Annotated in this window: 49 protein-coding genes (2 of these 49 running past the window's edge); 17 read left to right on the top strand and 32 right to left on the bottom strand. The window is 69.0% G+C overall.

Annotation, left to right across the window (positions count from 1 at the left end; all coding sequences use genetic code 11):
- The 6 genes in view from IM708_RS02340 to IM708_RS02315 are tightly spaced (at most 30 nt apart) and all read right to left on the bottom strand, a layout consistent with a single transcriptional unit that may run on beyond the window.
- Positions 1 to 1,025: the 5' portion of an Ldh family oxidoreductase gene (locus IM708_RS02340; RefSeq protein ID WP_209424704.1), read on the bottom strand. It extends 13 nt beyond the left edge of the window; only the first 1,025 of its 1,038 coding nucleotides appear in the window; its start codon is at positions 1,023 to 1,025; its stop codon lies off the left edge, out of view.
- 25 nt (positions 1,026 to 1,050) lie between these two features.
- A complete protein-coding gene (locus IM708_RS02335) occupies positions 1,051 to 2,067 on the bottom strand; it encodes a proline racemase family protein (RefSeq protein ID WP_209424703.1) in 1,017 nt (338 codons plus the stop codon).
- Positions 2,068 to 2,071: 4 nt separating this feature from the next.
- Positions 2,072 to 3,550: an aldehyde dehydrogenase family protein gene (locus IM708_RS02330; protein ID WP_209424702.1), complete on the bottom strand. Its 1,479-nt coding sequence runs from the start codon at positions 3,548 to 3,550 to the stop codon at positions 2,072 to 2,074.
- A gap of 12 nt (positions 3,551 to 3,562) precedes the next feature.
- On the bottom strand, positions 3,563 to 4,261 hold the full coding sequence (locus IM708_RS02325; protein ID WP_209424701.1) for an SDR family oxidoreductase: 699 nt from the start codon (positions 4,259 to 4,261) through the stop codon (positions 3,563 to 3,565).
- A gap of 30 nt (positions 4,262 to 4,291) precedes the next feature.
- The gene (locus tag IM708_RS02320; protein WP_209424700.1) at positions 4,292 to 5,530 is read right to left on the bottom strand and encodes an FAD-binding oxidoreductase; all 1,239 of its coding nucleotides are present in this window, start codon (positions 5,528 to 5,530) and stop codon (positions 4,292 to 4,294) included.
- Between the two features lie 23 nt (positions 5,531 to 5,553).
- The gene (locus tag IM708_RS02315) at positions 5,554 to 6,444 is read right to left on the bottom strand and encodes a dihydrodipicolinate synthase family protein (RefSeq protein WP_209424699.1); all 891 of its coding nucleotides are present in this window, start codon (positions 6,442 to 6,444) and stop codon (positions 5,554 to 5,556) included.
- 150 nt (positions 6,445 to 6,594) lie between these two features.
- On the opposite strand from IM708_RS02315, the gene IM708_RS02310 reads away from it, so the two are divergent.
- Positions 6,595 to 7,320 carry a GntR family transcriptional regulator gene (locus tag IM708_RS02310; RefSeq protein WP_209424698.1) on the top strand — a complete coding sequence of 242 codons (726 nt, stop codon included), beginning with the start codon at positions 6,595 to 6,597 and terminating at the stop codon, positions 7,318 to 7,320.
- Between the two features lie 10 nt (positions 7,321 to 7,330).
- Here the strand turns inward: IM708_RS02310 and IM708_RS02305 are convergent, their stop codons facing one another.
- On the bottom strand, positions 7,331 to 8,809 hold the full coding sequence (locus tag IM708_RS02305; RefSeq protein WP_209424697.1) for an aminotransferase class V-fold PLP-dependent enzyme: 1,479 nt from the start codon (positions 8,807 to 8,809) through the stop codon (positions 7,331 to 7,333).
- A gap of 116 nt (positions 8,810 to 8,925) precedes the next feature.
- Between IM708_RS02305 and IM708_RS02300 the strand changes: the two genes are divergently transcribed.
- Entirely contained in the window at positions 8,926 to 9,396 is a 471-nt protein-coding gene (locus IM708_RS02300; RefSeq protein WP_209424696.1) for an Lrp/AsnC family transcriptional regulator, read from the top strand.
- A gap of 179 nt (positions 9,397 to 9,575) precedes the next feature.
- Here IM708_RS02300 and IM708_RS02295 read toward each other — a convergent pair whose 3' ends face one another.
- Positions 9,576 to 10,250, bottom strand: coding sequence for a D-Ala-D-Ala carboxypeptidase family metallohydrolase (locus IM708_RS02295; RefSeq protein WP_209424695.1), 675 nt, complete (start codon positions 10,248 to 10,250; stop codon positions 9,576 to 9,578).
- Between the two features lie 162 nt (positions 10,251 to 10,412).
- Between IM708_RS02295 and IM708_RS02290 the strand changes: the two genes are divergently transcribed.
- The 3 genes from IM708_RS02290 to IM708_RS02280 all read left to right on the top strand — a co-directional run bounded on the left by IM708_RS02290 (position 10,413) and on the right by IM708_RS02280 (position 13,493).
- Positions 10,413 to 11,936, top strand: a complete 1,524-nt coding sequence (locus IM708_RS02290; protein WP_209424694.1) for a helicase HerA-like domain-containing protein — start codon at positions 10,413 to 10,415, stop codon at positions 11,934 to 11,936.
- Between the two features lie 136 nt (positions 11,937 to 12,072).
- Complete coding sequence (locus IM708_RS02285; protein ID WP_209424693.1) at positions 12,073 to 12,453, top strand: hypothetical protein; 381 nt, start codon at positions 12,073 to 12,075, stop codon at positions 12,451 to 12,453.
- A 65-nt stretch (positions 12,454 to 12,518) separates the two neighbouring features.
- Positions 12,519 to 13,493, top strand: coding sequence for a quinone oxidoreductase (locus IM708_RS02280; protein ID WP_209424692.1), 975 nt, complete (start codon positions 12,519 to 12,521; stop codon positions 13,491 to 13,493).
- A gap of 69 nt (positions 13,494 to 13,562) precedes the next feature.
- Here the strand turns inward: IM708_RS02280 and IM708_RS02275 are convergent, their stop codons facing one another.
- The 3 genes from IM708_RS02275 to IM708_RS02265 form a co-directional block, all read right to left on the bottom strand.
- Positions 13,563 to 14,213, bottom strand: coding sequence for a DUF1236 domain-containing protein (locus IM708_RS02275; RefSeq protein ID WP_209424691.1), 651 nt, complete (start codon positions 14,211 to 14,213; stop codon positions 13,563 to 13,565).
- Between the two features lie 121 nt (positions 14,214 to 14,334).
- The gene (locus IM708_RS02270) at positions 14,335 to 15,321 is read right to left on the bottom strand and encodes a UDP-2,3-diacylglucosamine diphosphatase (RefSeq protein WP_209424690.1); all 987 of its coding nucleotides are present in this window, start codon (positions 15,319 to 15,321) and stop codon (positions 14,335 to 14,337) included.
- Positions 15,318 to 16,436, bottom strand: a complete 1,119-nt coding sequence (locus IM708_RS02265) for a glycosyltransferase family 1 protein (RefSeq protein ID WP_209424689.1) — start codon at positions 16,434 to 16,436, stop codon at positions 15,318 to 15,320. The genes IM708_RS02270 and IM708_RS02265 overlap by 4 nt, the downstream gene beginning before the upstream one ends.
- A 184-nt stretch (positions 16,437 to 16,620) precedes the next feature.
- Here IM708_RS02265 and IM708_RS02260 point away from each other — a divergent pair, with 184 nt between their 5' ends.
- The 7 genes from IM708_RS02260 (at position 16,621) to lpdA (ending at position 24,606) form a co-directional block, all read left to right on the top strand.
- Entirely contained in the window at positions 16,621 to 17,580 is a 960-nt protein-coding gene (locus IM708_RS02260) for a tripartite tricarboxylate transporter substrate binding protein (RefSeq protein WP_209424688.1), read from the top strand.
- Positions 17,573 to 18,064 carry a tripartite tricarboxylate transporter TctB family protein gene (locus IM708_RS02255; protein ID WP_209424687.1) on the top strand — a complete coding sequence of 164 codons (492 nt, stop codon included), beginning with the start codon at positions 17,573 to 17,575 and terminating at the stop codon, positions 18,062 to 18,064. Before IM708_RS02260 ends, IM708_RS02255 begins: the two co-directional genes overlap by 8 nt.
- Positions 18,064 to 19,545, top strand: a complete 1,482-nt coding sequence (locus IM708_RS02250; protein ID WP_209424686.1) for a tripartite tricarboxylate transporter permease — start codon at positions 18,064 to 18,066, stop codon at positions 19,543 to 19,545. The genes IM708_RS02255 and IM708_RS02250 overlap by 1 nt, the downstream gene beginning before the upstream one ends.
- A gap of 89 nt (positions 19,546 to 19,634) precedes the next feature.
- Positions 19,635 to 20,867 (top strand): 3-methyl-2-oxobutanoate dehydrogenase (2-methylpropanoyl-transferring) subunit alpha, encoded by a 1,233-nt coding sequence (locus IM708_RS02245; protein ID WP_209424685.1) that lies wholly within the window; start codon positions 19,635 to 19,637, stop codon positions 20,865 to 20,867.
- A gap of 1 nt (position 20,868) precedes the next feature.
- Entirely contained in the window at positions 20,869 to 21,882 is a 1,014-nt protein-coding gene (locus tag IM708_RS02240) for an alpha-ketoacid dehydrogenase subunit beta (protein ID WP_209424684.1), read from the top strand.
- Positions 21,883 to 21,884: 2 nt separating this feature from the next.
- On the top strand, positions 21,885 to 23,204 hold the full coding sequence (locus IM708_RS02235; RefSeq protein ID WP_209424683.1) for a dihydrolipoamide acetyltransferase family protein: 1,320 nt from the start codon (positions 21,885 to 21,887) through the stop codon (positions 23,202 to 23,204).
- Positions 23,205 to 23,208: 4 nt separating this feature from the next.
- On the top strand, positions 23,209 to 24,606 hold the full coding sequence (gene lpdA, locus IM708_RS02230) for a dihydrolipoyl dehydrogenase (protein ID WP_209424682.1): 1,398 nt from the start codon (positions 23,209 to 23,211) through the stop codon (positions 24,604 to 24,606).
- Positions 24,607 to 24,822: 216 nt separating this feature from the next.
- Here the strand turns inward: lpdA and hemF are convergent, their stop codons facing one another.
- From hemF to IM708_RS02210, 4 genes are all read right to left on the bottom strand, one after another.
- Positions 24,823 to 25,704 (bottom strand): oxygen-dependent coproporphyrinogen oxidase, encoded by an 882-nt coding sequence (gene hemF, locus IM708_RS02225; RefSeq protein ID WP_209424681.1) that lies wholly within the window; start codon positions 25,702 to 25,704, stop codon positions 24,823 to 24,825.
- A 144-nt stretch (positions 25,705 to 25,848) separates the two neighbouring features.
- Positions 25,849 to 26,574 (bottom strand): triose-phosphate isomerase, encoded by a 726-nt coding sequence (gene tpiA, locus IM708_RS02220; protein WP_209424823.1) that lies wholly within the window; start codon positions 26,572 to 26,574, stop codon positions 25,849 to 25,851.
- 117 nt (positions 26,575 to 26,691) lie between these two features.
- A complete protein-coding gene (locus tag IM708_RS02215; protein ID WP_209424680.1) occupies positions 26,692 to 27,078 on the bottom strand; it encodes an iron-sulfur cluster assembly accessory protein in 387 nt (128 codons plus the stop codon).
- 30 nt (positions 27,079 to 27,108) lie between these two features.
- On the bottom strand, positions 27,109 to 27,465 hold the full coding sequence (locus IM708_RS02210) for an SUF system Fe-S cluster assembly protein (RefSeq protein ID WP_209424679.1): 357 nt from the start codon (positions 27,463 to 27,465) through the stop codon (positions 27,109 to 27,111).
- A gap of 117 nt (positions 27,466 to 27,582) precedes the next feature.
- Between IM708_RS02210 and tgt the strand changes: the two genes are divergently transcribed.
- Complete coding sequence (gene tgt, locus IM708_RS02205) at positions 27,583 to 28,707, top strand: tRNA guanosine(34) transglycosylase Tgt (protein ID WP_209424678.1); 1,125 nt, start codon at positions 27,583 to 27,585, stop codon at positions 28,705 to 28,707.
- Between the two features lie 184 nt (positions 28,708 to 28,891).
- Here the strand turns inward: tgt and IM708_RS02200 are convergent, their stop codons facing one another.
- The 13 genes from IM708_RS02200 to IM708_RS02140 all read right to left on the bottom strand — a co-directional run bounded on the left by IM708_RS02200 (position 28,892) and on the right by IM708_RS02140 (position 44,665).
- Positions 28,892 to 29,503, bottom strand: a complete 612-nt coding sequence (locus IM708_RS02200; RefSeq protein ID WP_209424677.1) for a polymer-forming cytoskeletal protein — start codon at positions 29,501 to 29,503, stop codon at positions 28,892 to 28,894.
- The gene (locus IM708_RS02195; RefSeq protein WP_348524929.1) at positions 29,493 to 30,839 is read right to left on the bottom strand and encodes a DUF5930 domain-containing protein; all 1,347 of its coding nucleotides are present in this window, start codon (positions 30,837 to 30,839) and stop codon (positions 29,493 to 29,495) included. Before IM708_RS02195 ends, IM708_RS02200 begins: the two co-directional genes overlap by 11 nt.
- A 262-nt stretch (positions 30,840 to 31,101) precedes the next feature.
- Complete coding sequence (mog, locus tag IM708_RS02190; RefSeq protein WP_209424676.1) at positions 31,102 to 31,650, bottom strand: molybdopterin adenylyltransferase; 549 nt, start codon at positions 31,648 to 31,650, stop codon at positions 31,102 to 31,104.
- Positions 31,640 to 32,152, bottom strand: a complete 513-nt coding sequence (locus IM708_RS02185) for a DUF2478 domain-containing protein (protein ID WP_209424675.1) — start codon at positions 32,150 to 32,152, stop codon at positions 31,640 to 31,642. The genes mog and IM708_RS02185 overlap by 11 nt, the downstream gene beginning before the upstream one ends.
- 23 nt (positions 32,153 to 32,175) lie before the next feature.
- Positions 32,176 to 33,432: a gephyrin-like molybdotransferase Glp gene (gene glp, locus IM708_RS02180; protein ID WP_209424674.1), complete on the bottom strand. Its 1,257-nt coding sequence runs from the start codon at positions 33,430 to 33,432 to the stop codon at positions 32,176 to 32,178.
- Between the two features lie 32 nt (positions 33,433 to 33,464).
- Entirely contained in the window at positions 33,465 to 34,259 is a 795-nt protein-coding gene (locus IM708_RS02175; RefSeq protein ID WP_209424673.1) for a peptidylprolyl isomerase, read from the bottom strand.
- Positions 34,260 to 34,269: 10 nt separating this feature from the next.
- Positions 34,270 to 35,034, bottom strand: coding sequence for a respiratory nitrate reductase subunit gamma (gene narI, locus IM708_RS02170; protein WP_209424672.1), 765 nt, complete (start codon positions 35,032 to 35,034; stop codon positions 34,270 to 34,272).
- A gap of 18 nt (positions 35,035 to 35,052) precedes the next feature.
- The gene (gene narJ, locus IM708_RS02165) at positions 35,053 to 35,757 is read right to left on the bottom strand and encodes a nitrate reductase molybdenum cofactor assembly chaperone (protein ID WP_209424671.1); all 705 of its coding nucleotides are present in this window, start codon (positions 35,755 to 35,757) and stop codon (positions 35,053 to 35,055) included.
- Positions 35,754 to 37,280 (bottom strand): nitrate reductase subunit beta, encoded by a 1,527-nt coding sequence (gene narH / locus IM708_RS02160; protein ID WP_209424670.1) that lies wholly within the window; start codon positions 37,278 to 37,280, stop codon positions 35,754 to 35,756. The genes narJ and narH overlap by 4 nt, the downstream gene beginning before the upstream one ends.
- Positions 37,277 to 41,023 (bottom strand): nitrate reductase subunit alpha, encoded by a 3,747-nt coding sequence (locus IM708_RS02155; RefSeq protein WP_209424669.1) that lies wholly within the window; start codon positions 41,021 to 41,023, stop codon positions 37,277 to 37,279. Before IM708_RS02155 ends, narH begins: the two co-directional genes overlap by 4 nt.
- 62 nt (positions 41,024 to 41,085) lie before the next feature.
- The gene (locus IM708_RS02150) at positions 41,086 to 42,447 is read right to left on the bottom strand and encodes a nitrate/nitrite transporter (protein ID WP_209424668.1); all 1,362 of its coding nucleotides are present in this window, start codon (positions 42,445 to 42,447) and stop codon (positions 41,086 to 41,088) included.
- A gap of 57 nt (positions 42,448 to 42,504) precedes the next feature.
- Positions 42,505 to 44,157, bottom strand: coding sequence for an MFS transporter (locus IM708_RS02145; protein ID WP_209424667.1), 1,653 nt, complete (start codon positions 44,155 to 44,157; stop codon positions 42,505 to 42,507).
- 34 nt (positions 44,158 to 44,191) lie between these two features.
- Positions 44,192 to 44,665: a universal stress protein gene (locus IM708_RS02140; RefSeq protein WP_209424666.1), complete on the bottom strand. Its 474-nt coding sequence runs from the start codon at positions 44,663 to 44,665 to the stop codon at positions 44,192 to 44,194.
- 245 nt (positions 44,666 to 44,910) lie between these two features.
- Between IM708_RS02140 and IM708_RS02135 the strand changes: the two genes are divergently transcribed.
- From IM708_RS02135 to IM708_RS02125, 3 genes are all read left to right on the top strand, one after another.
- Entirely contained in the window at positions 44,911 to 45,657 is a 747-nt protein-coding gene (locus IM708_RS02135) for a cyclic nucleotide-binding domain-containing protein (protein WP_209424665.1), read from the top strand.
- Positions 45,658 to 45,798: 141 nt separating this feature from the next.
- Complete coding sequence (locus IM708_RS02130) at positions 45,799 to 46,815, top strand: TAXI family TRAP transporter solute-binding subunit (RefSeq protein ID WP_209424664.1); 1,017 nt, start codon at positions 45,799 to 45,801, stop codon at positions 46,813 to 46,815.
- A gap of 87 nt (positions 46,816 to 46,902) precedes the next feature.
- On the top strand, positions 46,903 to 49,059 hold the full coding sequence (locus IM708_RS02125) for a TRAP transporter fused permease subunit (protein WP_209424663.1): 2,157 nt from the start codon (positions 46,903 to 46,905) through the stop codon (positions 49,057 to 49,059).
- A 239-nt stretch (positions 49,060 to 49,298) separates the two neighbouring features.
- On the opposite strand, the gene IM708_RS02120 is transcribed toward IM708_RS02125, so the two are convergent.
- Entirely contained in the window at positions 49,299 to 50,288 is a 990-nt protein-coding gene (locus IM708_RS02120; RefSeq protein WP_209424662.1) for an MDR family oxidoreductase, read from the bottom strand.
- 202 nt (positions 50,289 to 50,490) lie between these two features.
- Between IM708_RS02120 and IM708_RS02115 the strand changes: the two genes are divergently transcribed.
- Positions 50,491 to 53,940, top strand: a complete 3,450-nt coding sequence (locus IM708_RS02115) for an AAA family ATPase (RefSeq protein ID WP_209424661.1) — start codon at positions 50,491 to 50,493, stop codon at positions 53,938 to 53,940.
- Positions 53,941 to 54,176: 236 nt separating this feature from the next.
- On the opposite strand, the gene IM708_RS02110 is transcribed toward IM708_RS02115, so the two are convergent.
- The 3 genes from IM708_RS02110 to IM708_RS02100 form a co-directional block, all read right to left on the bottom strand.
- A complete protein-coding gene (locus IM708_RS02110) occupies positions 54,177 to 55,406 on the bottom strand; it encodes an MFS transporter (RefSeq protein WP_209424660.1) in 1,230 nt (409 codons plus the stop codon).
- 85 nt (positions 55,407 to 55,491) lie between these two features.
- The gene (locus IM708_RS02105) at positions 55,492 to 56,181 is read right to left on the bottom strand and encodes a haloacid dehalogenase type II (protein ID WP_209424659.1); all 690 of its coding nucleotides are present in this window, start codon (positions 56,179 to 56,181) and stop codon (positions 55,492 to 55,494) included.
- A gap of 126 nt (positions 56,182 to 56,307) precedes the next feature.
- On the bottom strand, positions 56,308 to 56,886 hold the 3' portion of the coding sequence (locus tag IM708_RS02100; protein WP_209424658.1) for a sulfatase-like hydrolase/transferase. The gene runs 960 nt beyond the window's last position; only the last 579 of its 1,539 coding nucleotides appear in the window; its start codon lies off the right edge, out of view; it ends in the stop codon at positions 56,308 to 56,310.

Below are 56,886 nucleotides of genomic sequence, written 5' to 3'. Positions count from 1 at the left end.
GCGAGTCCTTGGGCTTCGAAACGGTCCAGAAGGGCGGCTTCCTCGGCCGTCAGGCTTATGCCCTGGGCCAGCGATTGCGCGCGGGCGGCGAAGCGGCGTTGCGAGGGCAGGCGCGCGCCCTGGCCGAGGATCGCGGCGAAGAGGGCCTCGGCCCCGGACTGCGGATCGTCGGGGCGGCCGGCGGCGAAGCGGTCGGGGGCGAAGGCGAGGATCAGTTCGCCGTGTTTCGGGGCGAGCGTGGTGGTGCCGAGATGGTCGAGCGCGGCCTGACTGGTCAGATCGCCGATCATCACCCCGGCCAAAAGTTCGATCATTGTCGAAATAGCCGATCCCTTATGCCCGCCGAAGGGCAGCATCGCGCCGGCCAGTGCGGCGGCGGGGTCGGTCGTGGGGGCGCCGTCTGCGTCCAGCGCCCAGCCTTCGGGCAGGCGTTTGCCGGCGCGTCGGTAAAGCTCGATCTCGCCGCGGGCGGCGACGGAGGTGGCGAAGTCGAAGACGTAAGGGTCGCCCCCCGCGCGGGGCCATCCAAAGGCAAAGGGGTTGGTGCCCAGAAGTGCCGTGGTGCCGCCCGCCGGGGCGACGGTGGCGTAGCTGGGGCACATCGCCATGCAGGCAAGGCTCTGGGCGGTCACGGCCTCGACCTCGGCCCAGAGGGCGGAGAAATGGGTGCAGTCGGTGATGACCATCGCCGCCAGCCCCAGATCGCGGGCGCGGGCGACAAGGTCGGGCAGGCCCAGATCGAAGGCCGGGTTGGCAAAGCCCGAGGCGGCATCGACGCGCACGATACCCGCGCCCGGCCCGTCGATGAGGCGCGGGGTGGCCTGCGGGTCAACCTTGCCGGTGCGGACGGTGCGCAAGGTGCCCTCGATCCGGAAAAGGCCGTGGGACTTGCAGGCGTCGCGTTCGCCGGCGACGATGACCGCCGCGACCGCGCCCGCCTGCACCGCGTTCAGCCCGGCCTTGCGAAAGATCGCCTCGACGCGGGACTGGAGCGTGGCGACGGGCAGGGTGATCGGGTCGGTCATGGCGTTTCCTTGGTGTGCGCGGGGGTCAGCCGCCCCAGGTGTCGGACAGCGTGAAGCCCTGCGGGAAGGGGTCGGTCGGGTCGAGGCCGATCTGGGTGATGGCGTAGATCCAGCCCCGGCCGGACAGGCGGCTGCAGGCGGCGGGGTAGGGGCCGATGGTGGTTTCGGCGAGGTACTCGGTGGTGAATTCGCCGCCGATGATCGAGCGGGACACCACGACCTCGCCCACCCGCGCGCGGCCGGTGGCGTGGCGCACGGCCATGCTGGCGTTCGACCCGGTGCCGCAGGGCGAGCGGTCGACGCGGCCGGGGCGCAGGGTGGTGCAGGTGCGCAGGGCGCCGTCGGGGTCCTCGGACCGGAACATGACGTAGGAGATGCCGCTCAGCGCCGGGGTCGTGGGGTGCGCGGCGGGGTCCTGCGCGGCGATGCGGGCGCGCAGGTCGACGCCGATGGTGGCCAGCGCGCGGGCGTTTTCGGGCGCGATGGTCAGGCCGATCTGCGCGACGTCGATCAGCACGTAGAAGATGCCCCCGAAGCAGAGGTCATAGGCGATGGGTCCCCATTCGGGCGTGTCGATCACCGCGCCCTGCCGGGTGACGAAGGCGGGCGGCATGTCGAGGGCGACGCGCGTGACCTTGCCGCCGTCGCAGGTGGCGACGGCGCGCACCAGCCCCGCGGCGGTATCCAGCGTGACCACGGTCTGCGGGCCGGTGATCGGGCGCATGCCGGTTTCCAGAAGGGCGGTCACCGTGCAGATCGCGTTCGAGCCGGACATGGCGTGCGCCTGATCGGGTTGCAGGACGATCATGCCGACATCCGCCGCCGGGTCGCGCGCCGGCACCAGAAGGCAGAACGACCCGGCGGGGCCCGAGCGCGGCTCCGAGCAGAGGAACCGGCGCAGGCTGTCGTCGGTGTCGTTGAGATGCGCCAGCACTTCGGCCATCGTGGCGCCGGGCAGGTCGAGCACGCCGCCGGTGAGGACGCGGCCGATCTCGCCCTCGCAATGGACGTCGACGGATTGCAGGGTGCGGGTCCAGTGCATCGGGTCAGCCTTTCAGGTACCAGCCCCAGGGTTTGGCGCGATCCCAGGCGGTGATCTGCTTGACCTCGAGGTAGTTGTTGAGACCCCATTCGCCGAGTTCGCGGCCGATGCCGGAGTGTTTGTAGCCGCCCCAGGGGGCCTCGGTGAAGGTGGGTTGCGAGCAGTTGACCCAGACGATGCCGGCGCGGAAGGCGCGGGCGACACGTTCGGCGCGGTCGAGATCGGCGGACATGACGGCGGCGGCGAGGCCGTATTTGCTGTCGTTGGCGAGCCGGATCGCCTCGTCCTCGGTGTCGAAGGGCCGGGTGCAGACGACGGGGCCGAAGATTTCCTCGCGCCAGACCCAGCTGTCGAGCGGGGGGTCGGCAAGGATCGTGGGTTCGACGTAGCAGCCGGCCTCAAGGCCCTTGGGCACGCCGCCGCCGGCGATCAGGCGCGCGCCCTCGTCCACGCCGCGGCGGATGGCGGCAAGGACCTTTTCGTGCTGGCCGCGGCTGACCAGCGGGCCGAGCAGGACGCCGTCCTCGAGGCCGGGACCGATGCGGATCTTCGCGGCTTCCTCGGCGAGGCGCGCGAGGACCGCGTCGTAGCTCGGCGCCTCGATGAGGACGCGCGAGGTGGCCGAGCAGACCTCGCCCTGGTTCCAGAAGATGCCGAACATGATCCATTCGACGGCCTCGTCGATGGGGGTGTCGGCGAAGACGACGAGGGGGGACTTGCCGCCGAGCTCCAGGCTGACGGTCTTGATGTCGCGGGCGGCGGCGGCCATCACGCGCGCGCCGGTGGGGACCGAGCCGGTGAAGGCCAGCTTGTCGACGCCGGGATGTTCGGTCAGGGGCTGCCCGGCCTCGGGCCCGAAGCCGGTGACGATGTTGAGAACCCCGGCGGGCAGGCCGGCCTCGGCGGCGATGGCGCCGAGTTCGAGCGCGGTGAGGGGGGTGAGTTCGGAGGGTTTGAGCACCACCGTGCAGCCGGCGGCCAGGGCCGGCGCGACCTTCCACGAGGCCATCAGCATCGGAAAGTTCCAGGGGATGATGGCGCCGGCGACGCCGACGGGTTCCTTGACGGCGCGGGCGGTGAAGCCTTCGGCCCCGAGGGGGATGTCCTGCGTCGCGTCGTTGTCGAGGCGGGCGGCGAGGTCTGCGTAGTAGTGAAAGCAGCCGGCGGTGTCTTCGATGTCCCAGATCGCCTCGGGCAGGGGTTTGCCGTTGTCGCGCACCTCCAGCCGCGCGAGGTCGTCCTTGCGCGCGGCGATGCCGTCGCCGATGCGGCGCAGCACCTCGGCCCGCTGGGCGCCGGAAAGGCGCGGCCAGGGGCCGGTGTCGAAGGCGCGGCGGGCGGCGGCGACGGCGCGGTCGATGTCATCCGCGCCGCCGCGCGCGACGCGGTGGAAGACGGTGTTGTCGGACGGGTCGGTCACGTCGAACATCTGGCCCGAGGCGGCGGGCGTCCAGGCGCCGTCGATGAAAAGCTGGTCGCGCATGGGTGGCCCCCTTCACATGTGGCGGGTGACACCGCCGTCGACCCGCAGGCTCTGGCCGGTGATGTAGCTGGAATCGTCGGTCAGCAGGAAGGCCGCGGCCTTGGCCTGTTCCTCCACCCGCGCGATGCGCTTCAGGGCCGACATCTCGGCGAACTTGCCGACGTTCAGGCTGTCGGTGAAGCCCGGCAGCAGGCAGTTCATGCGGATGCCTTCGGGGCCGTAGCGGTCGGAATAGAGCTTGGCGAAGGACGACACGCCCACGCGGTAGACGCTGGAGGTGGGGAAGATCAGGCTGGGCTCGAACGCCGAGAAGGTGGTGATGGCGACGATCGACCCGCCGCCCTGCGCCTGCATCACCGGCGTCACCAGCTTGGCCACGCGCAGGACGGGCTTGATGACCATGTCGTTGGCGCGGTCCCAGTCTTCTTCGGGGATCTCCAACAGTTCGCCCTTGGGCGGGCCGCCGACATGGATGAGGACCGAGTCGATGCGGCCGTAGGTCTTCATCGTCAGATCGAAGAGGGCCTGTGTGTCCTCGGCCACTTCGGCCCGGCCGCGATGGGCGACGCCGTTCAGTTCGGCGGCGAGGTTTTCGCAGCTCTCGGACGGCGACATCAGCGACAGGCGGTAGCCGCGCGCGTGCATCTCGCGCGCGATGGCCGCGCCCATACCGCGCCCGCCGCCGATGATCATGCAGCTTTTCTCGGTCATCCTGTCCTCTCTGGTTTGTGTCGGTCGTGGTCAGAAACGGTCGACGCGATAGGGCCGAAGGTCAAGGTCCGGCGTCGCCCCGTCGATCAGCTGGCCCATCAGCCGGGCGGTGGTGGCGGCCTGCGTCACGCCCAGATGGCCGTGGCCGGTGGCGTAGAAGAGCCCGCGCGTGCGCGCCGAGGGCGAGAGGATCGGCACGGTGTCGGGCAGAGCGGGGCGGTGGCCCATCCATTCGCTTGTCTGCTGCACCTGCAGGCCTGGCAGGGCGGCGCGGGCGTGGCGGACGGTCAGGCGCGCGCGGTTCCAGTCGGGCGGGGCGTCCAGTCCCGCCATCTCGACCGTGCCGCCGACGCGGATGCCGCCGGCGGTGGGCGTGACCATGAAGGCGCGCGCGGGCCAGATCAGCGCGTGCCGCAGCTTGATGCCGGGGGCCATGATCTGCGTGTGGTAGCCGCGTTCGGTCTCCAGCGGGATGGGTTCGCGCAGATCGCGCGCCAGCCGGGCGGTATGCGCCCCGGCGCAGAGGACGACGGCATCGCCGGAGAGCGTTTCGCCGTCCGACAGGCGGAGGCCGGTGACGCGGTCGCTGCGGTCGACGCCCGTCACCTCGGCCCGGCGGAGGGTGCCGCCGAGGGCCTGGAAGCGGTCGACCAGCGCCGTGACGTAGCGGTGCGGGTCGCGCAGCGAGCGGTTGTCGGGGAAGAGGAGCGCGCGGGTGATCAGCGGCGCCAGTTCCGGCTCCAAAGCGGTAAGCGCAGCGCGGTCGAGAGGCTGGTAGTCGACGCCGAAGCGGTCGAGTGCGGCGACATGGTCGCGGTCGCTGGCGAATTCGGCGTCGCCGGCGTAGAGCGCGAGGCAGCCGGTGTCGTTCAGCAGGTCCGCGGCGCCCAGATCGGCCAGCAGCGCCTGCGTGTCGCGCAGCGCGGGGGCGCAGAGGGCGGCGCCTGCGGCCTCGATCGCGCGGGCGCGGGCGGGGCGGGCGGCCATGACGAAGCGCGCGAACCACGGGAAGAGGCGCGGCAGGTAGCCGGGCCGCACGGCGACCGGGCCGTCAGGGTTGAAGAGCCAGCTGGGGATCTGGCGCAAGACGGCGGGGCGCGAGACCGGCACGAACTCGGTCACCGCGATCGAGGCCATGTTGCCGAACGACGCCCCCATCCCCGGCGCGTCGCGGTCGATCAGCGTGACGCGGCGGCCGCGGCGCTGCAGGTCATGGGCGATGGCCGCGCCGATGACGCCGGCGCCGACGACAAGGATGTGCTGGCTCAACTCGGCCCCCCGGCTTTAGCGGCCTACCAGTTCAGGATCGGCTCCATCGCCGCGCGGAATTCGGCCTTTTCGGCGTCGCTGAGCGGGCCGAGGGGGGCGCGCGCGGCACCGACCGGCAGGCCCTGCAATTCGCAGCCATACTTGATCTTTTGGACGAACTTGCCCGATTCGAGGCTGTTCATCGCGCGGTAGAGGGTCTTCATCATCTCGCGCGCGCGGTCGGTTTCGCCGGCTTTCCAGGTGCGGTCGAGGTCGCAGCAGGCTTTCGCCATGCAGTTTGCCGGCCCGCAGATCCACGACTCGGCGCCCCAGAACATGAAGTCGAGCGCGATGTCGTCCGAACCGCTGACCAGCTGGATGCGGCCGTCGTAGCGGCTGGCGATGTCGACGGCGCGCTGCAGCACGCCCGAGCTTTCCTTGATGCCGATGACGCGGGGGTTGTCGGCGAGATGGTCCAGCACCTCGAACCCGATGTCGGCGCCGTCCTTGGCGGGATAGCTGTAGAGGACGAGGTTCACGTCGACGGCGTCGAGGACGGTTTCGTAGTGGTGGATCAGTTCGTCCGGCGTCGGGCGCGTGTAGAAGGGGGGCGCCAGCAGGACGGTGTCGTAGCCGATGTCGCGCGCCATGCGGGTCTGCGCGATCACCTCGCGCGTGGCGGGGGCGTTGGTGCCGGCGATCAGCGTCTCGCCGGGCTGGGCGTGGTCCTTGACGAATTGCAGGACGGCGCGGCGTTCCTCGGTCGATTGCGAGAAGTATTCGCCGGTGGAGCCGTTGGGCACCCAGCCGGTGACGCCGGCGGCGCGCAGGTGGTCGAGGAGCTTCTCGAACGCCTTGAAGTCGATCTTGCCGTCGTCGCCGAAGGGTGTGACGAGCGCGGGCATGACGCCGGAAAGTCGGGGGGCTTGGGTCATTCTTCACGGTCCTTTCGCGGGGCGGGGCGGGTTTGTCGACAAAGTGTGCGCAAAGACTGTGTCGACAACCTGCCGCCGTGTCAATACACTCGGACCCGGACGCGGATGAAACGCGCCGCGGGATCTGCGGCGGGGTGAAAGAGTATGCACATGGAGCAGGACGAACCGGCGGGCCCCCGGCAATCGCGCGGCACCGGCGCGCGCTATGTCTACGAGGCGCTGAAGCACGAGATCCTGACGCTGTCGCTGGCGCCGGGCAAGCCGCTGGACGAGACGCTGCTGGCGCACCGCTTCGGCATGTCGCGCTCGCCCGTGCGCGAGGCGCTGGTGCGGCTGTCGGCCGACGGGCTGGTGGAGATGCTGGCGAACCGCTCCACGCTGGTGGCGCCGATCGACCTGGCGGAGTTTCCGCGCTATGTCGAGGCGCTGGATTTCCTGCAGCGGATCAACGCCCGGCTGGCCGCGCGCAACCGATCCGAGGACGAGTTGGACCGGATGCGGGCGCTGGCCGAGGCGTTCGACGCGGCCTGCCGGGTGAACGACTACCTGGAGATGTCGGCGACCAACCGCGACTACCACATGTCGATCGCCGAGGCCGGCCGCAACCGCTACCTGGCGCGCAGCTACGGGCAGTTGCTGGACGAGGGGCGGCGCATCCTGCACCTGCATTTCGACTACCTGCAATCGTCGGAGACCGACGGCATCCTGCACAGCGACCATTACGACATGATCGACGCGATCCGCGCCCGCGACGTCGAGGAGGCCGACCGGCTGGCGCACAAGCACACGCTGCAGTTCCACGACGGGTTCCTGAATTTCATGCGCGCGCGCTACGACGACGGGTTCGTCTTCGACCCGGCGCCGCAGGACGCCTGAGTCGGGGGCTTCAGGCGTCGGGGCGGCTGGCGCTTCGGTCGGGGCGCGGGGTGAAGATCGCGCGCGCGGGGTCGCAGGTGTAACCCTTGGCGAGGTCGGGGGCGGTGTCGGCCAGCGTGCGGACGGCCTGCAGGATGTAGTCGACCTTTTCATCCGTCATCAGGACGCTGAGGTTGAGCCGGGTGAAGCCGGGCTTGGCGACCTCGTCCCCGTTGAGTATCGCGGCGCGCAGGCGGGCGGATTGCGCGGCGTCGATGTCCAGCAGGCGGTGGACATAGGGGCCGGCGCAGGCGCATCCGCCGCGCGCCTGGATGCCGAAGCGGTCGCTGAGCAGGCGCGTCACAAGCTGCTGGTGGACATGCCCGCCGCGCCCGTCGCGCAGCCGGAACGAGGCGATGGGCAGCCCCGCCAGCCCCGGCGCGCCCAGAAGCTGGAGGCGCGGATGGTCGCGCCAGGCGGTTTCGATGCGCGCGCAAAGCTCGGCATGGCGGCGGTCCATCCGCGTCTGCCCGATGGCGGCCTTGACCAGAAAGGCCAGCGCCGCGCGGATGTCGGCGGGGCCGTTCGGCGTGCCGGCTTCCTCGCGCGCCTCGAGGCTGTCGGTGTAGTCGTGCGCGTCGGACGACACGAAGCGCACGGTGCCGCCGCCGGTCCAGGACGGCGCGTCGGTGCGCACGGCTTCGCGGCGCAGTACCATCACCCCCGAGGCGCCGGGTCCGCCCGGGAACTTGTGCGGCGAGAGCACGAGGGCGTCGATGGCGGCATCGGGCGCGGGGGTCATGGCGATGGGCAGATAGGGGGCGCCGCCGGCATAGTCCCAGACCATGCAGGCGCCCGCGGCCTTGACCTGACGGGTCAGCGCCGGGACGTCGGCCAGGATGCCGGTGATGTTGGAGGCCGCCGAGAACGCGCAGATCACCCGCGCCGCGCCGCGGCTGTCGGCGAGGGCCGCGGCTAAATGCTCGGGGTCGGGGCCGCCTTCGGGGCCTTCAACGATCTCGATCACCTCGGCGCCGCTGTCGCGCCAGGGGAGGATGTTCGAGTGATGCTCGTAGGGGCCGAGCAGCACGCGCGTGCCCGGACCCGCGCCCAGCAGGTGCACGAGCCGGTTGACCCCCGCCGTGGCGCCGGCGCCGCAGAAGACGACGGCATGGTCCGGCCCGGCGCCGCAGCCATGCGCCACGACCTGCCGCGCGGCGCGGCGCAGGCGGGTCATGAAGGCGCCGCAGAACGACGCCTCGGTATGGCTGTTGGCGTAGTAGGGCAGCACCTCTTCCAGCATGAAGCGCTCGACCGGCATCAGCGCGCGGCCCGAGGCGGTGTAGTCGGCATAGACCAGCGGCTGCGGGCCGAAGGGGCCGTCGATGCGCAGGCCGTCGCCGATCAGCCCGGCGCGCAGGGTGTCGACCGAATCGCCACCCGCCGCGAGCGCTGCGTGGAAGGCGGCGAAGGGGTCGGCGGGGTCGATGTCGTGGGTCGTGTCGCGCATCGGTCGGTCCGTGGCTGGTCAGGAATTGGATGCGATCAGGATAGCCCGGAATCCCGACGCAAACGTCCCAAAGTTCTTGCCATTTATGCGAAACTGTGGGTCATATGATCGGCAAAATGAGCAAGATCGATGAAATCGATATCCGTATCCTCGATGTGCTGCAGCGCGACGCGAACCTGTCGCAGCGCGAACTGGCCGAGCGCGTGGGCCTGTCGCAGAACGCCTGCTGGCGGCGGCTGCAGCGGCTTCAGGGGGCTGGGTACGTGCAGGGGACGCGCACGCTCGTGGACCTGTCGGCGCTGGGGCTGGACCTGACGGTCTTCGTGATGATCCGCACGCGCAACCATTCGCGTGACTGGGCCGAGCGCTTTGCCCGCCACGTCGCCAGCCTGCCCGAGGCGATCGACTGCCACCGGATCGGCGGCGACTGGGACTACATGCTGAAGGTCGCGACGCGCGGGATGGCGGGCTATGACCGCTTCTACCAGCGCCTGATCACCGGGTTCGAGTTTGACACCGTGACCGGCCTCTTCTCGATGGAGGCGATCCTGGAGAACCGCGCGGTGGACCTGCAGAGGCTGGTCTGAGCCGGGGGGTGCGGGCCGGCGTGCGCTGGCGCACAAGGCTTCACGACATTGATCTATAATGGAAAAGGTTCCGGCGTTAACCGCGAGGAAAGCTTTGCTCGGCGGGGTGCGGTCCTTCCCCAACGCAAGACGCGCCCCGGAGGGGGGGCGCGTTGATGGCCGTTGGCGGTCTGGAGCACTCAGCGCAGGCCGCGTTTCCAGTCGCTGATCCGGGCGCGGACGACCAGCGCCAGACCCGCCAGCGCCACGGCCAGCAGCACCCAGCGCGCGGTATCGAGCTGCGCGAGCCAGGGCAGCGCCACCTGCGCCTCCTCCGCCAGGTCGGCCGCGCCGCCGGCCATTACCGCCACGCCCGCCGCGCCCGCGCCGGCCAGCGTCCGGCTGCCCGCCAGGGTCGGGCGCGGCGGCGGGGCCTCGGGCGCGAAGGCGGTGGCGCGTTTCGGGAAGCGATCGCCCCAGGCCGCGGCCTCGGACGCGGGGCGGGCGTCGATATGGACGAACCCCTGCCGCGGATAGGTCCCGATTCCGTGGAAGCCCACAGCGCGCGCCTGCGCCACGAAGGCCTCGGGGTCGTGGTTGTCCATGCGGATGTCGAAGGCGATGCCGTCGAGGTGGCGGGACCGCGCCGCGCCGCCGACGCGGGCGTTGTGTCGCGGGCTGCGATAGGCCGAGGTGACGATCAGCGGCTTGCCCAGACGGTTGCGCAGCGATTGCAGCATGTCCAGCGCGCGCGGGTCGATCACCAGTTCCCCGGTGCCGCGGCAGGCCAGTTCCTCGGGGGTGAAGTTGGGCCAGCGCCAGGTGGTCACCGGAACGTCGCTTGCATGCGCATAGGCGCGGGGGGATTGGGTCATGATCATCCTCGTGTCATCGGTTTTGGCGCAGGATGCCCGGACCCGGTTGCCCGCGGGTTTCCCCTCCGTACGTTGCCCCGCGCGGCCCGCGCCGCGATCAGGCGGCTAGGCAGGCGCGCCGCCACCAGCTAGACATCGTTGCGCAGGGCGAGGGGACAGGCGATGACAGCGGCGGAAAGCATCTTTCTGGGTGGCGGCGGCGACGGATATGGCGTGCCGCAGGAGGTGCTTCTGCGCATGGCCAATCGCCACGGGTTGGTCGCCGGCGCCACCGGCACCGGCAAGACCGTCACCATGCAGGTCCTGGCCGAGGGGTTTTCGGCCGCCGGCGTGCCGGTCTTCCTGTCGGACGTGAAGGGCGATCTGGGCGGCATGGCGCTGCCCGGCCGGGGCGAGGGCAAGCTGCACGAGGCGTTCGTGAAGCGCGCCGCGACCATCGGTCTGGACGAGATCGGCTATCGCGGCTGCCCGGTGACCTTCTGGGATCTTTTCGGGACCGAGGGGCACCCGGTGCGCACCACCGTGGCCGAGATGGGGCCGCTGATGCTGGCCCGCGTGCTGGAACTGACCGAGGCGCAGGAAGGGGTGCTGAACATCGCCTTCCGCATCGCCGACGAGGAGGGGCTGCCGCTGCTGGACCTGAAGGATCTGCAGTCGATGCTGGTCTTCCTGGGCGAGAACGCGCGCGAGCTGACGCTGCGCTACGGCAATGTGTCGGCGGCGTCGATCGGGGCGATCCAGCGGCGGCTGCTGGTGCTGGAAGGGCAGGGCGCGGCCCATTTCCTGGGCGAGCCGGCGCTGGAGATCGCGGACCTGATGGCGGTGGATGCCGACGGGCGCGGGCGCGTGAAAATCCTGCAGGCGGCGAAGCTGATGCAGACGCCGCGGCTTTACGCGACCTTCCTGCTGTGGCTGCTGTCGCAACTCTTCGAGGAACTGCCCGAGGTCGGCAACCCCGAGAAGCCGAAGCTGGTCTTCTTCTTCGACGAGGCGCATCTGCTGTTCTCCGGTGCGCCCCGCGCCCTGGTCGAGAAGGTCGAGCGCGTCGCGCGGCTGATCCGGTCGAAGGGCGTGGGCGTCTGGTTCGTCACCCAGAACCCCGACGACGTGCCCGATGCGATCCTGGCGCAACTGGGCAACCGGGTGCAGCACGCGCTGCGCGCCTTCACCGCGCGCGACCAGCAGGCGCTTCGGCGGGCGGCGCAGACCTACCGCGCCAATCCGCGCTTCGACGTCGAAACCGCCATCCGCGAGGTCGGCACCGGCGAGGCGGTGACCTCGCTTCTGGATGGCAAGGGCGTGCCGGGCGTGGTCGAGCGCACGCTGATCCGGCCGCCGGCCTCGTTGATCGGGCCGGTCGAGCCGGGGGTGCGGGCGCAGCTGATCGCGGCCTCGCCCTTCGTGGGCAAGTACGACACGGTGATCGACAGCGATTCCGCGCATGAACGCCTCGCCCGCCGCGCCGAAGAGGCCGCGAAGTCCGCCGAGGCCGCGCTGGCGCAGGCCGAGACCGAGAAGGCGCGCGAATTCGCCCATGCAAGGCGCTACGAGCCCGCCACCGCGCCCGCGCGCGGCCGCGAAACCCCGGTCGAGGCTTTTGCCAAGTCCTTCGCCCGCCAGCTTGGGTCGCGGTCCGGGCAGGCGGTGATGCGGGGCGTGCTGGGCGGGTTGTTCCGCGGGCGCTGAGCGGCGCGGCCATCGAGGTGCGTGACCTGACGTATTCCTGCACCGCTGCAGGGGTCCATCCCGGCCCTTCGCGAGTGTGAATTGCGGGGGGCGGAAAAACGGCTATGTTGCGCCCGATTCGTCCAGGACCCGACCCATGCGCGCGCCACTTCTTCTTGCCCTGCCGGCACTTGCCCTGCTTGCCGCCTGCGCCGACCGGCGCGGCGACTGCGTCGAGGACGCGCTGGAGGACGTGCGCATCGTCGAGGAACTGATCGTCGAGACCGAGCGCAACATCGCGCGCGGTTTCGCCACCCAGGCCGAACCGACCGTGCGCACCGGCGTCAGCCTCTGCCTGACGCCCGCGAACCCGCTGGGCATCTGCACCCGGACCGAGACCGAGGTGCGCGACCGGCCCGTCGCCATTGACGTGCTGGCGGAACGGCGCAAGTTGCGCCAGTTGCAGGCCCGCGAGGCCGAGTTGCGCGAACGCGCGCGGCTGGAGATCGCCGCCTGCGAGGCGCGCTTTCCCGGCTGAGCGCCCTTCACCCCGTCCGCGCCTTCGGTTAGCGTCGCGCCGAAACATTCAGCGGAGGTGAGGAAATGGTGAAGACCGTGGTGATCCAGGCGCATGGCGGCCCCGAGGTGCTGGAGATCGAGGATCGTCCGGTGGGCGAGCCGGGCAAGGGCGAGATCCGCATCCGGCACGAAGCCTGCGGGTTGAACTTCATCGACGTCTACCAGCGCGACGGGCTCTATCCGATGACCCTGCCGCATGCCCTGGGCATGGAGGCCGCCGGCGTGGTCGAGGCCGTGGGCGAGGGGGTGAGCCACCTCAAGCCTGGCGACCGCGCGGCCTATGCCGCCCAGCCGCCGGGGTCCTACGCGCAGGCGCGCGTGATGCCCGCCGCCCAGGTCTGCCCGCTGCCCGAGGGGATCGCCTTCGAGACCGGCGCGGCGATGATGCTGAAGGGCCTGACGGTCGAGTACCTGTTCCACCGCACGGTGCCGCTGAAGGCGGGCGACACGGTGCTTTTCCACGCGGCGGCGGGCGGCGTCGGGCTGATCGCCTGCCAATGGGCGCGGTCCGAGGGGATCCGGCTGATCGGGACCGCCGGGTCGGCCGAGAAATGCGCGCTGGCGAAGGAACATGGCGCCGAGGAATGCATCAACTACCGCGACGCCGACTGGCCGAAGACGGTGCGCGACCTCACCGACGGGCGCGGCGTCGACGTGGTGATGGATTCGGTGGGTGCGGCGACCTTCGCGGGCTCGATCGACTGCCTGCGGCCGGTGGGCATGCTGATCTCCTTCGGCAATGCCTCGGGCAAGGTGCCGCCGGTGGAGCCGGGGCTTTTGGCATCCAAGGGCTCGCTGCAGTTCACCCGGCCGACGCTCTTCACGCATATCGCCGAGCACGCCCGCTGCCAGGAGATGGCGCGCCACCTCTTCGACAAGGTGCTGTCGGGCGCGGTGAAGATCCGCATCGACCAGCGCTTCCCGCTCGATCAGGTGGCCGAGGCGCACCGGACGCTGGAGGCGCGCAAGACCACCGGCTCGACCATCCTGCAGCCCTGAGCGCGAAGGGCCGGAAAACGCGAAAGGCCCGGGCGCGATGCCCGGGCCTTCCCTTTCCGGTCCCGCCGATCAGCGCGGAACGTAGACGATCGTCCGCTCCTGAGGTTCGACGATGACCGGGACGTGGTTCACATAGGCATAGGTGAACTCGCTGTCGGGCACCGGCGTCAGGGTGATGGCCTCGGGCAGGCTGGCGCCGACCACGACCTCGCCCTCCAGCCAGACCGGATCCAGCGGGTTTTCGCGCACATAGGTGATCTCGCGCGTCGTCGGCTCGGCCAGCGCGCCGGCGCCCAGGCCGGCGGCAGCGCCGATCAGCGCGCCCGGCGGGCCGGCGATGATCGCGCCGGCGATGGCGCCAAGCGCGCCGCCGGCAGTGGTCGTGGCGCCGGTTTCCTGGCGGTCGATGATGCGGATGGTCTGGCGCGCGGCGGGCGCGGCGATCGGCGTCGGCTCGGCCTCGATCTCGGTGTTCAGATAGGCGCCATAGGCCCAGCCCTCGACCCCGTCGCGGGTGACCTGGCACCAGTCCGAGGTATCGAGGCAACCGCCGACGGTCACCGTTCCACCTTCGGGAATGACCGAAATGACCTCGTGCACCGGGCCGGGGCCCGACCGCAGGTTCAGATCGGTGGTCGCCGTCGCGCTGGTTTCGGCAAGGGCGGTCGTCGCAAGCAGGATCCCTGCGAGCGAGCCGCCAAGAATTTTCCTGGCAGTCATGTCACTTTTCCTTCTTTCGGCTTGTGCCGGGTGATCCGGCATTCATGCCCGAAGAAACCCGTTGCCGCGGTTCGGGTTCCCGCGAAACGGCGGGACCCGGCGGAACATCGCGCACGGCGGCTCAGCGCCCGGGTACGGTCGGCAGGGGGGCGGCGTCGGTAGCGTCGGGCAGGGGGCGGGCCGGCGCGTTGCGCACGGTCGGAGAGGCGGTGGCCGGCGCGGGCCAGAGCGCGTGGATCAACCGCACCAGCCGCGCCGCATCGGCGTGGCGCGTGCCCGCCCGATCGGGGGCAAGGCCGCGCAGGCGCAGGTCGTCAGGGGGCGGGCGGCAGGCTGGGGCGGTGACCAGTTCCAGCCGCCCCTCCAGCGTCTCGACCAGCGCGGTGTGATGGGCGCCGGCCTCGCGCGCGCCGGTCCAGGACCCGCAGTTGGCCAGCATCACGCCGCCCGCGTCGCTCAGCCCCGGGACATGGCTGTGGCCGCAGACGATCCCGTCCACGCCGTCGCGCGCCGCGCGCCGCACCGCGCTGGCCGAAAACCGGGCAAGCAGCGACTGGCCGTTCTGCGCGATCGCCTTGCCCAGCGACCAGCGCCGCGGCCGCCCGCCGCGCCGCGTCAGCGCCCGGCGTGGCCGGACCAGCGCCTTCTCGCCCAGCCAGGACCAGGCGCGGTCGGCCAGCCGCGAGGCGCCGCGCACCAGCAGCCCGTCGAACTGGTCGCCATGCATCACCAGATAGCGCCGCCCGTCGCGGGCGCGGTGGATGATCCGCTCCTCGATCCGGATGCCGAAACGGCGCAGCAGGATCGGGCGGAACAGGATCGCCAGCACGTCGCGCAGGCGTTCGTCGTGGTTGCCGGTCAGCAGGGTGATCCGGACGCGACGGCGGCGCAACTCGATCAGCAGATCGACGAAATCGCTGTAGTCGCGGTTCCAGTACCAGCGCTTTTCCAGCTTCCAGCCGTCCAGCACGTCGCCCACCAGATAGAGGTGCCGGAAGTCGTGCGCGCACAGGAAGCGGTTCAGCGCCGCGATATCGGCGCCCCGGTAGCCCATGTGCAGGTCTGAAACGAAGACGCTGCGCACGCGGCGCGGGGCGGCCGGCGTCACCGCGTCATCTCCGCCGCGTGGGCGCGGAAGGCGCGCGCCACCTCGTCCCAGGAATACTGCGCGCGGACATGCGCGTGCCGCTGCGCCGGCGTGCCGGGCGCGATCAGCGCGCGGGCGACGGCGCGGCCCAGATCGGCGTCGATCACCCCCAGGCCGGGTTGCCCGCCCAGGATGTCGCGCGGCCCCGGCGCGTCATGGGCGGCCACCGGCAGGCCCGAGGCCAGCGCCTCGATCAGCACGATGCCGAAGGTTTCGGTGCGCGACGGAAAGACGAAGACATCCGCCGCGCGATAGGCCTCGGCCAGGGCGGGGCCGGTCAGGGTGCCGCGAAAGTCGACCGCGGGGTGGCGGCGGGCCAGCGTGGCGCGCAGCGGGCCGTCGCCGACGACCACCTTGCGCGCGGCGACCGGCAGTTCCAGGAATTCCTCGATATTCTTTTCGGGGGCGACGCGCCCGACATAAAGCAGCACCGGGCGGGCAGCGGGCGGGCGGTCGGGGCCGGGATGGAACAGCGACAGGTCGACGCCGCGCGACAGCCGGACCAGCCGGTTGCGAAACCCCCAGTCGCGCAGCATCTCGGCGACCGAGGGGGCGGCGACATGGATCAGCTGCGCCGGCGCATGAAACCGGCGCAAGGCGGCGATGGTCTGCGCCGTGACGGCGGCGCGGACGGGACGGGGGACGCGCAGGGCGGCATAGGCCGGAAAGTTGGTGTGGAAGGCTGTGGAAAAGGGCGTGCCGGTCGCAAGGCACCAGCGCCGCGCCGCCCAGCCCAGCGGCCCCTCGACCGCGATATGGATCGCCTCGGGCGCGAAATCCTCGATCATCCGCGCGAGGCGGCGGTAGGGGGCGATGGCCAGCGGGATCTCGGGGTAGAAGGGCAGCGCGACGCGGCGAAAGGCGTCGGGGCCGATCACCCGTACCGCGCAGCCCTCGGCCGCGAGGACGCGCGCGATGTTCTCGTAGGTGCGCACGACCCCGTTGACCTGCGGGTGCCAGGCGTCGCTGACGATCAGCAGGCGCCGGGGCAGGGGCGTGGCGGTGGGATCCGAAGCGCGAGGCGGCGTCGCCTGCGCGTCGGGGAGGGCGGGGAGGCCGGCGGGTTCCGGGGTCATGGGTCCCTCGTCGCTGCACGCCGCTTCAGCCGGGCGCCGTGGCGAGAGGTTGGACCACGCGTGTAACATCGGCATGTCAGTCGCGGCCCGCAGCGCGATGGGGCCTTCCGGCACTGCGCGCGCTTGTCAACACGCAACGGCTGGCGCTATCGTCGCGCCTCGCCTTCAGGGAGGAACTGGAAACATGAAGAAAATAGCGACACTCGCCTGCGCAGCCCTTCTCGCCGCCGGCCCCGCGCTGGCCCAGGACTGGCCGACGCGCACCGTCACCGTGGTCGTCGGCTTTGGCGCCGGCTCCACCCCCGACCTGCTGGCGCGGCTGATCGCCGACGGGCTGCAGGAGAAGCTTGGCCAGCCCTTCGTCGTCGACAACCGCCCCGGCGCCGGCGGCAACATCGGCCTCGACGCCGTCGCCAAGGCCGAGCCGGACGGCTACACGCTGGGCGTCACCATCCCCGGACCGCTGATCGTGAACCCGATGCGGATGGAGCTGATGTACGACCCCGAGGAAGACATCCGCCCGGTCACCATGCTGGGCACGCAACCCAGCGTGCTGGCGGTCAATGCCGAGCTGGGTGTCGACACGCTGGACGAACTGCTGGACCTGCTGCGCGCCGATCCCGGCGGCTACAACTATGCCTCGATCGGCGTCGGCTCGATCTCGCAACTGGCGATGGAGATGGTGGCGCTGGCCTCGGGGACCGAGATCGAGCACATCCCCTACACCTCGTCGCCCGAGGCGGTGCAGGCGGTGATCGGGGGCGAGGCGCAGATGGCGACGATGCCGCCGCTGGCCGTGCTCAGCCAGGCCGAGGAAGGGACGCTGAAGCTGCTCGCCCAGACCTCGGCCGAGCGCATGCCGATCGTCGCCGACGTGCCCACCTTCGCCGAACTCGGCATCGAGGGCGTGCAGGCCGAGGCGTGGAACGCCCTTGTCACCACCGCCGGCACGCCGGACGCGGTTGTGGACACGCTTTACGCCGCGCTCGCCGAACTCCTCTCGGATCCCGAAATGCAGGAGCGGATCAGCGGGCTGGGCTTTGCCCCGGTGCAGATGACGCCGGCGGAATTCGAGGCGCGCATCGCCGAGGAAACGCCGCGATGGCGCTCGGTGCTGGAGGCCGCCGGGCTGCTGAATGAGTGACGAGGATGCCGGGACGCCGCCCTTACGACGGCGTCTCGCTGCCCCGGGCGTGATCGGCGGCGCACTGTCGCTGCTGGTCGGCCTCTGGGTCATGGGCGAGGCAGGATCCTACGCGCTGGGAACGGCGCGGCGCATGGGGCCGGGATACTTCCCGATGCTGCTGGGCGCCCTGATGGCGATACTCGGCACGGTGCTCGCCGCGACCGCCTTCTGGCGTGGTGAACCCCCGGGCGAGGCCGAGGATCGCGCCGACCCGCGCGCGCTGATCGCGGTTCTGGCCGGGCTCGGTGCGTTCGCCTACCTGCTCCCGCGTGCCGGATTGATCCCGGCGGTCGCGGCGCTGGTGATGATCGCCGCGCAGGGGTCGGGCCAGTTGCGCCCACTGGCGGCACTGGCGCTGGCGGGGGCGCTGGCGGTCCTCTCCTGGGCGATCTTCGGGCTGGGACTGGGCCTGCAACTGCCGGCCTTCGCTGCCCGGCCCTGATGGATCTTTTCGCCAATCTCGCGCTTGGCTTCCACACCGCGGTTTCGCCGGCGGCGCTGTTCTTCTGCTTTCTTGGCGTGACGCTGGGCACGCTGATCGGCGTCCTGCCCGGCATCGGGGCGATGGCCGCCATCGCGATGCTGCTGCCAGTCACCTACCACATCCCGCCGACCGAGGCGCTGATCATGTTGGCGGGCATCTACTACGGCGCGCAATACGGCGGCTCCACCGCCTCGATCCTGCTGCGCCTGCCGGGCACGCCGCAGGCGGCGGTGGTCACGCTGGACGGCTATCCGATGGCCCAGCAGGGCCGCGCGGGCGTGGCGCTGTTCATCACCACGATCGCGTCCTTCGCGGGCTCCGTCCTGGGGGTGCTGCTGCTGGCCGGTTTCGCGCCCCTGCTGGCACGCGCGGCGATGTCCTTTCAGGCGGCGGAGTATTTCGCGCTGATGGTGCTGGGGCTGATGGCGGCGGCGCTGCTGACCCAGGGCTCGCCGGTGCGCGGGCTGATCATGGTGGCGGCGGGGCTGATCCTGGGCACGGTCGGCACCGATCTGCAGACCGGGACCTTTCGCTTCGTCTACGGCATCCCTGAACTGGCCGACGGCATCGGCCTGGTGGCCATGGCGATGGGGCTGTTCGGCGTGTCCGAAGTCATCGCCAATGCCGCCCGCGGCGGCGCCCCCGCGGCCCGCCGCCCGCGCTGGCGCGAGATGATTCCGACCCGCGCGGACTGGCGCGCCGCGATCCCCGCCATGACCCGCGGCGCGGGGATCGGGGCGGGCTTTGGAACGCTGCCGGGAACCGGGTCCTCGATCGCGTCCTTCGTGTCCTATGCAGTGGAAAAGCGCATCGCGCGTGATCCCTCGCGCTTCGGCAAGGGCGCGATCGAGGGCATCTCGGCGCCCGAGGCGGCCAACAACGCCGCCGCGCAGACCGCCTTCATTCCGACCCTGACACTGGGCGTGCCGGGCGATGCGGTGCTGGCGCTGATGCTGGGCGCGCTGATCATCCACGGCATCATCCCCGGTCCGGGGCTGATCGCGCAGCAACCGGCGCTCTTCTGGGGGCTGGTGGCCAGCTTCGTTCTGGGCAACCTGATGCTGCTGGTGCTGAACCTGCCGCTGATCGGGCTCTGGATCTCGATCCTGCGCATCCCCTACCGGCTGCTCTATCCGGCGATCCTGGTCTTCATCTGCATCGGCGTCTTTTCGATCCGGAACTCGGCTTTCGACATCTGGCTGGTGCTGATCTTCGGGGCCATCGGCTACGGCATGCGGCTTCTGCGGTTCGAACCCGCGCCGCTTCTGCTGGGCTTCATCCTCGGCCCGCTCCTGGAGCAGTACCTGCGTCGGGCGATGACCGTGTCGCGCGGCGATCCGATGATCTTTCTCGAACGCCCGATCAGCGCGGCGTTCCTCGGCCTCGCGGCGCTTCTGTTGCTGCACAGCCTCTACACGGCGCTGCGCCGCCGCGGCTGACGCGCCGCGCGCCACTTGAACGCCGGCGGCGTGCGCTATACGCTTGCCCCAATGATCGCCCCAAGGGCGACTTGCCGCAGGGAGGCCCGATGTCCGATACCGAGCCGCTGCGCCTGCATGTTCCCGAACCCGAGGTTCGGCCCGGGGACGCGCCGGATTTCAGCCATGTCCCGATCCCCAAGGCCGGGTCGGTACCACGCCCGCCGGTGGACGTGGACCCGCGCGAGATCCGCGATCTGGCTTATTCCATCATCCGCGTCCTCAACCGTTCGGGCAACGCGGTCGGCCCCTGGGCGGGCCTGCTGAACGAAGACGAGTTGCGCGACGGCCTGCGCCACATGATGACGCTCAGGGCGTTCGACGCCCGCATGCAGAACGCGCAGCGGCAGGGCAAGACCAGCTTCTACATGCAGCACATGGGCGAGGAGGCCGTGGCCTGCGCCTTCCGCCGGGCGATGGAGCCTGGCGACATGAACTTCCCGACCTACCGGCAGGCGGGGCTGCTGATCGCCGGCGACTACCCGATGGTCGAGATGATGAACCAGATCTTCTCGAACGAGGCGGACCCGCTGAAGGGGCGGCAATTGCCGATCATGTATTCCGCCAAGGATCACGGCTTCTTCTCGATCTCCGGCAACCTCGCGACGCAGTTCATCCAGGCGGTGGGCTGGGCGATGGCCTCGGCGATCAGCGGCGACACGCGGATCAGCGCGGGCTGGATCGGGGATGGCTCGACCGCGGAAAGCGATTTCCACGCGGCGCTGGTCTTCGCCTCGACCTACCGCGCGCCGGTGGTTCTGAACATCGTCAACAACCAGTGGGCGATCTCCACCTTTCAGGGCATCGCGCGGGGCGGGTCGGGCACCTTTGCCGCGCGCGGCCACGGCTTCGGCATTCCGTCGCTGCGGGTGGACGGCAACGACTACCTGGCCGTGCACGCGGTGGCGAAATGGGCGGTCGAGCGCGCGCGCCGCAACCTGGGCCCGACACTTATCGAACATGTCACCTACCGGGTCGGCGCGCATTCCACCTCCGACGACCCCTCGGCCTATCGACCAAAGACCGAATCCGACGCCTGGCCGCTGGGCGACCCGGTGATCCGCCTGAAGAACCACCTGATCAAGATCGGCGCCTGGTCGGACGAACGCCACACCCAGGCCGAGGCCGAGATCATGGACGAGGTCGTTGCCGCGCAGCGCGAGGCAGAAAAGCACGGCACGCTGCATTCGGGCGGCAAGCCTTCGACCCGCGACATGTTCGAGGGGGTGTACGCCACCATGCCGCCGCACCTGCGCCGCCAGCGCCAGAAGGCGGGGGTCTGACATGGCGCGCATGACCATGATCGAGGCGATCCGGTCCGCGATGGACGTCTCCATGGGCCGCGACGACAAGGTCGTCGTCTTCGGCGAGGATGTGGGCTATTTCGGTGGCGTCTTCCGCTGCACGCAGGGCCTGCAGCAGAAATATGGCGTCACCCGCTGCTTCGATGCCCCGATCAACGAGGCCGGCATCGTCGGCGCGGCGATCGGCATGGCCGCCTACGGCCTGCGCCCCTGCGTCGAGATCCAGTTCGCCGACTACGTCTACCCCGCCTACGACCAGATCGTGTCCGAGGCCGCGCGCATCCGCTACCGGTCGAACGGGCAGTTCACCTGCCCCATTGTCGTGCGCATGCCCACCGGCGGCGGCATCTTCGGCGGCCAGACCCACAGCCAGTCGCCCGAGGCGCTGTTCACCCATGTCTCGGGCCTGAAGGTCGTGGTCCCGTCGAACCCGCACGACGCCAAGGGCCTTCTGATCGCGGCGATCGAGGATCCGGATCCGGTGATCTTCCTCGAGCCCAAGCGCCTTTACAACGGCCCCTTCGACGGCCACCACGACCGCCCCGTCACCCCCTGGTCCAAGCACCCGCTGGGCGAGGTGCCGGCGGATCACTTCACCGTCGATCTGGGCCAGGCCGTGGTCCGCTGCCCGGGCGGCGCGGTCACCGTCCTGACCTACGGCACGATGGTCCATGTCGCCGAAGCCGCGGCCGAGGAATCCGGCATCGATGCCGAGGTGATCGACCTGCGCACGCTGTTGCCGCTGGACCTGGACACCATCGTCGCCTCGGTCAAGAAGACCCGCCGCTGCGTCGTCGTGCACGAGGCCACGCTGACCTCGGGCTTCGGCGCCGAGCTGACGGCGCTGGTGCAGGAGGAATGCTTCTGGCATCTGGAGGCGCCGGTGGCACGCGTTGCCGGCTACGACACACCCTATCCGCATGCCCAGGAATGGGACTATTTCCCCGGCCCCGCCCGCGTGGCCGAGGCGCTCAGCGCGACGATGGAGGCGTGAGGATGGCCGAGCATGTCATCAAGATGCCCGATATCGGCGAAGGCGTGGCCGAGGCCGAACTGGTCGAATGGCACGTCAAGGTCGGCGACGTGGTGCGCGAGGATGACACCCTCGCCGCGGTGATGACCGACAAGGCCACGGTCGAGATCCCCGCGCCCCGCGACGGCACCGTCGCCTGGCTGGGGGCCGAGGTGGGCGAGACGCTGTCGGTCGGCGCGCCGCTTCTGAAGCTGGAGGTCCCGGGCGAGGAGGGCGAGGCGCCCGCCGAGAAGGCGCCGCCCCGCGACGACACCGAACCGCTGGGCGAGGGGCTGGTCGAGTCGGGCGAGGGCCAGTTGCCCGATACCGAACCGCAGCCGAAACCCGAACCCAAACCCAAACCCGCACCGAAACCGGCCCCCAAACCCGCCGCCAAGCGCCCGGCTCCGGCCGCCGGCGGCAGCGCCCCGCGGGCCGAGGGCGAACGCCCGTTGGCCGCCCCCGCCGTCCGCCTGCGCGCGCGCGAGGCCGGCGTCGATCTGCGCCAGGTGCCCGGCACAGGGCCCGCCGGCCGCATCAGCCATGACGACCTCGACGCCTTCATCGCCCGCGGCCCCGGCACCGCGGCCGCCCCCGGCCGGCAACGCCGCACCGAGGTCGAGGAGATCAAGGTCGTCGGACTGCGCCGCCGCATCGCCGAAAAGATGGCGCTGGCCAAACGCTCCATTCCCCACATCACCTATGTCGAGGAGGTGGATGTCACAGCACTTGAGGACCTGCGCGGCCGGCTGAACGCCGAGGGAGGCAGCCGCCTGACCATCCTGCCCTTCCTGATCCGCGCCATCGTGCGCGCCGTGGACGATCAGCCGATGGTCAATTCGACCTATGACGACGAGGCCGGCGTCATCCGCCGCCACAGCGGCGTGCATGTCGGTATCGCCACGCAGACCGACGCCGGGCTGATGGTCCCCGTCCTCCGCCACGCCGAGGCGCGCGGCCTGCGCGACCTGGCCGAGGAGATGACCCGCGTCACCGCCGCCGCCCGCGACGGCACCGCCACGCGCGAGGAACTCAGCGGCTCGACCCTGACCATCACCTCGCTCGGGGCGCTGGGGGGGATCGTCTCGACCCCGGTTATCAACCACCCCGAGGTTGCCATCGTCGGCGTCAACAAGATGGCCGTGCGCCCGCATTGGGACGGCAAGGGGTTCGTGCCGCGCAAGATCATGAACCTCTCCTCGGGCTTCGATCACCGGATCATCGACGGCTGGAACGCCGCGCAATTCGTGCAGCGCATCAAGACCCTGCTGGAAACCCCCGCCATGCTGTTCCTGGAGGACTGAACCGATGAAGGAGCTGACCTGCAAGCTTCTGGTGATCGGCGCGGGCCCGGGCGGCTATGTCTGCGCGATCCGCGCGGGGCAGCTGGGCGTCGACACGATCATCGTCGAGGCCGAAAAACCCGGCGGCACCTGCCTGACCGTCGGCTGCATCCCGTCGAAGGCGATGATCCACGCCGCCGACGAATTCGCCAAACTGGTCGAGGCGGCGGCGGGCGGTTCGCCCTTCGGGCTGACGGCGGCGGACCCGGTGCTCGATCTGGCGAAGGCCGTCGCCTGGAAGGACGGCATCGTCGGCAAGCTGACCTCGGGGGTGGCGGGCCTCTTGAAGCGCGCGGGCGTGAAGACCGTCGCGGGCTGGGCGCGGTTCCGCGATGGCAAGACCGTCGAGGTGGAGACCGAAACCGGCGTGCAGGTCATCCGGGCCGAAGCCGTCGTGATCGCGACCGGCTCGGTGCCGGTGGAACTGCCGTCGCTGCCCTTCGGCGACAGGGTCATCTCCTCGACCGGGGCGCTGGAACTGACCGAACTGCCGGAACGGCTGGTCGTCGTCGGCGCGGGCTATATCGGGCTGGAACTGGGCACGGCGTTTGCCAAGCTCGGCAGCAGGGTCACGGTGGTGGAGGCCGAGGGGCGTGTCCTGCCGCTCTGGGATGCGGACCTCACGAAGCCCGTCGCGAAACGGCTGGCGGAACTGGGGGTCGAGGTGCTGACCGGCGCCAAGGCGCGGCGGCTGTCCTCGGACGGCGCGGCGCTGGTCATCGAGGATGCGGAGGGCGAGGAGCGTCGGCTGCCGGCGGACAAGTTGCTGGTCACGGTGGGCCGCCGGCCGCTGGTCGACGGCTGGGGGCTGGAGGAGCTGGACCTTGACCGCGACGGGCGGTTCATCCGGATTGACGAGCAATGCCGCACCTCGATGCGCGGGGTCTATGCGATCGGCGACTTGACGGGCGAGCCGATGCTGGCGCACCGGGCCATGGCGCAGGGCGAGATGGTGGCCGAGATCGTCGCCGGCAACCGGCGCGGCTGGGACAAGCGGGCGATCCCGGCGGTGTGCTTCACCGACCCGGAGGTGGTGTCGGTGGGCCTGTCGCCCGACGAAGCGCGGGCAACCGGGCGCGAGATCAAGACCGGCAGCTTCCCGTTCAGCGCCAACGGGCGGGCGATGACGCTGGGCTCGGACGCGGGCTTCGTGCGGGTCATCGCGCGGGCCGACAATCACCTGGTGCTGGGCATTCAGGCGGTGGGGCAGGGTGTGGCGGAACTGTCGGCGGCCTTTGCGCTCGCCATCGAGATGGGCGCGCGGATCGAGGATGTGGCGGGCACGATCCACGCCCACCCGACCCAGTCCGAGGCCTTCCCCGAAGCCGCGCTCAAGGCGCTGGGGCACGCGCTGCATATCTGAGCGCGTCCGGGTCGGGGGGCGGTGTGCAAGTTTGCACAAACTGGCAAGTCCTTGATTCAAAAAGGAACCCGACTTTTTCTTAACCGGATCGCAACCACTGGCGCGCCCATATTCCGGCGCACCGAAGGAATGAAGATCGGGTTAATTATTCAGACGAAAGTATTCCAAATCAACAGCTTACGCCGCCGTCCAAATTTGGACGCCTGCGTCCCGCCCTCACACCCACTTCGCCAGCGGCGGCAGGCTCATCAGCACCGCGTCGGGGTCGTGGCCGGTTTCCAGCCCGAACTTCGTGCCCCGGTCGTAGACGAGGTTGTACTCGGCATAGAGCCCGCGGTGGATCAGCTGCGCGTCGCGCTCGTCCGCGCCCCAGGGCAGCGTCCGCCGACGCTCAACCAGCGGCAGGAAGGCGGGCAGGAACGCCGCGCCGACGGCCTGGGTGAAGGCGAAGTCGGCCTCCCAGTCGCCGGTGTTCAGGTCGTCGTAGAAGATGCCCCCGACGCCGCGCGCGCGTCCCCGGTGGGGGATGAAGAAATACTCGTCCGCCCAGGCCTTGAAGCGGGCGTAGTAGTCGGGCGCGTGGGCGTCGCAGGCGGATTGAAGCGTGGCGTGGAAATGCGCGGTATCCTCGGCATACTCGAGGCAGGGATTGAGGTCGGCGCCGCCGCCGAACCACCACGCGCCCGGCGTCCAGAACATCCGCGTGTTCATGTGCACCGCCGGCGCGTGCGGGTTCTGCATGTGCGCGACCAGGCTGATGCCCGAGGCCCAGAAGCGCGGGTCCTCCGCCATCCCCGGCACGCCGCGCGCCGCCATCGCCTTTTGCGCCCGTTCGCCCAACGAGCCATGCACGGCCGAGACATTGACGCCCACCTTCTCGAACACGCGCCCGCCGCGCATCACGCTCATCTCGCCCCCGCCGCCGCGGCCTTCCTCGCGCTGCGTCGCCCGGCGTTCGAACCGCCCCGGCGCGCGGTCACCGGCGTCGGTCCCGGCGGCGTCTTCCAGCGCCTCGAACGCGGCCAGGATGCGGTCGCGCAGGGTGATGAACCAGTCGGCCGCGCGGGCCTTGCGGGTGTCGAAATCATCCGTGCTCATGCGGGCTCCCTCTGCTGGCGACCCTGTCTTGGCAGAAACCGGGGGGCGAGGCCAGTGGCGCGGCGCGGGGGGCCGTTGGCCTGCGTTGGCGGGATCGTCAGCCGCGACCCGGCGCCGCCTCTGGCCGCCGCATGGCGCGGGCCGTCAGGCGCGGCCAAGCGCCGCGATGATGCCGCCGAAATCCGCGGCCTTCAGCGAGGCGCCGCCGACCAGCGCGCCATCGACCTCGGGCAGGGCGAAGATGCTGTCGGCATTGGCGGGCTTGACCGACCCGCCGTAGAGCAGGCGGATGCCGGGGTCGGGCAACTGGCCGCGCAGAAAGGCGTGGACCTCTGCGATCTCGTCGGGCGAGGGGGTGCGGCCCGTGCCGATGGCCCAGACGGGCTCGTAGGCAACGACGGTGTTCGAGGCTGTCGCGTTCCGGGGCAGGGAGTGTTCCAGCTGCCCGGCCACGACCTCGAGCGTGGCGCCGGCGTTGCGCTCGGCCTCGGTCTCGCCGATGCAGACGATCGTGGTCAGCCCGGTATCCCAGGCGGCACGCACCTTGTCGGCGACCTGCGCGCTGGTCTCGCCGTGATCGGCGCGGCGTTCGGAATGGCCGAGGATGACATGGCTGGCCCCGGCGTCGGCCAGCATCGCCGCCGAGATGTCGCCGGTATGCGCGCCCGAGGTGGCGGCGTGACAATCCTGCCCGCCGATGCGCATGCCCGAGCCGGCCAATACCACCGACATCCGCGCGATCAGCGTCGCGGGCGGGCAGAGTACCACGTCGACCGGCGGATCCGGCCAGGTGGCGGCCAGGGCGCGCGCCTCGGCGAGGTCGTCGGAAAGGCCGTGCATCTTCCAGTTGCCGGCGGCCAGGCGGGGCAGTTCGGGCATGGACAGTCTCCTTTTCAGAGGCCGTCATAGCCTGCGCGGGCGCGCGATCCTAGGTCGTCGGGAAAGATTGACGGGAAACCGGGGTGGCGGGGGCGCGGTCGGGAGCGATCAGGTGCCGGTCCGGCCCATTTTTGCGGCCATCTCGTCCACATCGCCGAACTTGATCGATTCGCCGCAACCGCAGGCTTCGGTGACGTTGGGATTGCGAAACTTGAAGCCGCTTTCCAGCAGCCCCGTCTCGAAATCGATCTCGGTCCCGAAGAGGAACATCTGCGCCATGGGCGCGATGATCACCCGCGCCGCGCCCTGTTCCACGATTTCCTCGTGCGGGCCGACCTCGTCGGCAACCTCCATCGTGTATTCCATGCCCGCGCAGCCGCCCTTCTTGACGCCGATGCGCAGGCCCTGCTTGCCCTGACGCGCCATCAGCCGCGCGATCTGGCGCTCGGCGGCCGGGGTCATGGTCACGGGGGATTTGCCGGGAATGGCGAACATGGAAAATCCTTCGGGGTTGTCTGGGGGCCGTTACATGAAGCCCAGTTCAAGCCGGGCTTCGTCGGACATCATGTCCATGCCCCATTGCGGCTCGAACGTCATTTCGACATCGACCTGCTTGACGCCGTCGAGCGCGCCGACCGCGTCGGCGACCCAGCCCGGCATCTCGCCGGCGACGGGGCAGCCCGGGGCGGTCAGGGTCATGACGATGCCCACCTCGTTCTCGGCGTTGATGTCGATCGTGTAGATCAGGCCGAGGTCGTAGATGTTGACCGGGATCTCGGGGTCGAAGACGGAGCGGCAGGCCTCCACGACATTTTCGTAGAGCGGATGCTCGGTCGAGGAGGGGCGGATGAGGGGTTCGCCCTCGGTCGTGTCGGTGGTCATGCGGCGGTCCCGTCGTTTACCTGACCATTCATATAGGAAAAGGTGCCGCTGCGTCCAGTGGCGCGGCTTGGCAAGCCGGGGCAAATCGCGCAAGAAGGCGCGTCAAGGGGGCGCGGCATGGGTTTTCGGTTCGATCTGCAGGCACGGGACGGGCAGGCGCGGTGCGGCGTGATCGAGACGCCGCGCGGGGCGATCCGGACGCCGGCCTTCATGCCGGTGGGCACGGCAGGCACCGTCAAGGCGATGCTGCCCGAAAGCGTGCGCGAAACCGGCGCCGACATCCTGCTGGGCAATACCTATCACCTGATGCTGCGGCCGGGGGCGGAACGGATCGCGGCGCTGGGGGGGCTGCATCGGTTCATGCACTGGGACGGGCCGATCCTGACCGACTCGGGCGGGTTTCAGGTGATGTCCCTTGCCAGCTTGCGCAAGCTGACCGAGGAAGGGGTGCGCTTTGCGAGCCATATCGACGGCTCGCGCCACATGCTGACTCCGGAAAGGTCGATGGAGATCCAGCGGCTGCTGGGCTCGGATATCGTGATGGCCTTCGACGAATGCCCGGCGCTGCCGGCGGACGATGCGCGCGTGGCCGAATCGATGCGGTTGTCGATGCGGTGGGCGCTTCGGTCGAAGGAAGCGTTCGGCGACGGGCCGGGGCATGCGCTCTTCGGGATCATGCAAGGCGGGGTGACGCGGGAGCTGCGCGAGGAATCGGCGCGCGCACTGGTCGAGATCGGCTTCGATGGCTACGCCATCGGCGGGCTGGCGGTGGGCGAGGGGCAGGCGGCGATGTTCGGGGTGCTGGACTACGCGCCGGGCTTCCTGCCCGAGGATCGGCCACGCTACCTGATGGGCGTAGGCAAGCCCGACGACATCGTGGGGGCGGTCGAACGCGGGGTCGACATGATGGACTGCGTGCTGCCGACGCGGTCGGGTCGGACGGGGCAGGCCTGGACCCGGCGCGGTGCGGTGAACCTGAAGAACGCGCGGCACCGCGACGACCCGCGTCCGCTGGACGAGGACTGCACCTGCCCGGCCTGCCGCAGCTATTCGCGCGCCTACCTGCACCATGTCGTGCGCGCCGACGAGATCATCGGCGCGATGCTGCTGACCTGGCACAACCTGCACTACTACCAGGACCTGATGCGCGGCCTGCGCGCGGCGATCGCAGCGGGCGGCCTTCTGGCGTTCGTGCGGGACTTTCACGCCCAGCGCGCGGCGGGCGACATCGAGCCGCTGTAGGGGCAGGACGAGCCGGGAGCTATGGCAGATGGGGGCGGCAGGTGTGCAAGGCACATCCTGTCGGTCTTCGGTGGCCCCAATCGGGCACGGTTGATAACGGCAGGCGTTTCGGGCTTGCCACGGCATGAAAAAGGCCCGGGGTTATCCCGGGCCGTCCATACCGATGAGAGCGAATTGTCGCGCCTTACTTCGCCGTCTTGACCTCGGCCGGCACTTTCTGCGCCGCGGCCGACTGGGACTGCTGATCCCGCGGCTGCTGAGACTGGGGCTGCTGGGGCTGCGCTGGCCGCTGTTGGGCCTGCGGTTGCGCCGAGCCACTCGACGCCTGCTCTGCCTGGCGCGCCGGTTGACCGGAGGAAAGCGGGTCGTCTTGGCGCTGCACCGAACCTTCGAAATGCGCGCCCGATTCGATGGCGATGGTCTTGTGGATGATGTCCCCCTCGACCCGCGCGGTCGAGGTCAGCCGGACCTTCAGCCCGCGCACGCGCCCGATCACCCGGCCGTTGATGACGATGTCGTCGGCCACGATCTCTCCGCGGATGGTGGCCGATTCGCCGACCGTCAGCAGATGCGCGCGGATGTCGCCGTCCACGATCCCCTCGATCACCACATCGCCGGTGGTGCGCAGGTTGCCCGTCACCGTCAGGTCCGACGACAGCACGGAAGCCGCCGGCTTTGCCTTGTTGGACTGGCCAAGATCCATGCTCGACCGGTTCATCGACGGCGCCGCAGGTTCGGCCGGGCGCGACGGTTCGCTTTTCGGCCCCTGTTCGTTGATGCGGCTCTTAGAAAACATTTTGCGCGGCCCTTATGTAGCTCATCGGGTTGATAGGGCGTCCGCCAACCCTGATCTCGTAGTGGAGATGCACGCCGGTGGAACGACCGGTCGTTCCCATACCACCTAAGCGATCCCCGCGCGAGACCCTTTGCCCCACATTCACGTCAATCCTGTGCAGATGCGCGTAGTAGGTTTCGATCCCGAAATCATGCTGCACGATGACCAGGTTGCCGTAGCCGCCCTGCCGCCCGGCGAAGGTCACGCGCCCGCCGCCGGTGGCCAGGATCGGAGTGCCCTGCGGCCCCGCCCAATCGACCCCGTTGTGCATCCGCCGCCCGCCAGAGCGCGGGTCGCGGCGATTGCCGAAGCCCGAGGTGAAGCGAACGCTCGCGCGGACCGGCATGGCGAAGGGGGTGCGCTGCGCCGCGATGCGGAAGGTGTTGATCTCTTCCAGCGCGGTCAGCACGGAATTTGCGCGTCCCTCGTCACTGCCGGGGTCCAGCGTGCCCGAGGTGGAGATGGAGATCGGCATCAGCGCCGCGGTCCGCGTCTGATAGCCCGAACGCACCTGCTGAAGGAGGCGTTCCGGCGGCAGGCCGGCGTCGGTGAACATCCGCGCGAGCGGGGTCATCGCCTGGTCGACGGCCTCTTCCAGCTGGCTGAAGATCCGGTGGTTGCGGTCCTGCAGAAGCCGGTATTCCAGCGCCAGATGCTGTGCCTGCATATGCGCGTTCTCGGCCACGACCGCGACGGTTTCGCGTTCCTGCGCGGTGTCGGCAAGCGCGGTCATCAGGAAATCGAGTGTCTGCTCGAATTCCGCCAGCCGCAACGAGGCCGCGCGCAGATCGGCGTTGACGTCGTCGCGCTGGTATTCGGTCAGTTGCGTGCGGGCCGCATCGCGTTCGCGGGTGCGGGTGCGTAGGGTGCGCTGGACGGTTTCGATCCCGGATTCAAGCTCGGCCCGCTGCCGTTCGGACGCCAGCAGCATGGCCTGCATGGTCGCCACCCGGTCCATCGCCTCGGCATAGCGGTTGTGCGCTTCTTGGGCTTCGGTGGCGCGACGATCACGTTCGGCGGCGAGTTCGACCAGGCGGGTTTCGAACAACTGCCGCTCGCGGGCGATCTGCTCGCGCGCCGATTCCGCGCCGAGCGCGTTGAAGGCGACGATCGAGGTTGCGATCAGGGCCCAGGCCAGAAACGCCAGCGTGCCCGCCAGAATGCCCGCCTGCGCGACCGGTCGCATCCGCAGGAAGCGCGTACCTTCATCTGAGCGCAAGAAGAGGCGTTTTTCGGGGAGATGACGGTCAAGGGCCGCGTTCAGGCGATCGACATGCTGTCTCAAGGGGTGTCCCACGCGTTGTTGGCGTTCCGGGGCTTCTGCTCTTGCCGGTGCCACAAAGTCGTGCCGCGCGTTGGCTTGTGCGACCTTGCGTCGTGGCTGCCCCTGTTCTCAGACTTCCCTTAGCCGGGCACCGTTGCACTCGCAACCGGTTATGCTCTCGCCTCGGCGCCAACTGGCCCAGGGGGCGGGAAATGAGCGGGAAACCGCCGATATTTCCTTCATCTGGACGGGTTTAGGGAACCGGACACCGTATATGGAGGATGCGGCGCGACGATCAGCGCCTGGGGGCCGTCGGGCGAAACGCGGCGCAGACCTTCGGATCGGTATCGATCCGGGCGGCGCCGATCAGGTCGAGGCAATAGGGAACGGCGGCGAAGACCGCGTCGAGGCAGGTGCCGATGGCACGCGGATTGCCGGGCAGCGTGATCAGCAGCGTGCGGCCCCGCACCCCGGCGCCCTGGCGTGACAGGATCGCCGTCGGCACCGCGCGCAGCGACGCCGCGCGCATCGCCTCGCCGAAGCCGGGCAGATCGAAGTCGATGACCTGGGCGAGTCCTTCGGGGGTGCGGTCGCGTGGCGCGGGGCCGGTGCCGCCGGTGATCAGGATCAGGTCGGCGCCCTGCTGGTCGGCGAGATCGATGAGTGTCTGTGCGACGCTGTCGGCGCCATCGGGAACGACCCGGCGCAGGATGTCGGCGGGCGAGGTCAGGACCCGGCGCAGCCAGTCTGCGGCCGCCGGGCCGCCGCGGTCCGGGTATTCCTTGCGCGCGGCGCGGTCCGAGACGGTGACGATGCCGATGCGCGCGGGTCGTTCAGGCGGCATGGACGGCGATGGATTCGAGGACCCAGGCGGCAATGGCATCGGGATCGGGCGGCAGCCGCGTGGCAAGATCGCCCGCGAAGTCATTGAATGGCTGAAGGTTCAGCGCGTTCACCCCCACCAGAACCGGGATTTCGCGATCCAGCGCGGCGGCGATGACCGGTACGAAGCCGCGGCCCTCGGCCTCCTGTTTGCCGAACTTGTTGACGACCAGAGCGGCCGCGCCGTCCAGACGTCGCGCGGCCTCGGCCACCGCGGTTTCCAGCGCCGAGGAATCGAGCCTGCAGCCCCGCGCGTGCGCGCCGAGGTCCTGGCTGATGCGAAGCGTCGGGCCATCGGGAAGGACATGGATGTCCATATCGCATTTCGTTCGCCCGGCGCAGGGCGGGTTCGTCTGGACGGTGCCGGCAAGCGTGATGCGCTGGTCGCGCAGGCGCGCTACGGCCGCAGTCAGAAGCGCATCCGTCGCGCCGCGACCGTCAAGCGAGACATAGGCAAGGTGCATGGAAGGTCCTTTCGCAGTGCCATTCAGAACGGCAGGAATTCGATCAGGTCGCCCGCGCGCATTTCTGCGACCTCGGCAGGGATGCGCACCAGACCGTCGGACTGCGCCAGAAGCGCCACCCGGTGCGAGCCGGGCGAATCCGGACAGTCGACGAAGGCCGGTCCCGGCGCGCATTGGCCGGCCAGTCGTGCCGGGCGATATTCGCAGCGGCCGGGACGGTGGCGCAGCGGCGCCGAAAGCTGCACGAAGGTCCTGGGCAAAGAAGTCGGGGTCAGGCCGGCCAGCGCCGCGGCAAGCGGCAGGCCGATCACCGTCCAGGCGACAAAGGCCGCGACCGGATTGCCCGGAAGCCCCAGCCAGAGTGCGCGCCCCAGCCGTCCGATGGTCAGCGGCTTGCCCGGCTTCATGGCGAGCTTCAGGACATCGTTCCGGCCGCCCGCGTCGGTGAACAGCCGGGTCAGGTGATCCTCGTCGCCGACCGAGACGCCGCCGGTGGTGATCACCAGGTCCGACCGCTGGCAGGCAGCGATCAGGGTCGCGCTCAGACGATCCGGATCGTCGGGAAGGGCGCCAAGGTCGGCAGGGGCGATCCATGCCCGGTCCAGTGCCGCGTTCAGCATGGCCCGGTTCGCGTCCCATATCTGTCCGGGTGCGAGCGGCTGGCCCGGTGCGACGAGTTCGGAACCGGTGCAGAGCACCGTGGTTCTGACCCGCGCACGCACCGAAACCTTGGCCGCCCCGGCCGCGGCGATCGCTGCGGCCTCGCGCGGTCCTACACAGCGGCCGGCGGGGACGATCTGGGATCCCGCGGGCAGATCGTCGCCGCTTCGACGGATGTTGAGGCCAGGCGAAGGGCGTCGTTCCAGGACAATGACCGACCCTTCGCGCGACACCGCCTCCTGCGCGATCACGCTGTCCGCGCCTAGGGGCAGGGCGGCGCCGGTCAGGATGCGGCAGGCTGCAGCCCGGGGAAGTGGGCAAGGTGCATCGCCTGCCCGCATCCTCGCAGCGACCGGCAATGTCCACGGGCCGGGCTCGACAAGATCGGTAAGGCGCAGGGCGTAGCCGTCCATTGCCGCGTTGTCGAACGGCGGCAGCGGACGGTCGGCGGTAACCGCCTGCGCAAGGACGCGGCCGGTCGCCTGTGCCAGCGCCAGTCGTTCGCAACGCGCGACAGGAACAACCAGCGCCAGGGCCCGCGCCAGGGCGGTCTCTACCGGCATCAGCTCGCCGGTCGGCGCGTCCGCGCCGGGAAAGGCGGCGCGCAGGGGTCTGTTCATCGGTTGGCCTCCTCGGCTAGGGGGTGCGGGCTTCAGGCCACCTTCAGCGCGATGCCCGACACATCGGCGGTTGCGATCAACCGTTCGCTGAAGGCGCGCGCGGCGCGGACCCAGGCGACCTTTTCCTCGGCGGCGCGCAGCCGGGGCAGGACGGCCTCGAAGGGCAGGACCGAGCCCCGGGCGCGGGCATCCAGCCGCAGGATGTGGAACCCGAACCTGGTCGCCACCGGGGCGGGGGCGACCTGGCCCTCCTCCAACTGCTCCAGCGCGGCCTCGAATTCGGGCACCGTGTCGCCCGAGGTCAACTGGCCCAGAAGCCCGCCGGCATCGCGCGACGAACAGGCACTGTAGCGGCGCGCCAGATCCGCGAAGCTATCGGGACGGGCCAGCACCTCCGCCAGCAGCTTTTCGGCCTGTTCCTTCGCCTGGGCCTTGCCGGCCAGATCGTCGGGCCTGACCGGGATCAGGATATGCGCGGCCTCGTAGAGTGTGGGCGAGCGGAACCTTTCCGGCGCGGCGTCGTACCTTTCGCGCAGCGCGGCTTCGTCGACGGGGGCCGGCGTGACCCCGATTTCCATCACCTGCCGGACCAGCGCCTCCTCCTCGGTTTCGATCTGGCCGGGCGCGACCTCGACCGGCGCGGGGGTGAACCCCCGCGCGCGGGCTTCCTGCAGCATCAGTTCGCGCAGCGCCAGCGCCCGTGCGGCGGCCTGCCAGGCGTGGCCCGGCTTGCCCTTCGGCGCGGGATGGTTCTGCGCTTCGGCAGCGATGCGTTCGGCGGATATGGTCGTGCCGTTCACGACGATCGGCGGCAAGAGCGGTTTCATCGTCGATCCCTCATTCTGCAGGTTGGCCGTGATTGGACGATTTCGCGCCCTTGGCCTGATAGGGGGCAAGTCCGGTGCGCACCCGCTTCGCGCCGCGACGCGACCGGACGATCTGATAGCCGGGGCGCCACAGGAAGCGGATGGGCACCGACAGCATGTGCACAAGTCGCGTGAAGGGGAAAACCGCGACGATCACCATGCCCAGGAAGATGTGGAACTTGTAGAGCCAGTGCACGTCCACCACGTCTTGCCAGGCGTTGACCTGCAGGCCCATCACCGACTGCGACCAGGACATGAACTGGAGCATCTTCGCCCCGTCCATATGCTCCAGCGTCAGGATGATCGTGCCCATGCCGACGACGATCTGCACCCAGAGCAGTACGAGGATGCCGATATCGGCCCAGGTCGAATTGTTGCGGATGCGTGTGTCGACCAGCCGGCGATGCAGCAGCAGCGAACAGCCGACGAAGGCCGCCGCCCCGGCGAGCCCGCCGATGACCACCGCCGCCCATTGCTTCAGGCTATAGGACACGCCTAGCGTATCGAGGACCCAGACCGGCGTGAAGAGGCCGATCAGATGCCCGAAGAACAGCACGATGATCCCCACATGGAACAGGATCGAGCCCCACATGAGTTGCTTTCGCCGCAGCAGCTGGCTGGACGACGCCTTCCAGGTGAAGGGGTCGCGCTCGTATCGCGCGATGGTGCCGATCAGGGCGATGGCCAGAACGGCATAGGGCATTATGCCGAAGATCAGGAAGTCGATGTCAAACATGGCGGGTGTCCTCCTTGCTCAGCGCGCCTGCGCTTGCGGGGCGCGGGTGGGGCTGAGCGGCATGTCCATCTTGGCGAGGATGTCGCGCGATACCGGGCAGCCGGCGTTGGGATCGGGTCCGAAGGTGACTTGCGCCTCCTCCCAGACCGCGTCGAGTGCTGCCAGATCCTCGGGATTGTCGTCGACCTCGGCCAGAAGCGCCTTCGCCTCCTCGGTCTCGGACGTGGCTTGCGCCAGCGCGACGAGGACCGAAAGGACCGGCGCGTAGACCGAGGCGCGACGATTGAGGCGTTCGGCCAAGGCGACGAGGATATGCCCGGCGTCCGCCAGGATCGCGCGCGCTTCGGCCTGCGGGCGGGTCGAAAGGAATTCCAGCAGCACCGGCAGGTGGTCCGGCAGTTCCGGCCCCTGCAGGTCGAAGCCGCCGGCGCGGTAGGTCTCCAGCAGGTCCACCATCGCGCCGCCACGGTCGCGGCTTTCGCCGTGAACATGCTCGAACAGATTGAGCGAAAGCGTGCGCGAGCGGTCGAAGAGCAGGACGAAGCGTTCCTGCAGGTCGTAGAGGTCCTGCGTTTCGAGGTCCCGCAGCAGCGGCTCCAGCGCCGCGATCTGCGCCGGGGGCAGCAGCCCCTCGGCCAGCGTGTCGCGGATTGCGGGAGCCGCCGCCTGCAGGTCGGCGGTGGGGTAGGTCAGCAGCGCTGACAGGGCGCGATAGGTTCTCATGACTTGATGAACTCCTGCGGGCTGCGGAACTTCTTGCCGCCGCTGAAAAGCGAGAAGCCGGTGGTGCCGGTCGAGCAGCCGTTGCCGTCGGTGAAACCACAGCCGCCCCTCAGATCGTAGGCATCCTCGACCAGTTCGCGGTGCGTTGTCGGAATGACGAAGCGGTCCTCGTAGTTGGCGATGGCCATCAGCTGGTACATCTCGTCGATCTGATGGGGCGTCATGCCGACGCGCTTGGCGACGCCCAGGTTGACCACCCCGTCGACCGTCTTCGAGCGCATGTAGGAGCGCATCGCCAGCATCCGCTCCAGCGCCGAGACGATGGGCGCCTCGTCGCCGGCGGTCAGCATGTTGGCGAGATAGCGCACCGGGATGCGCAGGCTGCGCACGTCCGGCATGTCGTCCTGCGCGCTGATCTTGCCCGCCTCGGCGGCGTTCTGGATCGGCGAAAGCGGCGGCACGTACCAGACCATCGGCAGCGTGCGGTACTCGGGGTGCAGCGGGAAGGCGATTTTCCATTCCATCGCCATCTTCCAGATCGGCGACTTGCGCGCCCCCTCGACCCAGTCGTCCGGGATGCCCTCGGCGCGCGCGGCGGCGATCACTTCGGGATCGTTCGGATCGAGGAAGACGTCGAGTTGCGCGTCGTAGAGCTGCTTTTCGTCCGGCACGGACGCGGCCTCGGCAATGCGGTCGGCGTCATAGAGCATGACGCCGATGTAGCGTATGCGCCCGACGCAGGTTTCCGAGCAGACGGTGGGCTGGCCGCTTTCCAGTCGTGGATAGCAGAGCGTGCATTTCTCGGACTTTCCCGTCGACCAGTTGTAGTAGATCTTCTTGTAGGGGCAGCCGGAGACGCACATCCGCCAGCCGCGGCACTTTTCCTGGTCGATCAGCACCACGCCGTCATCCTCGCGCTTGTAGATCGCGCCCGAGGGGCAGGAGGCCACGCAGGTCGGGTTGAGGCAATGCTCGCAGAGCCGCGGCAGGTACATCATGAAGGTGTTTTCGTACTCGCCGTAGATCTCCTTCTGGATGCCTTCGAAGTTGTAGTCCTGGCTGCGCTTGGCGAATTCACCGCCCAGGATCTCCTCCCAGTTAGGGCCCCATTCGATCTTCTCCATGCGCTCGCCCGAGATCTTTGAGCGCGGGCGCGCGGTCGGAAACGCGGTCATCTCGGGCGCTGACTTCAGGTGGTCGTAGTCGAAGTCGAAGGGCTCGTAGAAGTCGTCGATCTCGGGCAGGTCGGGGTTGGCGAAGATGTTCGCGAGGATCCGCCACTTGCCGCCCTGCTTGGGCTGCAGGGTGCCGGCGGCGGTCCGCGTCCAGCCGCCGTTCCAGCGCTTCTGGTTCTCCCAATCCTTGGGATAGCCGATGCCGGGTTTCGTCTCGACGTTGTTGAACCACGCGTATTCGACGCCTTCGCGGCTGGTCCAGACGTTCTTGCAGGTCACCGAGCAGGTGTGGCACCCGATACACTTGTCGAGGTTCAGCACCATACCGATCTGGGCACGTACTCTCATTCCGCTGCCTCCTGGTTTTGGGTTGCGGGCGTGTCGAGCCAGTCGACACGGTCCATCTTGCGCACAATGACAAGCTCGTCGCGGTTGGCGCCCACGGTGCCGTAGTAGTTGAACCCGTAGGACTGCTGGGCATAGGCCCCGATCATGTGCGTCGGTTTCGTGACCGTCCGCGTGACCGAATTGTGGATGCCCCCGCGCTTGCCGGTGATGTTCGACCCCGGCGTGTTCACGATCTTTTCCTGCGCGTGGTACATGAACATCGTCCCGTCCCGCATCCGCTGGCTGACAACCGCCCGCGCGGTCAGGACGCCGTTCGAATTGAACACCTCGACCCAGTCGTTATCGACGATGCCGGCCTTCCTTGCGTCGGTCTCGCTCAGCCAGACGACGGGACCGCCGCGATTGAGCGTCAGCATCAGAAGATTGTCGGTATAGGTCGAATGGATCCCCCACTTCTGGTGCGGGGTGATGAAGTTCAGCACCACATGCTTCTCGCTCGACCCCAGTGCCTTGGTCGCGTGCCCGGTGATCGTCTTCAGGTCGACCGGCGGGCGCCAGGTCACGAAGAACTCTCCGAAGGCCCGCATCCATTCGTGATCCTGATAGAGCTGCTGCCGGCCCGAGAGCGTGCGCCACGGGATCAGTTCATGAACGTTGGTCCAGCCGGCGTTGTAGCAGACCTCCTCGCTCTCGATCCCCGACCAGGTGGGCGAGGAGATGATCTTGCGCGGCTGCGCGGCGATGTCGCGAAAGCGGATCTTCTCGTCCTGCTTCACCTTCGCCAGATGGGCGTGTTCGCGCCCGGTCGCCTTGCTCAGCGCGTCCCAGGCCTTCACCGCCACCTCGCCGTTCGTCTCGGGCGCCAGCATCAGCACCACCTCGCAAGCGTCGATCGCGGTCTCGATCTTCGCCATGCCCTTGGTCGGGCCGTCGACATGGGTGCCGTTCAGCGCCTTGAGGTGATGCACCTCGGTCTTGGTGTCCCAGGCGATGCCCTTGCCGCCGTTGCCCACCTTCTCCATCATCGGACCGACCGAGGTGAAGCGGGCATAGAGGTTCGGATAGTCCCGCTCGACCGCGATATAGGCCGGCGCGGTCTTGCCCGGGATCAGGTCGCATTCGCCCTTCTTCCAGTCCGCGACGAAGGGCTGCGCGATCTCGCCGGGGCTGTCGTGCTGCATCGGCAGCTGGATGACATCCGTCTCGACCCCCAGGATCTCCGGCGCCACCTGCGAGAACTTCTTGGCGATCGCCTTGAAGATCTCCCAGTCCGATTTCGACTCGTAGGCCGGGTCGACCGCCGCCTGCAGCGGGTGGATGAAGGGATGCATGTCGGATGTGTTCAGGTCGTCCTTTTCATACCAGCTGGCTGTCGGCAGAACGATGTCGGAATAGACGGCGGTGGTGGACATGCGGAAGTCGATGCAGACCAGCAGGTCCAGCTTTCCTTCCGGCGCCTTGTCGTGCCAGGCGGCCTCGACGGGTTTCTGGCGGCCTTCCTCGCCCAGGTCCTTGCCCAGAACGCCGTGATCGGTGCCCAGCAGGTGCTTGAGGAAATACTCGTGCCCCTTGCCCGAGGAACCCAGCAGGTTCGACCGCCAGACGAACAGGTTGCGCGGCCAGTTCTCGGGCGCGTCGGGGTCTTCGCAGGACATCTGCAATTCGCCCGATTTCAGCTGCTCGGCAACGTAGTCCTTGACCTCCTTGCCGGCTTCCTTGGCGGCCTTGGCCACTTCAAGCGGGTTGGTCTTCAACTGCGGCGCCGAGGGCAGCCAGCCCATGCGTTCCGAGCGGATGTTGTAGTCGATCAGGCTCAGGCTTTCCCAGTCGCCCTTGGGTGCCGTCGGGCTCAGGATCTCCTTGGCGCTGACGGTCTCGTAGCGCCACTGGTTGGTATGCGCGTACCAGAACGAGGTGGAGTTCATGTGCCGCGGCGGCCGCGCCCAGTCGAGCGCGAAGGCCAGCGCCGTCCAGCCGGTCTGCGGGCGCAGCTTCTCCTGGCCCACGTAATGCGCCCAGCCGCCGCCCGACTGGCCGACGCAGCCGCACATAACCAGCATGTTGATGACCGCGCGGTAGTTCATGTCCATGTGGTACCAGTGGTTCATCGCCGCGCCGATGATGACCATGGAGCGTCCATTGGTCTTTTCGGCATTGGTGGCGAATTCGCGCGCGACCTGGATGATCTTGTCGCGCTTGACGCCGGTGATGCGTTCGGCCCAGGCAGGCGTGAAGGGGATGTCGGCGTCGTAGTTGTCGGCCACGTGATCCCCACCGAGACCGCGATCGAGGCTGTAGTTCGCGCACAACAGGTCGAAGACCGTCGCAACCAATGCCTCGGTGCCATCGGCGAGTTTCATCTTCCTGACCGGAACATTGCGCACCAGCGTGTCGCCGCGGGCGTCATTTTCCCACTGCGTCGTGGCCTGGCCGCCGAAATAGGGGAAGGTCACGCCGACCACGTCGTCGCGGTCTTCCTCCAGGATCAGGCTCAGCTTCAGGCTGGCGGCGGACTTGCCGGCTTTCTCCTCGAGGTTCCACTTGCCCTCTTCGCCCCAGCGGAAACCGATGGAGCCGTTCGGCACGACGATCTGGCCTGATTTCTCGTCGATGCCGACGGTTTTCCATTCGGGGTTGTTCTTCTCGCCCAGCGCCTTGTCGAGGTCTGCGGCGCGCAGCTGCCGGCCCGGCACCAGCATGCCGTCCTGTTCGTCCAGACGGACCAGCATTGGCATGTCGGAATACTTGCGGCAGTAATCCTCGAAATAGGGGACCTGCCGGTCCAGATGGAACTCGCGCAGGATGACGTGGCCGAAGGCCATGCCCAGCGCCGCGTCGGTGCCCTGCTTGGCGTTCAGCCAGATGTCGCCGAACTTCGCGGCTTCGGAATAGTCGGGGCAGACGACGGCGGACTTGGTGCCCTTGTAGCGCGCCTCGGTGTAGAAATGCGCGTCCGGCGTGCGCGTTTGCGGCACGTTCGAACCCCAGAGGATCAGGTAGCCCGCGTTGTACCAGTCGGCCGATTCCGGCACGTCGGTCTGCTCGCCCCAGGTCATTGGCGAGGCCGGCGGCAGGTCGCAGTACCAGTCGTAGAAGCTCATGCAGGTGCCGCCCAGAAGCGACAGGTAGCGCGAGCCGGCGGCGTAGCTGACCATCGACATGGCCGGGATCGGCGAGAAGCCGATGACCCGGTCGGGGCCGTACTCCTTTGCCGTGTAGGCATTGGCGGCCGCCGTGATCTCGGTCACCTCGTCCCAGGTCGCGCGCACGAAACCGCCGAGGCCGCGCTTGCGGGTGTAGCTGGCGCGCGCCTCGGGATCGTTCTGGATCGCCCTCCAGGCCTCGACCGGCGACAGGGTCTGGCGCTTCTCGCGCCAAAGTTTCATCAGCCGACCGCGCACCAGCGGCGTCTTCACCCGGTTGGCGCTGTAGAGGTACCAGCTGTAGCTTGCGCCGCGCGCGCAACCGCGGGGTTCGTGGTTGGGCAGGTCGGGGCGCGTGCGCGGATAGTCGGTGTGCTGCGTCTCCCAGGTGACGATGCCGGACTTGACGTAGATCTTCCAGGAACAGGACCCGGTGCAGTTCACCCCGTGGGTGGAACGCACGACCTTGTCGTGGCGCCAGCGGCGACGGTAGGCTTCCTCCCAGTCGCGGCTTTCGATCGTGGTCTGGCCGTGGCCCCCTGCGAACGTGTCCTTGCGGACGGATTTCAGAAAGTTCAACCGGTCGAGAAGATGGCTCATCGCTGTCTCCGATTTCGTATTGCGGGTCTGGCGGGGCCGCAGGTGCCGTCCCGCCCGGCGGTTCAGCAGGGGTAGGGCGCGTTCCTGCGGGCGTAGAGCACCCAGTTCAGCACCACGTTGAAGGCGAAGAAGACGATCAGGCCGTAGAAGACCGGCGCCGCCGACTGCCAGGTCGCGAAGGACCATGCGAAGAGCATGCCGAAGATGAAGGGCCCATAGGCCGCGATTGCCGCGGTGAAGCCGATGACACCGCCACCCTGACGGGGCGCGAACAGCATCGGCATCTGCTTGAAGGTCGAGGCGTTGCCGACGCCGGCGAAGAAGAAGAGCGCGAGCATCGCCGAGACGAACAGCCAGAAGCTGTCCAGCGACGTGGGTGTCACCGTCAGCGTCACGAGGAATGCGGAGACCAGCATGCCCAGCCCGGCCCAATGCGTCACCCTGGCGCCGCCGAACCTGTCCGAGATCGGCCCGGCGACGACCCTGCTGGCAGAGCCGACGAGCGGCCCCCAGAAGGCCCAGGCCAGCGGGTCGGGCGCGCCCTCAAAGGCGCCGTATACTTCGCGGATGAGCAGCGGAAAGGTCGCGGCGAGGCCGGAAAACCCGCCGAAGGTCATGATGTAGAGCGAGGTCTGCGCCCAGGTGTGCTTCGACCGGAAGATGTCGAACTGCTCGCGGAAGTTCGACTTGATCGGGATCGACTTGAGGAAGATCCAGGCGGTGATGCCGAAGACCGCGACGAAGGGGATCATCACCAGCGGCGCGTTCTGCAGGTAGATCTGGCTTTCGACGCCGGCGCGGGTCATCGTCTGCGGCTCGCCGACCCAGGCCATACCGCCGAGCAGCGCGAACCCGATCACCCAGGGCGTGACGAATTGCACGACCGAGACGCCGAAGTTGCCGATGCCCGCCTGGATAGCCAACGCCGTGCCCTGCAGCCGCTTGGGAAAGAACATCGACGTGGACGGCATGAACGAGCTGAAGTTGCCGCCGCCCAGACCGGCGAGGAACGCCAGGAACATCAGCATCCAGTAGGGTGTGTCGGGGTTCTGCACGGCGTAGAACCAGCCCACCAGCGGGATCAGCAGCGACAGGGTCGACAGGCTGATGACGTGCCGGGTGCCGTAGATCGGCACCAGGAACATGTGCACCAGCCGCAGCGTGCCGCCGGCAAGGCCGGGCATGGCCGCCAGCCAGAACAGCTGCGATGCGGTGAACTGGAAGCCGATCTGCGGCAGGCGCACGACCAGCGCCGAAACCAGAAACCAGGTGATGAAGGCCATGGTCAGCGCGGCGGTGGTCAGGATCAGCGTCATCCATGCCTGACGCTTGCCGCCGGCCTCCCAGAAGCTCTGGTCCTCGGGTTCCCAGTGCGGCAGCCAGGTGCCTCGCGCGGCGACCGGATCGGTCTGATTTGCGGACATCGGGGTTTCCTTCTCCGGTTCAGGCGGGTCCAGTGATGTTGGACCTCTGCGGTGGGATCATTTCGCGTCGGCGGTCGGACCCGGTGGCTGTTGCAGCCGTTCCAGCGCCTTGCGCACGTCGTCGATGGACTTGAAGCGGGCGGTCAGTTGCAGGCCGGCGCCGCGATCGGCCAGTTCGACCTTTTCGGACCCGGCGAAAAGCACGGCGAGTTCCGCCTCGGTCTGCCGTTTCACCTGTGCCTCGCGGGCGATCTCGCGGTCGACGGAGGAGATGACGTATTCGTCGCCGAACCCGCCCTCGGGCTCCTTCAGCCAGGCCAGGCAGATCAGCCAGGCCAGGAACGCGCCGCCGGCGATGATGAAGAAGAACTGCTGCGGCGTCACGAACATGAAGATGAAGAGGTAGAAGACCGCGCCGACGTTGCCGTAAGCCCCCGCCATGCCCGAGATCTGCCCGGTCACGCGCCGCTTGATCGACGGGATGATCCCGAAGGTCGCACCCTCGGCCCCCTGGACGAAGAAGCTGCACATGATGGTGAAGACGATGGCGACGATCAGCGGCCAGTTCGAGTTCAGAAGCCCCATCAGCACGAAGCCGCAGCCGATCCCGAACATGTAGGCCAGCATGACGAATCGGCGGTTGCCGAAGCGGTCCGACACCAGCCCGCCCATCGGCCGCGCGAATAGGTTCACGAAGGCGAACGAGGCCGCGATCAGGCCGGCGGCGGCGGCGGTCAGGCCCCAGGTCTCCTCGAAGAACATCGGCAGCATCGACACGACCGCCAGTTCCGCGCCGAAGTTGGCGAAATAGGTGGCGTTCAGCGCCGCGACCGACTTGAAGGGGTACTTGTCATCCTCGGGCACGCCTTGCCGCAGGATCGGCAGGTTCACCCGCAGCGCCTGGACGATCTGGTAGATCACGACCACAGCGATGGCGGCGTAGCAGATCACCGCCGTCATCGGGTCGATATAGCCCATCAGCTGGATGCGGTAGACAAGGATCGACAGGATCCCGACCATCGGCACGATGAAGACGCACAGCAGGATCAGGTCGCGCCAGCTCGACACTTCCAGCGCCGAGGCCTTGCGCGGCTTCTTGTGGGTGTCGGCGGTCGCGCCGTCGGTGATCGCGAACCAGTAGAAGATGCCGTAAGCCGCCATCACGAGCCCCGAGGTGGCAATCGCGTAGCGCCAGCCGTCGTCGCCGCCAAAGACTGTCAGCGCGATCGTCGGCAGCGTCATCGCCGCGGCGGCCGAACCGAAGTTGCCCCAGCCGGCGTAGAACCCCTCGGCGAAGCCGATGTCGCGCGGGCGGAACCAGAGTGCGGTCATGTGGATGCCGACGACGAAACTGGCGCCGACGGATGAGAGCACCAGGCGCGACATGAACAGGACTTCGCGCGTGTCGCCGAAGGCGAAGACGAAGGTCGGCAGCGCCATCAGCACCATCAGGACCGAAAACACTCGCCGCGGACCGTAGCGGTCCAGCGCCATGCCGACGATGATGCGGGCGGGGATGGTCAGGGCGACGTTGGCAATGGCGAACAGGCGGATGTCGTCGCGCGTCAACCAGTCCGAGGCGCGCAGCATCGACGACGCCAGCGGCGCCATGTTGAACCAGACGTAAAAGCAGATGAAGAACGCGATCCAGGTCAGGTGAAGGGCCTGGATCTCCTTGTTCCTGTATCTGAAAAGATCGCTGACTTGCATGTCGGACCTCGACGGAAGGGGCTGCGGGCGCCGGTTATTCGGCGTGCGTGGGAATGATCAGCAGCGGACAGTTGGCGCGCCGCGCCAAGAAGGCCGAAACCGAGCCGAAGGTCATGTGGTCGAATTCCTCGACCAGCGCGTCGATCCGCCGGGTGATGAAGTTCAGCGGCCCCGGATCGGGCTTGTGGCTGTGGCGCGCCATGACCAGCAGGTCCGGCTTGCGCTCCTCCACGGCGCGCAGGATCATCTTGCGCGCGTCGCCCTCGGCCAGCAGCACATGGGTGGCGAAACCCTCGGCGGCCAGTTCCGCCGCGGCGGCCTCGACCCCGGCCTTCTGCTCGGAATACTGCTCGGCGAACATGTCGTCGGCCCCGGCCGTCGCGCTGCCGACGTCCTCGACCACCGAGATCAGCGTGATCGTCGGCTTCATCGGCCCGAGCAGGTCCTTGACCGCGCTCAGCGCAATTCGCGCATTGCGCGAGTTGTCGTAGGCGAGCAGGACATTCATGAGCACCTCCATGGCACCCGTGCATCGACGGGGTTCGGGCGCAAACCGACACAGCGGCCGTGCGCATGACTTGATGCAGATCAAGGAGTTCGGTGTACCCCGCCCGAAACCGCCGCGAATTGAGATCCGCATGCCACGCATTTGAGATGAGCATGCTTTGGCTCGACCGATGCCGCCGCGGCGCCTTGCGTCTTTGGGGCGTTCACTTGATAATTGTCTTGCAAAGAATCACCGGAGGGGCATGAATGCGACCGGAAGACCTGCCCGAGGTTCGGCAACTGCAACTGTTCCGCAGCATGGATACGGACAAGTTCGACGAGCTTCTGGGCCGGTCCTATGTCCAGAACTTTCCCGCCGGGCTGGAACTGATCCGACAGGGCGATCCGGCGGATTTCCTGCATGTGGTGATGGACGGCGCGGTCGAGCTTTACGCCAAATGGGGCGGGCGCGAATGCACCATGTCGGTGGTGCGCCCGGTCAGCACTTTCATCCTCGCCGCCTCGATACGGAATGCGCCCTACCTGATGTCCGCCCGCACGCTGGAACGCTCGCGCATCATCCTGATCCCCTCGGCCGCGCTGCGCGAAGTGTTCCGACGCGACACCGAATTCGCGGTTTCGGTCGTCAACGAGTTGGCCGGTTGCTACCGCTCGATCGTGCGCAACACCAAGGGCTTGAAGCTGCGCAATTCGCGCGAACGCGTCGCGTCCTACTTCCTGCGCCAGTCGACCCTTCTGGGCGGGGCGCCGAGCTACGTTCTGCCGGTCGAGAAGCGCCTCCTCGCCTCCTACCTGGGCATGACGCCCGAGAACCTTTCGCGCACGCTCCGCGCGTTGGAGGCGCATGGCGTCAAGGTCGACGGGATGCGCGTGATCATCACCGACCGTGCGCGACTGGCCGCGCTGGCGCAGCCCGATACGCTGATCGACGGGCCCGACCCCGACGCGTCGACCAACGGCTCCACCCTGCCCGAAGCCCGCGCCCGCGCCTGACGCGCGCCCCGGCCGGTCCCGCCGGCGGGGGCGTTTTTTGTCTTGAAATCGCGCCGGTCGTGCGCCCTTATCGACAGACCGAGGCCCCGCCTCCTCCCCGGTTCAACGCCGGGGCACCAAGACCGACAAAGGGAGAGAACCATGATCGACCGTTTCACCCGCCGCGCCGTTCTGGCTGCTGCGCTGGCCCTGCCGCTGGGCGGCGGCACCGCGCTGGCCCAGGACGGGGGCAGCTACATCCTGACCACCGCCGGCACCGGCGGCACCTACTACCCCGTCGGCGTGGCGCTGGCGACGCTGGCCAAGATCCACCTGCAGAACGCCCACGGCATCGACATGTCGGCGATCTCCTCGGCCGGCTCGGGCGAGAATACCGTGCTGATGCGCGAAGGGCAGGCCCAATTCGCCATCATGCAGGGCCTCTTCGGCCTCTGGGCGCGCGAAGGCACCGGCGCGCTGGAAAGCGATGGGCCGCAGGAAAACATGCGCTCCATCGCCATGCTCTGGCCGAATGTCGAACACTACATCATCCGCACCGACATGGTGCAGGACGGCACCGTGTCGGACCTGCGCGAGTTTTCGGGCACCTTCAGTCTGGGCGCGCGCAACTCGGGCAATGAGTTCTCCAACAAGTTCATGCTCGACAACTTCGGCATCGACTGGACCCAGTGGGACGAGGCTTACATGGGCTTCGGCCCCTCGGTCGACGCGATGATCAACGGCACCGTCGCCGGCACGATCATCGGCGCCGGAATCGGCGTGTCGACCATGACCCGCGTCAAGGCGCAGATGGGCGATGCGGTGACCCTGCTGTCGATCACGCCCGAGGAGGCCGAGGAAATGGGCGGCGGCGCCGGGCTCTATTTCCCGTTCACCATCCCCGGCGGCACCTATCCCGGCATCGACGAGGATGTGCAGACCATCGCCCAGCCGAACTTCCTCGCCGTGAACCAGGACGTCCCCGAGGAGCACGTCTACCTCTTCACCAAGACGATCTACGAAAACCTCGGGTTCCTCTGCAACATCCACCCGGCGACCTGCGACATGACCCTCGAGAACGCGCTCGACGGGCTGCCGCTGCCGCTGCACGCGGGCGCGGCGCGCTACTACGAGGAAGCCGGCCTGACCATCCCGGAGGGGATCGCGCCGCGCGACTGATCGCGGCCGACCCGATGGTACCGACCGGCCCCCCGCGGGCCGGTCGTCGCCCGTGCTGAACCGGATCGCCCCAGAACGGATCGCCTCATGAGCGTTGACCAAAGCCGGGCCGCGGACACCGCAGCACCCGCCGCCCCGTCCGAGGACGAGAGCGACCGCAACATGCGCGCCCGCGACAGTTGGCCGGGGCGCGTCGCGTTCTGGTTCGGCGTCGCGCTGGCGCTTCTGCACATCTGGATGAACACGCTGTCGATCTGGCCGGAACTGCGCATGGCGGTCATCCATTTCGCGGGTTTCGGCTTTCTCTGCGCGCTTCTCTACCCGGCCTGGCACGCGCGCTCGCCCGCCGGGCAGCGGCTGGCGCTGGGCGTCGACCTGCTGCTCGCGCTGGCGGCGCTCAGCCTCGTCGCCTATCTGATGCTGGCCGAGGATGCGTTCTACGCGCGCTCCATGCGCTTTGCCTGGCACGACTGGGTCTTCACCATCGTCGCACTGCTTCTGGGGATCGAATTCACGCGGCGCACGACCGGGTGGATCATCCCGATCATGATCATCCTCGCCTTCACCTACATCACCTTCTGGGGCCGCTACGTCGGCGGCATGCTGACCTTTTCGGGGCTGCGCACCGACACCATGCTGTTTCGGGTCTTCTACACCGACGATGGCATGTTCGGCACCGTGGCGCGGATCTCCTACAGTTTCGTCTTCATGTTCATCCTTTTCGGCGCCTTCCTCATGCGCTCGGGCGCGGGGGCGTTCATCATCGAATTCGCCCAGGTGCTGGCGCGGCGCATGGTTGGCGGCCCGGGGCTGGTCGCCGTGATCGGCTCGGGGCTGATGGGCACGATCTCGGGCTCGGCGGTGGCCAACACGGTCTCCACCGGTTCGGTCACGATCCCGCTGATGAAGCGCGCGGGCATGCCCGCCAAGACCGCCGCCGCGACCGAGGCCGCGGCCTCGACCGGTGGGCAGATCATGCCGCCGATCATGGGGGCGGGGGCCTTCATCATGGCCTCGTTCACGCAGGTTTCCTACCTGACCATCGCCGCCGTCTCCATCCTGCCCGCGATCCTCTATTTCATCTCCATCGCCTTCTACGTCCGCATCACCGCCAAGCGGCTGAACCTCGCGCCGATGACGGATGTCGAGGACAAGACCCTCTGGCAGGTCGTCCGCGACAACGGACTGGCCTTCTTCCTGCCCATCGGCGTGCTGGTCGCGCTGATGGTCTGGGGCTACACGCCGACCTATGCCGCGGGCGTGGCGATCATCGCGGTCGTCGCCGCCAGTTGGCTGACCCGCAACCCGATGGGCCCCTGGGCGGTGCTCGAGGCACTGGCGCTGGGCTCGCGCAACATGGTGATGACCGCCGTGCTGCTGGTCGCCATCGGGGTCGTCATCACGGCGGTGACGCTGTCGGGCATCGGCAACACCTTCTCGCTGATGATCGGCGCCTGGTCGGGCGGCTCGGTGCTCATCGCCATCGTGCTGATCGCGCTCGCCTCGCTGGTCCTCGGCATGGGGCTGCCGGTCACGGCGGCCTATATCGTCATCGCCACGCTGTCGGCGCCGGCGCTGGCCGATCTGATCACGCGGACCGAGTTGATCAACGCCATCGCCGCGGGCACCATTCCGCAATCGACCGGCGCGATCCTCATGCTCGGCTCGCCCGATCTGGCTGCACAGATCGGACAGCCGATGTCGCCCGAGCTGGCGGCGCAGGTGCTGGCCGCCGCGCCGCTGGAAATGTACCGCATGGTCGTCGACCAGACGCTGAGCCCCGAGGTCATCACCGCCGCGATCCTCGCCGCGCATCTGATCATCTTCTGGCTCAGTCAGGACAGCTCGATCACCCCGCCCGTCTGCCTGACCGCCTTCGCGGCCGCGGCCATTGCCGGATCTAAACCGATGGCCACGGGCTTCACCGCCTGGAAGATGGCCAAGGGCCTCTATGTCGTGCCGCTGCTTTTCGCCTACACGCCGATCCTCCACGGCACGCTCTGGGAAAAGCTGGAGGTGACACTGTTCACCGCCGCCGCGCTCTACGCGCTCGCCGCCGCGATCGAGGGGCACATGGAAGCCGGCATCGGCTGGATCATGCGGGCGGTGATGCTCGCGCTTTGCGTCGTGCTGATCTACCCCGAACAGGCCGTGGTGCACTGGGCCACGCTTGCGCTCTTCGTCGGGCTACTGGCCTGGAACGTCCTGCAGGACCGCCGTCAGCGCCGCACCGCGCCCGCCTGACGCAAATTGGCCGCGGCGCTTCACCTGTCCGGAAATATCCTCGGGGGGCGCCGCCGCAGGCCGCGGGGGGCAGACAGCCCCCCGTCGCCACCCTCCTCCGGTACGCCGGAAAGTGTTGCGTTCAGGTTAATTTTTCCGAGCAAGTCAAGCGATTACAATAGCTTGACCCCGCTGCTCAAGTTGAGCAAACCCCCCAAAACGCCGGCCAGTCGGCCCGCGCAGGCGCCGGTCGTCGGCGATCAGGCGTGCGGGTCCACCACCACGCGGCCCTGCACCTGGCCCTTCAGGATCGCCGCGCCCAGTTCCGGCAGGTCCGCCAGCGTGGCCGGCCGGATCATCGCCTCCAGTTTTTCCATTGGCAGATCGCGCGCCAGCCGGTCCCAGGCGCGGACCCGGTCGGCATAGGGGCGCAGGACGGAATCGATCCCCAGCAGGTTCACGCCGCGCAGCAGAAACGGCACCACCGTCGCCGGCAGCGTGGCGCCTCCCGCCAGCCCCACCGCCGCGACCGAGGTGCGATACTTCATCTGCCCCAGCACTCGCGCCAGCATCGCGCCGCCCACCGCATCGATGCAGCCCGCCCAAGTCTCGGCCTCCAAGGGCCGCTTCACGGTCTCCGCCAGGTCCGCCCGCGGCACGATCCGCGTCGCCCCCAGGTCGCGCAGATAGGCTTCCGTCTCCGGCCGCCCCGTCACCGCCACCACCTCGTGCCCCAACGCGCCCAACAACGCCACCGCTACCGACCCGACGCCGCCCGCCGCGCCGGTGACCAGCACCTCGCCGTCGCCTCGCGCCAGTCCGTGATCCTCCAGCGCGATCACCGCCAGCATCGCGGTGAATCCCGCCGTGCCGATCGCCATGGCCTGCCGTGTCGTCATCCCTTCGGGCAGCGGCACCAGCCAGTCGGCGCGCACCCGTGCCCGCGTCGCATAGCCGCCCCAGTGCCGTTCACCGACATGCCAGCCAGTCAGGATTACCTTGTCGCCGGGGCTGTAGCGCGGATCCTCCGAAGTCTCGACGGTCCCGGCAAAGTCGATCCCCGGCACGTGCGGATAGGACTTCACCAGCCCGCCGCCGATGGTCAGGCACAGCCCGTCCTTGTAGTTCAGCGTCGAATGCTCGACCGCGACCGTCAAGTCGCCTTCGGGCAGCCGCTCGTCAGCCAGTTCCTGCACGCCAGCTCGCGTCTGGCCGTCAGCGTTCTTTTCCACCAGCAGGGCCCTGAACATGCGTTCTCCTCCTCTGTTCCGTGTTCCTCGATACCGCAGCGCCGGGCGTCGTGAAAGACCCACGCGGGCGGACGTCCCGGCAATATCTAGCGTACGTTCTGGGCGATCAGGTCAGATGATGTAGTCCATGCTTGACTCAACCCTTCTCGTGCCTGAAACTGAAAAAAAATCGAGCAGACAACAAACTCGGACAGGCATCCATTTGCGCTTCTCGCGGCTGCGGCTGAACGGATTCAAGAGCTTCGTCGACCCCACGGATCTGATTATCCGCGAGGGGTTGACCGGCGTGGTCGGCCCCAATGGCTGCGGCAAATCCAATCTTCTCGAAGCGCTGCGCTGGGTGATGGGCGAGAATCGCCCCACGGCGATGCGCGGGTCCGGGATGGAGGACGTGGTTTTCGCCGGCACTTCCAGCCGCAACGCGCGATCCTTCGCCGAGGTGGCGCTGCAGGTCGACAATTCCGAGCGTCTCGCGCCCGCGGGATTCAACGATGCCGACCTGCTGGAGATTACCCGCCGGATCACCCGTGACGCGGGCTCTGCCTACAAGGTCAACGGCAAGGACGTGCGCGCCCGCGACGTGCAGATGATGTTCGCCGATGCCTCGACCGGCGCGCACAGCCCGGCCCTGGTCCGGCAGGGGCAGATCTCGGAATTGATCAACGCCCGCCCCAAGGCGCGCCGCCGTGTGCTGGAGGAAGCGGCCGGAATCTCGGGCCTCTATCAGCGAAGGCATGAGGCCGAGTTGAAACTGCAGGCGACCGAGACCAACCTCGGACGCGTCGGTGACACAGTGGACCAGTTGGCGCAGCAGTTGCAGGTACTGGCCCGCCAAGCCCGCCAGGCCGCCCGCTACCGCGAGATTGCGACCGCCTTGCGCAAGGCCGAGGGTCTGGCGCTCTATATCCGGTGGCGCGACGCCGAAAGCGCGCAGGCCGCGATGCAAGCGCTGCTGTCGGAGGCCGTGCATCAGGCCGCGATCAGTGAACGCGCCGCCATCTGCGCCCGCGCGGTGCGCGAAAGCGCCGAGACCGCGCTGCCGCCCCTGCGCGAGGAAGAGGCGATTGCCGGCGCCGTCCTGCAGCGTCTGCAGGTTCAGCGCGACACCCTGGTGGATCAGGAACTCCGCGCCCGCGAGACGGTCGAGGCGCTGGTCAAGCGGATCGATCAGTTGCGCGCCGATGCGCAGCGCGAGGGGGGGCTGGCCGCGGATGCCGACGAGACGATCGCACGGCTGGACTGGGAAGCCGAGGCCCTGGCCAAGGCGGGCGAAGGGCACGAGGCGAACCTGAGCGAGGCCGAAGCGGCAGCCTCGGAAGCCGCAGAGGCATTACGCAATCTGGAATCGCATCTGAGCGAGCAGACCGAGGATATTGCGCGCCTCTCGGCCCGGCACCAGTCGCTGACGCGCGCGGCACAGGATGCGCGGACCGATCAGTCGCACGCCGAGCTTGAGGCGGAGAAAGCGCGCGCCGAGGCCGAGACCGCCGCCGAAGCCGAAGCCGGCGCCCGCGAAACACAGGACGCCGCGACCGCGGCTCAGGAAGAAGCCGCTGCGGCGCTGGAAGCGGCCGAAGACGCACTGGGCATGGCCGAGGCCGACCGATCCCAGCATATCGCGCTTGAGGCCGAGGCACGCTCGCGCCGGGCGGAGACCGAGGGCGCGGTCAGCGCGCTTGCGGCCGAGGTGAACGCGCTCGAACGCTTGCTGGCACGGGATCGGAAGGACGGTGGCGCCGTTCTGGATGCAATTACCGTCACGCCGGGGTTCGAGCGGGCGCTGGGCGCGGCGCTGGCTGAAGATCTGCGCGCGCCCGCGGTTTCCGAAGGCAGCGGCTGGCATGTCCTGCCGGCCTATGACGCGCCGGCGCCCCTGCCCGAGGGGGCGTCCCCGCTGGCGGCGCAGGTGTCCGCGCCGGAGGCCCTGGCGCGGCGGCTGTCCCAGATCGGCCTTGTGGAACCGACCGAGGCCCGGGCGCTTCACGCCCGCTTGGCGCCGGGCCAGCGGTTGGTGACGCGGGCGGGCGACCTGTGGCGCTGGGACGGATTGATGCAACGGGCCGAAGACGCGCCCAGTGCCGCGGCGCAAAGGCTGGAGCAGATGAACCGGCTGGCGCAGCTGCGCATCGATTTGCAGGCGGCCGAGGACCTGCTGACGAGCGCCCGATCCGCGCATGACGCGGCGCAGGCCGGACTCACCGCGGCGACCGAGGCGGACCGCGCCGCGCGCGATGGCCGCCGTGCCGCCGAGGCGCGCGTGACCGACGCCGCCCGCGCGCTGACCCGGGCCGAGGCCGACGTGAGCCTGGCGCATACCCGCCGCGAAAGCGCCGAACTGACGATGCAGCGGATGCGCGAGACGGCGATGGCTGCCGGAGCGCGTCTGAACGAGGCCGAGCGCGCGCTTGAAGGGCTTGCCGATCTCGGCGCCGCGCGCGAGGGCCTCGATTCGCTGCGCATGCGGGTCGAGGCCGCGCGCATCGCGATGATGTCGCGCCGCGCCGCGCAGGACGAACTGCGCCGCGATGGGGCGGCGCGCGTGAAGCGCGCACAGGAAGTGACGAGAGAGGTTCAGTCATGGCGGGCCCGCAAGGCCAGCGCCGCCGACCGGATCGAGGAGTTCGAACGCCGCGCCGAGGCCGCCGAGATCGAGCTGGAGAAAGCCCGCGCTGCGCCCGAGGAGATTGCCGAGAAGCGCGCCGAACTCGCCGAGGCGATCGCCGCCGCCGAGCGCCGGCGCACCGACGCGATCGAGGCGTTGAATGCCGGCGAGGCGGCGCTGCGGCAGGCGCAGGATTCCGAGCGCGCCGCCGAGCGCGCGGCGGGGGAGGCGCGGGAGGGGCGGGCGCGGGCCGAGGCGCGGGTCGATGCGGCGGTGGAGGCGGTGCAGGCCGCGGCGCAACGCATTGAGGAAGAACTGGAAACCACCCCGCAGGCGCTGCTGGCGCGGATCGATACCGACACCGAGGCGATGCCCGAGGCCGAGGCGCTGGAGCACGAGATCGCGCGCCTGCGCCGGGCCCGCGACGCGCTGGGTGCGGTGAACCTGCGCGCCGAGGAGGACGCGCGGGAGTTGCAGGGCGAGCACGACCTTCTGGTGCGCGAGCGCGCCGATCTGGAGGCTGCGGTGGGCAAGCTGCGGGCCGGGATCGGGGCGCTGAACCGCGAGGGGCGCGAGCGGCTGCTGGCGGCCTTCGACCAGGTGAACGCCAATTTCGGCACGCTTTTCACGCATCTTTTCGGGGGCGGCGAGGCCCGCCTGGTGCTGGTCGAATCCGACGATCCGCTGGAGGCGGGGCTGGAGATCCTGTGCCAGCCGCCGGGGAAAAAGCTCAGCTCGCTCAGCCTCTTGTCGGGGGGAGAGCAGACGCTGACGGCGCTGGCGCTGATCTTCGGGGTGTTCCTGGCGAACCCCGCGCCGATCTGCGTGCTGGACGAGGTCGATGCGCCGCTGGACGATGCCAACGTGGTGCGCTTCTGCGACCTGCTGGACGAGATGACGCGGCGCACGGAGACGCGGTTCCTGATCATCACCCACAACGCCATCACCATGGCGCGGATGGATCGGCTGTTCGGCGTGACCATGGCCGAGATGGGCGTGAGCCAGCTGGTCAGCGTGGATCTGAAGCGGGCCGAGGCGCTGGTCGCCTGAGCCGGCACGGGCGCGGCGCGCGGGCAATGCGCCGCGGATCGGGGTGGTTTACGAAAACTTTTCGCGGCGTGCGCGGGCAGGCAATGCTGAACTGCGCTTTCCGGTCCAATCCCCTGAAATCCTGAGATTTTTGCCTGCCAGCAAGCGTATGGCAGGCGTATGGCAAGTGTATGGCAAACGTATGGCAGTTTGCCACCTTTCCGGCCTGTCAGGGCGCTTTACGCGCGGGTTTCGGTTCAGGCGGCGCTTGCCGGGACCGGCGCGGCGCGCGGCACGGCGGGGCGCGAGCGCAGCAGGATCAGCAGCATGATCGCGATGTTGAGCCCGTTCCAGGCGATCCCGTTGAGGAAGGCAAGCTGGTAGGAGCCGGTCAGGTCGTAGATCCAGCCCGACATCCAGCCACCCAGCGCCATGCCGAGGATCGTCGCCATGATGACGAAGCCGACGCGCGCGCCGGCCTCGCGCGCGGGCATGTATTCGCGCACGATGATCGCGTAGGCCGGCACGATGCCGCCCTGCGCCAGCCCGAAGACGAGGCTGACGACATAGAGCGAGGCCAGACCGTTCGCCGGCAGATAGAGGACCAGAGCCAGCATCTGCAGGACCGACCCGATGAGCAGCGTCATCACGCCCCCAAGCCGGTCCGCGATCACCCCCGAGACGAGGCGCGAGACCACCCCGCCCATCAGCATCAGGGCCAGCATCTCGGCCCCCACGGCGGGTCCGAAGCCCATGTCGACGCAAAGTGCCACGATATGGACCTGCGGCATCGACATCGCCACGCAGCAGGCGACCCCGGCCAGCGCCAGCAGCCACATCAGCGCGCGCGGCGACCACGGCACGCTGCGCGGCACGAAGGGCGAGGCCTGCGCGCTGGCACTGAGGCTGGTCTCGGGCAGGCGGCGGCGCAGCAGTTGCGCCAGCGGCAGGACCGCCCCGGCGACCAGAAGCGCCAGAATCAGATAGACCGTCCGCCAGCCCGGGCCGGCCAGCACGCCGGCCAGCGCCACCGGCCAGATCGCGCCAGCGAGGTAGTTGCCGCTGGCGGTGATCGCGACGGCGATGCCGCGCCGCCGCCGGAACCAGAGCGAGACATCGGCGATCAGCGGGCCGAAGAAGGCCGCGGTGCCCAGCCCGATGACGAACTGCGCCAGCGCCAGCATCAGGATCGAACCGCTCGCCGCCGCTGCAAGGTACCCCGCCGCCGACAGCAGCGCCGCCGCCGACAGCGCGAAGGTGACGCCGCGCCGGTCGACGACGCGTCCGATCAGCAGATTTCCCAGCGCGAAGCCCAGCATCGTCAGCGTGTAAGGCAGGGAGGCTTCGCCGCGGCCGGTGCCGAACTCGGCTTGGACCGCCGGCATGACCACGATCACCGACCACATCCCGACATTGCCGACCGTGGCGATGCCCAGCGACAGCGCAAGGCGCGTCCAGGAATAGCGGCTGTCGAGAAGGTCGGACATGGATGCGAGGGGCTTCTGGCAGGGCGTTGAAGTCGACGCCACACTAGATGCCGCGCCGGCACTGTCCAGTGGTCAATTGAACAGGTTAAGCGATCCGCGCGACCAGATCGGGCAGGCCGGTCAGGTCGGGCAGGACATGCGCCGGCTTTTCGTGCAGGCGGTCCAGCGGCGCCCCCTCGCGGTTGACCCAGACGGTGGTGAAGCCGTAGGCCGCGGCGGAGCAGGCGTCCCAGCCGTTCGACGAGACGAACAGCACCGCGTCCGGCGCGACGCCCAGCTTCGCCTCGACCAGGTCATACACGCGGGCATCGGGCTTGAAGACGCCTACATCCTCGACCGACAGCGCGGCCTCCAGCAGATCGTCGAGCCCGGCGGAACGGATCGCCGCGGCCAGCATGTCGGGGGTGCCGTTCGACAGGATGGCGCAGCGCTTTCCGGCCTTCTGCAGCCCGGCCAGCATTTCCGGAACCTCGGGATAGGCGGCCAGTTCCATGTAGAGCGCGAGCAGGCGTTCGCGCAGGTCCGGCTCGGTCAGCCCGTGGCGTTCCAGCGCCCAGTCGAGCCCGTCCTGCGTCACCTGCCAGAAGTCCAGATGGGCGTCGGCGCCGGCGCGAATCCAGGTATATTCCAGTTGCTTGCGCCGCCAGTCGGCGGCGAGTTCGGGCCAGCGGGTGGACCAGGCCTCGGCCCCCGGTTCCGAGGCGGCGACGCGGGCGGCGGCGCCGACATCGAAGAGGGTGCCGTAGGCGTCGAAGATGCAGGCGGTGATCGGCATGGGGGTCCTTTCTGCGGGGCGGGCAAACGTCTGGCAAACGTCTGGCAGACGTCTGGCAGGCGCAGGGCAGATTGCGGGCACGATGCCAGCGCGACGGGCCGCGCGCAATGCCGTGCGCGCTGCGCCTCAGGCGATGCCGAAGCTGTGCCCGGTCAGTCGCCGGTCGGCGCGGGTCATGCGCAGGTCGATCAGCGCCGCGCGCAGGCGGCTGATCTGCGCGGCCGCGGCGGGGTCCGCGGTCAGGTCGTGGCGTTCGCCTGGGTCGGCCTGCCGGTCAAACAGCAGGGGCGGCAGGCCGCCGTTGAAATGCACATAGGTCCAGCGCGCGTCGCGCAGGATGGCGGCATTGGCCTGCGCCTCGGGCAGGTTCAGGGCGCGCTGGAAGCGGGTCTGCCGATGCGGCAGCGCCAGGTCGATCTCGGTCAGCGCGTGATCGGCCAGCGGCGCGCCCGGATCGGCCAGCGACGGCAGGAGCGAGGCGCCGTCCATCGCCGGCGGTGCGCGGCCGCCCAGCCAGTCGAGGATCGTGGGCGCGATGTCGATGCTGCGCGCGATCCCGGTGCGCTGGCCGGGCCGCCCCCCGGGCGCGGCGATCAGCAGCGGCACATGATGCGCCGGGGCGAGGACGTTGTCCTTGCCCCAGTAGCCCTGATCGCCCAGCATCTCGCCATGGTCGGCGGCCAGCACGATCAGCGTGCGCTCGTC

This window comes from Pararhodobacter sp. SW119 (assembly GCF_017811755.1).
Classification (GTDB): domain Bacteria; phylum Pseudomonadota; class Alphaproteobacteria; order Rhodobacterales; family Rhodobacteraceae; genus Pararhodobacter.
This window is presented reverse-complemented; position numbering and strand designations above follow the sequence as displayed.

Coding starts and splice junctions, on each gene's coding strand:
- IM708_RS02335 (WP_209424703.1), bottom strand. CDS start 2,067: ATGCACTGGACCCGCACCCTGCAATCCGTCGACGTCCATTGCGAGGGC.
- IM708_RS02330 (WP_209424702.1), bottom strand. CDS start 3,550: ATGCGCGACCAGCTTTTCATCGACGGCGCCTGGACGCCCGCCGCCTCG.
- IM708_RS02325 (WP_209424701.1), bottom strand. CDS start 4,261: ATGACCGAGAAAAGCTGCATGATCATCGGCGGCGGGCGCGGTATGGGC.
- IM708_RS02315 (WP_209424699.1), bottom strand. CDS start 6,444: ATGACCCAAGCCCCCCGACTTTCCGGCGTCATGCCCGCGCTCGTCACA.
- IM708_RS02310 (WP_209424698.1), top strand. CDS start 6,595: ATGGAGCAGGACGAACCGGCGGGCCCCCGGCAATCGCGCGGCACCGGC.
- IM708_RS02305 (WP_209424697.1), bottom strand. CDS start 8,809: ATGCGCGACACGACCCACGACATCGACCCCGCCGACCCCTTCGCCGCC.
- IM708_RS02300 (WP_209424696.1), top strand. CDS start 8,926: ATGAGCAAGATCGATGAAATCGATATCCGTATCCTCGATGTGCTGCAG.
- IM708_RS02295 (WP_209424695.1), bottom strand. CDS start 10,250: ATGACCCAATCCCCCCGCGCCTATGCGCATGCAAGCGACGTTCCGGTG.
- IM708_RS02290 (WP_209424694.1), top strand. CDS start 10,413: ATGACAGCGGCGGAAAGCATCTTTCTGGGTGGCGGCGGCGACGGATAT.
- IM708_RS02285 (WP_209424693.1), top strand. CDS start 12,073: ATGCGCGCGCCACTTCTTCTTGCCCTGCCGGCACTTGCCCTGCTTGCC.
- IM708_RS02280 (WP_209424692.1), top strand. CDS start 12,519: ATGGTGAAGACCGTGGTGATCCAGGCGCATGGCGGCCCCGAGGTGCTG.
- IM708_RS02275 (WP_209424691.1), bottom strand. CDS start 14,213: ATGACTGCCAGGAAAATTCTTGGCGGCTCGCTCGCAGGGATCCTGCTT.
- IM708_RS02265 (WP_209424689.1), bottom strand. CDS start 16,436: ATGACCCCGGAACCCGCCGGCCTCCCCGCCCTCCCCGACGCGCAGGCG.
- IM708_RS02260 (WP_209424688.1), top strand. CDS start 16,621: ATGAAGAAAATAGCGACACTCGCCTGCGCAGCCCTTCTCGCCGCCGGC.
- IM708_RS02255 (WP_209424687.1), top strand. CDS start 17,573: ATGAGTGACGAGGATGCCGGGACGCCGCCCTTACGACGGCGTCTCGCT.
- IM708_RS02250 (WP_209424686.1), top strand. CDS start 18,064: ATGGATCTTTTCGCCAATCTCGCGCTTGGCTTCCACACCGCGGTTTCG.
- IM708_RS02245 (WP_209424685.1), top strand. CDS start 19,635: ATGTCCGATACCGAGCCGCTGCGCCTGCATGTTCCCGAACCCGAGGTT.
- IM708_RS02240 (WP_209424684.1), top strand. CDS start 20,869: ATGGCGCGCATGACCATGATCGAGGCGATCCGGTCCGCGATGGACGTC.
- IM708_RS02235 (WP_209424683.1), top strand. CDS start 21,885: ATGGCCGAGCATGTCATCAAGATGCCCGATATCGGCGAAGGCGTGGCC.
- lpdA (WP_209424682.1), top strand. CDS start 23,209: ATGAAGGAGCTGACCTGCAAGCTTCTGGTGATCGGCGCGGGCCCGGGC.
- hemF (WP_209424681.1), bottom strand. CDS start 25,704: ATGAGCACGGATGATTTCGACACCCGCAAGGCCCGCGCGGCCGACTGG.
- IM708_RS02215 (WP_209424680.1), bottom strand. CDS start 27,078: ATGTTCGCCATTCCCGGCAAATCCCCCGTGACCATGACCCCGGCCGCC.
- IM708_RS02210 (WP_209424679.1), bottom strand. CDS start 27,465: ATGACCACCGACACGACCGAGGGCGAACCCCTCATCCGCCCCTCCTCG.
- tgt (WP_209424678.1), top strand. CDS start 27,583: ATGGGTTTTCGGTTCGATCTGCAGGCACGGGACGGGCAGGCGCGGTGC.
- IM708_RS02200 (WP_209424677.1), bottom strand. CDS start 29,503: ATGTTTTCTAAGAGCCGCATCAACGAACAGGGGCCGAAAAGCGAACCG.
- mog (WP_209424676.1), bottom strand. CDS start 31,650: ATGCCGCCTGAACGACCCGCGCGCATCGGCATCGTCACCGTCTCGGAC.
- IM708_RS02185 (WP_209424675.1), bottom strand. CDS start 32,152: ATGCACCTTGCCTATGTCTCGCTTGACGGTCGCGGCGCGACGGATGCG.
- glp (WP_209424674.1), bottom strand. CDS start 33,432: ATGAACAGACCCCTGCGCGCCGCCTTTCCCGGCGCGGACGCGCCGACC.
- IM708_RS02175 (WP_209424673.1), bottom strand. CDS start 34,259: ATGAAACCGCTCTTGCCGCCGATCGTCGTGAACGGCACGACCATATCC.
- narI (WP_209424672.1), bottom strand. CDS start 35,034: ATGTTTGACATCGACTTCCTGATCTTCGGCATAATGCCCTATGCCGTT.
- narJ (WP_209424671.1), bottom strand. CDS start 35,757: ATGAGAACCTATCGCGCCCTGTCAGCGCTGCTGACCTACCCCACCGCC.
- narH (WP_209424670.1), bottom strand. CDS start 37,280: ATGAGAGTACGTGCCCAGATCGGTATGGTGCTGAACCTCGACAAGTGT.
- IM708_RS02155 (WP_209424669.1), bottom strand. CDS start 41,023: ATGAGCCATCTTCTCGACCGGTTGAACTTTCTGAAATCCGTCCGCAAG.
- IM708_RS02150 (WP_209424668.1), bottom strand. CDS start 42,447: ATGTCCGCAAATCAGACCGATCCGGTCGCCGCGCGAGGCACCTGGCTG.
- IM708_RS02145 (WP_209424667.1), bottom strand. CDS start 44,157: ATGCAAGTCAGCGATCTTTTCAGATACAGGAACAAGGAGATCCAGGCC.
- IM708_RS02140 (WP_209424666.1), bottom strand. CDS start 44,665: ATGAATGTCCTGCTCGCCTACGACAACTCGCGCAATGCGCGAATTGCG.
- IM708_RS02135 (WP_209424665.1), top strand. CDS start 44,911: ATGCGACCGGAAGACCTGCCCGAGGTTCGGCAACTGCAACTGTTCCGC.
- IM708_RS02130 (WP_209424664.1), top strand. CDS start 45,799: ATGATCGACCGTTTCACCCGCCGCGCCGTTCTGGCTGCTGCGCTGGCC.
- IM708_RS02125 (WP_209424663.1), top strand. CDS start 46,903: ATGAGCGTTGACCAAAGCCGGGCCGCGGACACCGCAGCACCCGCCGCC.
- IM708_RS02120 (WP_209424662.1), bottom strand. CDS start 50,288: ATGTTCAGGGCCCTGCTGGTGGAAAAGAACGCTGACGGCCAGACGCGA.
- IM708_RS02110 (WP_209424660.1), bottom strand. CDS start 55,406: ATGTCCGACCTTCTCGACAGCCGCTATTCCTGGACGCGCCTTGCGCTG.
- IM708_RS02105 (WP_209424659.1), bottom strand. CDS start 56,181: ATGCCGATCACCGCCTGCATCTTCGACGCCTACGGCACCCTCTTCGAT.